Below are 56,623 nucleotides of genomic sequence, written 5' to 3'. Positions count from 1 at the left end.
AGCGGTAGGCCCGTCCGCGCCCATACGCATGTCCAGGGGCCCGTCGCGCATGAAGGAGAAGCCGCGATCGGCTTCGTCCAGTTGCATGGACGAGACCCCGAGGTCGAGGGCGATCCCATCGACGGCGCCGTCGCCCAGGATGTCGGCCATGGCTGAGAAGCGATCCTCGATCAGGCGAAACCGCCCACCGGCCTCCAGCGGGGCGGCGAAGCGGCGGGCGCTGGGATCGCGGTCGAAGGCGACGACCGAGGCGCCGGTCTCCAGGATGGCGCGGCTGTAGCCGCCGGCCCCGAAGGTGCCATCGACGATGGTCTCGCCCGGAGCGGCGGAGAGCGCCGCCAGCACCTCCGGCAGCATGACCGAGATATGGGGCGTCTCGGCGTTGCTCATTCGGGTTGGCCCTGCTTCTGGGCCCCTAAAACCACATTTCGTTGGGCGGCGCGCAGCTTCGCCAGTCCCTCCCGGGCGCCCTCGCGGGCCGCGGCGCGGCGAGCCTGGAAGGCTTCGCGCGGCCAGATCTGGAACCGCTCGCCCAGGCCGACCAGAACCACCCAGTCCGTCAGGCCGAACTGGTCGCAAAGCTGCGGAGGCAGGGTGATGCGACCGGCGTCGTCGAAGCTCATCTTCGCCAGGCCGCCGTGGATCGACAGCTCCAGGTCCGAGCGCAGTGGATCGCCGAAGGGCAGCTCGTCGATCACCGCCTGGTAACGGTCGAACAAGGCTTTGCCGCCACCCTCGATGCAGTCGAACTCGATGGAGGGGAAGCAGAAGACACCGTCGAACAGCCCGGCGAGGGCAGCGCGAAATTCCACCGGCACCACCAGGCGCCGTTTCGCATCCAGCTGTTTCTCGAATGTCGAGAAGAACACCGCACCCCTGCCCTGACCCTGCGCGACCCCTCGCGTACAGTGCATTTGGGTTAACATGGGATGAGTTGGGCGGCAATGGGACGGAATGCCTCAATGCAGGATTCGACACAGATTCAATGGGATTGTTGACTGTAGTGGTTAATGAAAATGAACCATCCACAGAACATACACGGAACATGTTAAGTATTGCGGGGACAGTTGATCGGGCCCGTTGGGCCCGTCTCCAGCCGATCAATGAGGGTGCGGATCAGATGGCCTGTAAGCCGGGTTCTGTTCCGGTCCTTGCGAACCGGTGACGATCATTCCTCTGGACCGGCCCTCGCGGGACGGTTCTCGCGACCAACCCGGACGCCTCGGGCCGGTGACGGCCCTGCCTGAGCTATCTGCAAAAGCAGAGCTGTCAGGCGCGGAATCCCTATTCGGTCTTGCTCCAGGCGGGGCTTGCCATGCCGGGACTGTTACCAGCCCCGCGGTGGGCTCTTACCCCACCCTTTCACCCTTACCCCTCCGGAGAGAGGAGGTTTGCTTTCTGTGGCGCTATCCCTGGGGTCGCCCCCGGCGGGCGTTACCCGCCGCCTTGTCACCGTGGAGCCCGGACTTTCCTCGACGCTTGCGCGCCGCGACCGCCCGGCCATCTGATCCGCGAGCAGGAATGGGCGCGCTCGCCCGTCCGGTCAAGCCTCGGCGTCGACGCCCCGCGCCGCCAGCTTGGCCTTCAGACTACGGACGTCGGGGGCCAGCAGGAAGCCGAAGGATACGGCGCCGTGCTTGGTGTGGACCGCGTGGTGGAAGCGGTGGGCCTGGATCAGCCGCTTCCAGTAGGCGCTCCTGGCCTTGGGCATTGGGAAGCGGCGGTGGACCAGGCCATCGTGAAACAGAAAGTAGATGGCCCCATAGGTGGTGATGCCGAGGCCGACCGGCAGTAGCCACGGGATGCCGTGAACGCCGAAATAGATGGCCACAATGGCCGGGGCTGCGAAGACCACGGCGAACAGGTCGTTCAGCTCGAAGGCGCCGGTGCGGGGCTCATGGTGCGAGCGGTGCCAGACCCACAGGAAGCCGTGCATCACATAGCGATGCATGACCCAGGCGAACCCTTCCATGAAGACCAGAGCCCCGAGGTACAGGGCTATGAAGATCAGAACTTGCATCATTGCTCAGCGCCGGACGCGGCGTACGGTGACGTAGGCGAGCATGAGCCCGGCGAGTCCGAGCCCGGTCAGCACGCCCCAGGCAGGATACACCGACCGCCAGCCCGCGTCGCGCCAAAGCACGGCCTGATAGGTGTCGATCACCCAAGCGTGCGGAGTCAGCAGGCCCACGGCCTGCAGCCACGGCGGCATCGTGAAGCTGGGCGCCATGGCGCCGCCGATCACGGCGAGCATCAGGAACAGGCAGACCCCGATCAGCTGCGCCTGGTCGCGGTTGCGGCAGAAGGCAACCAATCCCATGGCCAGGCCGGCGGCGCAGGTCGCAGCCGCCCCGCTGGTGATCAGCCAGAACAGCAGCCGAGCCTTGACCGGCGCGCCGTAAAGAAGCTGAGCGACCAGGAAGATCGACCCGGCCTGCAGCAGGCCCTGGAGCACGATGAACAGGAACTTGCCCCCGATCGCCGGCGCCAGCCCCGCTGGTCCGGCCAGGATTCTATCGGCTATGCCCGCGTTGCGCTCCTCGATCAGGGACAGCGCCCCGTAGAGGGCCGAAAACAGGGCGAACAGCATGGTCACCGCGCCGGCGTAGTAGATCACCATCCCCTTGCCCTTCTTGGCGCCGGAGATCGGGTCATGAAGGAACAGGGCCCGCGGCCGGCCGACATCGATGCCCGGCACATGCACCGCCAGGGCGTTCTGGACGTGGCTTTCGATCAACGGCGCGGCCATGGCGCGGGTGGGGTCGGTAATCAGCAGAAAGGGCGCGCCGGCGCCGGCCGGATCGCTGAGCATGACCAGGCCCGCATCGACCCGCCCGGCTCGCACCTCCTCCCGGACCGCGTCGACCGTGTTGCCGCTCCGGTTCGGCTGGGCGCGCAACTGAGGTTCCGCGAACAGGGCGGCGACCAGGCGGCGGGACGAGGTGCTGTCGGCCTGGTCGGCCACGGCCAGGCGCAGCCGCACGGCCTCGCCGGAGGCGCCCGCGAACACGGTGACGAAGATCACGAAGACCAGGGGCGGCAGCAGGAAGGTCGCCGCCAGCGCGAAGCGGTCGCGCAGCAGTCCCAGCAGCATGACCCGGAACATGGCGAAGATCATGCGGCCTGCTGCCAGTCGGCGACCATGTTGAACAGGTTGGCCAGCGACGGCTGGCGCACGCGAATCTCGCGGGGGACCACGCCCATCTGCCGCAGGTCCCGGTCTAGCCGCGCGGCCGTGGCGTAGGCCCCGGCGTCGAGCGTGGTCCAGATGTTGGTTCTGTCGCGGCGCTCCAGGCCGGCGGCCGCCAGGACCACCATGTCGTCGCCATCCGGATCCTCGTCCAGCTGGACCAGGATCTCCATTTCTTCACCAAAGGCCTGGGTGATCAACTGCCGGGGGGCCCCCTCCAGAACCTTCCGACCCTCGCGCATGAAGCCGACCCGGTCGGCCAGTTCACCGGCCAGGTCGAGATCGCCGGTCGCCATCAAGATCGCCATGCCGCCGTCTCGCAGGTCGCGAACGGCGCCGTCGAGGGCTTCGCGCGCCACCGGGTCGGCCCCGACGCTCGGTTCGTCCAGGATGAGCAGCCGCGGACTGTGCAGGATGGCGCAGGCGATGTTCACCCGCCGCTGCTCGCCGTCCGACAGCCGGCCGACCGGCTCGCGCTCGTAGTCGGCGATGCGGGTGACGTGCATGGCCTGCCTGACTGCGTCGCGAAGGGTGCGACCGTGCACCCCGGCCATGCGGCCGAACGTCAGCAGGTTCTCCCGCACCGTCATATGGTCGTAGAGCGCCATCGCGTGCGGAACCAGGCCCAGCGCCGAGCGGCTGATCGGGGTCTCGCGCGGGTTCTGGCCGACGAGGGCGATGTCGCCGGCGCTCAGGGGAATGCGGCCGCAGATGGCCTGGACCAGGGTGGCCTTGCCGGCCCCGGCCGGCCCGAGCAGGGCGTATATCTCGCCGGCCCGCAGGGTCAGGTCGACGCCTTTCAGATAGCGCCGCGAGCGATAGGTGTGCTCGGCGCCCCAGACGTTGAGGATCGGGCGGTTGTCGTTCACGCGACGACCTTCGGGGCGCCGAAGAAGCCGGCGGCATAGCGCCAGGCCGACATGCCGCCGCCGGCCCGCTGGAGCGCCTCGCGGGCGGCATCCAGGTAGCCCAGCATCGCCTCGCGGGCGCCCGCCTCGCCCAGGGTGGTGACCAGGGTGGGCATGCCGGCGTCCTTGCCCGCATCCTTGTCGCCGGCCCCGGTGACATCGAGCAGGTCGTCGCGGATCTGGAAGGCGAGGCCCAGGCGTCGCGCGGACTCGCCGACGGCGGCCAGCCGCACGCCCGTCACCCCGGCGACCAACCCGCCCGCCATCGCGGCGGCGACCAGCAGCACGCCCGTCTTCTGATGGTTGACCAGATCGATCTCGTCGTTGCTCAGCGTCCGCCCCCGGCGATCCAGGTCGCGGGCCTGGCCGGCGGTCAGGCCCCGGAAGCCGATCGTCTCCGACAGCTGGGCGACCAGTTCGACCCGGGCGCTCTCTGCCAGGCCTGCATCGTCGGCAATCACGCCGTAGGCGCGGTTGAGCAGGGCGACAGCGGCCAGGATGGCGTTGGCCTCGTCGAAGGCCCGGTGGGTGGTGGCCAGGCCCCGGCGGAGGTTGGCGTCGTCCATCGACGGCAGGTCGTCGAGGATCAGCGAGGCGGTGTGGACCATCTCGTAGGCGCAGGCCGCGTCGAGCGCGGCGCCCTCGGCGGCCCCGAAGTCGATGGCGGTGAGCAGGGTGAGGATCGGGCGGAACCGCTTGCCCGGCGACAGAAGGGCGTAGCGCGCCGCGCCCGTCAGGCCGGTGGGCGACTGGCCCTCGGCCGGCAGCAGCTCGGCCAAGCGGCGTTCGACGTCGGCCCGCAACCGCTCGACCGTTGACAGGAAGGCCGCGTCGTCCATGAGCTGCCCCAGACCGCCCCCAAACGGGCTGCCATCATTTGACGGGCCAGACGTTGGGCGTCAACGCGCGACTTTGGCTCAGGCCCGCGCCTCGCCCCATTCGTTCCAGCCGACGACGCGCGGCGTGCCGGGCAGGTACATGGTCGACAGGTCGGTCAGGCTGAGGCCGGCTGCGGTCAGCATTGCCCCGACCGGGCGGGTGAGGCGGCATCCCCCGGCCAGCCGCTTCCATACCGGCTCTATTCGACGCTGCCATTTGGCGACTCCTGCGTCGGGGGCCAGGCCATGCTCGCAGAACAGGAACCGGCCGCCGGGCTTCAACACCCGCCGCGCCTCGGCCAGCGCCGCCGACGGATCGGCCACCGTGCAGAGGGTGAAGGTGCAGACCACGCAGTCGAAGCTGGCGGCCTCATAGGGCAGCGCTTCGGCGGTCCCATCGCGAATCTCGACATTGAGGCCGGCGGGCCGTGGCGCGGCCTCGGCGCGCGCCCGCAGTTCGGCGGAGGGATCGACGCCCGAGACGCTCGAAACCTGGGCCGGGTCATAGTGGATCAGGTTCATCCCACCGCCGATACCCAGCTCCAACACCTTTCCGGCCGCGCGCGGCACGACCTTGCGCCGCTGATAGGTGATCGGCTTGGCTCCACAGGCGCAGCCGATCAGGCGCGGCATGATATGGCGGTCGTAGAAGCTGGTCATGGAGCCCTCCCCTCGGAAAGCTGCGCCCTCAGCGGCGGGAGCGCAACCATCGGGCCACGGCCCAGGCGTGGCTCTCGTGGCGGAGCGCCACGATGGCGGCCTCCGGCGTCATCCATTCCAGAGTGTGGTCGTCCTCAATCTTGAGAGTGGGGTCCTGGCCAACCAGGCGCGCGAGGTAGACGCCGCCTTCGTTCTCCACCGGTTCGCCGTCGCTCTTGAGGAACAGCTGGCTGGCGCGCAGCATCTGCTCGCCCGGCTCGACGATCAGGCCGGTCTCCTCGCCGAACTCGCGGATCACCGCCTGGCTCTCGGTCTCCAGCCCGTCGACCGCCCCGCCCGGCAGGTCGTGATAGCTGCGACCGGCGTCGCGTTCGACGCGGACGGTGGCGATCAGGCCGTCCTTCTCGCAGATGCCGAAGGCGGCCGGGCGCAGGCGGTAGGCCTTCTCCGGATCGCGCGCGCCGAACTCCAGCATCAGTCCTTGCCCCGCAGGGATTCCCAGGGATCGACCTTGCCGGACACCACGTCCTCGACCGCCACCGCGGGCCAACCGACCTTGCCCGTGGCGCTGGCCCGCCAGGCCATGACGACCAGGTCGCGCATCTCCGCCCCGCCGGCCGCCACCCGCTCAGTGGCGAAGGCGACGCCTCGCGGGTCCGCGCCCTTGAACGCCCCCTCGCCCCACAGCACGTAGAGCGGCTCAGTCTGCTTGTTGGTGGCCAGGAGGTAGGCGACCGTCCGCTGCTCGATCGAGCAGGCGCAGTCGCGGAACGGCGGCAGCACGGCGCGCGCGCCGGCCAGGGTCACCGAGCGGTTGACGAAGGCGCCTTCGAAGGGCCCGTGGATGCGCTCGGTCGTGTAGCCCTTGGGGTTCGGGTAATCGCCCCAGCCGTTGTAATGGATCGATGTATGCAGCGGCTGCGAGCCGTCGCCCACGTAGTGACCCAGTTCGCCGAGGTCCCGCAGGATCAACTGTTCGCGGCGCAGTCGGTCAGCCTTGTACCAGGCCCTCTGCGACCCCTTGGCCCGCTTCTCCATCGCCGTAAGCATCCGCCAGTAGCGGAAGTCGGTGACCAGATGGTGGTAGCCGTCGATGATCGCGTATTGCAGCCAGCCAGCCTCCCAGCCGTCTTTGCCGCCGGCCTGCAACGCCTTCTCATACTCCTGGCGCGTCGCCTTCAGGTCGCCGAGCGGCATGATGCCGAACACCTTGCCCTCGTCATCGATATCGACGAAGTGCGCCCCCTCGCGGTCGGCGTCGTGCAGCTTGCCTGAGCCTTTCCAGCGATCCGGCTCGCGAGCCAGCTCGCCCATCGCCTCGATCGCCTTCCTGCCGCGCAGGAAGCCGGGGATTTCCTCGGGCAGGGTCTCGATGGCAAGCTGACCGATGATCCGGTGGCCGGTCGCGCCCCAGCCAAGCGCCTGGGTGGCGGCGACTCCACCCCAGAGGACGGCGGCGGTCAGGGCGAGGGCGATACGGCGTTTACGCATGGGAGGCTCCGCGAGGCGCGGGTCAGACGATGCCCAGCGCCGATTCCACGCGCCCGATCCAAGCCTGGACCTCCGGGTAGTCCGTCAGGTCGAAGCCGCCCTCGTGCGCCACCCGGGTGTAGGCCACCAGGGCGATGTCCGCCAGGGTCAGGTCATCGCCGACCAGGAAGGGACCGTCCTGCAAGGCCCGCTCGAGCCGCGCCAAGGCCGCCTTGCCCCGTTCGACGATCTTGGGGTCCAGGTCGGCCGCCGCCTTGCCCATATAGGCCATCTGGAAACGGGCCACGGCGACGTAGGGCTCATGACTGTACTGCTCCCAGAACAGCCACTCGAACATCTTGGCGCGGGCGTACGAGTCCTTCGGGATCAAATCCGACCCTTCAGCAAGATACAGTATAATTGCGTTGCTTTGCGCTATAGCGCGACCATCCTCCAAGATGATCAGCGGGACCTGCCCCGCCGGGTTCCGCGCGAGGAAATCCGGGGTGCGACTTTCCCCCTTCAGGATGTCGGTTTCGACCCAGCGATACGGCAGGCCGATTCGCTCAGCGGTCCACTTCACCTTGAGGCAATTGCCGGAGATGCTGTCCCCGAACACAGTGATACTCATGGATTTTCTCCGTGCGACAAAGGGTGGGGTTGCGTTCGGCGGCCTGGGCGGCTAATCAGCCCGCCACCTGTCGACGAGAAAAAGGGGGGCCCGCTGTTGCAGCGTACCTCAACGTACCTCGCCGCACTGGCTTTTATGCTGGTTGCAAGTTCTTCGTCCGCCCAGGGTCTGGGCAGCGCCAACCACGATCCCATTGGGGATCTTATCGCGCAGAAAACCGTCGCACCGTCCGCCGCCGAGGCTGGACTCCGCGGAACCATGTCGCCGATTCCGGACGACGCGATCCTGCAGACCGACAACGCGATTGTTGACGGATCCGTTCCCGATGACGTTGACTGGAACATGCGGGTGACCCTCTATCACTCGGGCGGTGGCGGCGCCGGCGCTCGCGACTCGCTGGGCTGTCCGGTGGTGGCCATGCGCACAGCGGCGACCGATCCCCGGATCGCTCCAAAGCGCTCGATCATCTACATTCCAGACACGGTCGGCCTGACCATGCCCGACGGCTCGAGCCACGACGGCTATTGGTACGTCTCCGACACCGGCGGGGCCGTGAAGGGCGCCAAGGTCGATCTGTTCACCGGCCATGGCCGGGGCTCGATGAAGCCGCTGATGAAGATCAACACCAAGACGGTGGCGGTGATGAAGGCCGGGACCTTCACTGGTTGCCCGAAGGCGGGCGGTTTGCGGATGGCGGCCAACTAGCCGCCTGACCCCGACCCCGATCAGACGCGCACAAACCGTTCCCGGGCCCTTGCCAGCGACCTGCTGTTCGACCGGATCATCAGGAAGCGGCCGTCCCAGACGCCGGGGACGACCCAGCGGCCCTCGATCTCCGTCCAGTCGGCATTGATCACGCCCTGGTAGCGGACCAGGTGATCCCAGCCGCCGGTCCCGTCGTAAGTCTTGTCGAAATAGACATCCGTCCCTTCGCGCTCGCCGTCGATCATGGCGAGCAGCGTGCCCATTCGGCCATCCCGGAACTGGCCTTCCTCGTGGGTTGTGCCGCTCAGAAATGACCCGAACTCCATCAGAGTGGCGACGAAGGCCCCGGGCTCCTGCTCGTAGGGGTAGGTGAACAGGCCGTGCCAGACCCCGGTCAGGGACTGCCGCCCTTCCTCGTCGCTCATCGTCGCCCCTCAAAGTCGGGCGGTCAGATCCCGCCGCCCACATTCGTCGGCGCCACATTAGCGCGGGCCACATGGATCCCGCACTCGGTCTTGTCCTGTCCGGCCCAGCGGCCGGCGCGGACGTCCTGACCCTCCTCGACCGGGCTGGTGCAGGGCCAGCAGCCGATGGAGGGATAGCCCTGGGCGACCAGGGGGTGGGCCGGCAGGTCGTGCTGGACGACGTAGGCGTCGAGGTCGGACTTCGACCAGTTGGCCAGGGGGTTGAACTTCAGCTGCGTCTCGGCCTGTTCGACGACGGGCAGGCGCAGGCGGTCGCCGCCGTGGAACCGCTTGCGGCCGGTCAGCCAGGCGTCGAAGCCGCTCAGCGCCCGGTCGAGGGGCAGCACCTTGCGGATGTTGCAGCAGGCGTCGGTGTTGGTCTTCCACAGGTTGGCGTCGGGGTCACCCACGGCCAGATCCTGGAAACGCGGGCGCAGGTCGCGCACGTCGGTCAGACCCAGTTGCTGAGCCAGCTGCTTGCGGTAGTCGAGCGTCTGGCCAAACAGCATGCCGGTGTCGAGGAAGAGGACCGGGATGTCCTTGTTCACTTGGGCGGCCAGGTGCAGGAGCACGGCGCTCTCGGCCCCGAAGGAGGAGACCAGCGCCAGCCGGTCGCCGAACCGGGCGACGGCTGCCTCGATGATGGTGGTGGGATGAGCGTCGCGCAGGTCCGCGTCGAAGGCCGCCGCAGCGGTGGGTCGCTCGAGTTGGTCGAAGGCCATCAGCCCCGCTCCTCGAAGGCCGGCGGGCGGTGGTCGGCCGCGCGCTGGTACACATGCCGGAACAGGCCGGCCGCCTTGGCCCAGTCGGAAGGAGTGGCGCCGTCGACCGGCGCAAAACTGTCGAAGCCGCAGCGAACCATGAACAGCGCCTGGTCGCGCATCACCTCGCCCATGGCCCGCACCTCGCCCTGATAGCCCAGCCGCTCGCGCAGCAGAGTTGCGGTGGTGAAGGCGCGTCCATCCCGGAACTTGGGGAACACCGCCCCCACCAACGCCAGGCGCGGCAGGTCATAGGCCAGGTCCTCGACCGCCTCGTCCGGCTGGATGCGGACGCCGACGCTGCGGCCGGCGGTGACCAGGGCGTCGCCCTCGGCCTGGAAGCGGGCCATGGACAGGATCACCGGACCGTTCGGAATGGCGTCCTCGTCGGCCACATCGGTGAAGATGTCCTCGGCGGCGGTGAAGCCCTCACCGGTGCGCTTAATGAGCGTCGGCATAGACAGCCTCCTTGAAGGGGGCCATGCCCGCGCGGCGGAAGGTATCGAGGAAACGTTCGCCGTCCGTCCGCATGGACAGGTAGGTCTCGACCAGCTTGTCGACCGCATCGGCCACCTTGTCGGCCGGCAGGGCCGGGCCGAGGATGGCGGCCAGGGAGGCGTCCTCCGCCCCCGAGCCGCCGAGGCTCAGCTGGTAGAATTCCTCGCCCTTCTTGTCGACGCCCAGCACCCCGATGTGGCCGACATGGTGGTGGCCGCAGGCGTTGATGCAGCCGCTGATCTTGATCTTCAGCTCGCCCACGTCCTCGGCCCGGTCCGGATCGGCGAAGCGGTCCTGGATCGACTGGGCGACCGGGATGGCCCGCGCATTGGCCAGGGCGCAGTAGTCGAGGCCCGGGCAGGCGATGATATCGCTGATCAGGCTGATGTTGGAGGTGGCCAGGCCCACCGACTGCAGGCCGCGGTGGACGGCGGGCACATCGTCCAGCTTCACATGCGGCAGGACCAGGTTCTGCTCATGGGTCACCCGGATGTCCGACAGACCGTAGCGCTCGGCCAGGTCGGCGACCGCCTCCATCTGCTCGGCGCTGGCGTCACCCGGCGTGGCGCCGGGGGCTTTCAGCGAAATCTCGACGATGGCGTAACCGGGCTGCTTGTGGGCCTTGACGTTGTTGCGGACGAACCGGGCGAACGACCGGTCCGACGTCTGCTCGGCCTCGAACACCTCGGAACGCGGGGCCACGGTTTCGAAGGGGACCTTCACGAAGCTGCCGCGGATACGGGCCAGCTCGGTGTCCGGCAGGTCGGCGCCCTCGCCGATCTTGCCCCACTCCTCTTCGACCTGCCGGGCGAACTCCTCCGCCCCCAGGCTGGCGACCAGGATCTTGATCCGGGCCTTGTAGATATTGTCCCGCCGGCCGTGGCGGTTGTAGACGCGCAGGACCGCTTCCAGATAGCTGATCAGCCGGGCCGCCGGCAGGAACGGCTTGATGGTCGGGGCCAAGTAGGGCGTCCGCCCCTGCCCGCCGCCTACCATCACCTCGAAGCCCAGGGCGCCCTCGGCGTTCCGCAGCACACGCAGGCCGATGTCATGCGCCCGCGCCGCCGTGCGGTCGGTCTCGGCCGCCGTTACGGCGATCTTGAACTTGCGCGGCAGGAAGCTGAACTCGGGGTGCAGGGTCGACCATTGGCGAATGACCTCCGACCAGACGCGGGGGTCATCGACCTCCTGGGCGGTGGCGCCGGCGTAGGGGTCGCTCGTCACATTGCGGATGCAGTTGCCGCTGGTCTGGATGGCATGCAGGTCGACGCTTGCCAGGTGATCCAGGATATCAGGCGCATCGCCCAGCTTCACCCAGTTGAACTGAATGTTCTGGCGGGTGGTGAAGTGGCCATAGCCCTTGTCCCAGGTGCGGGCGATGTGGGCGAAGGCGCGCATCTGGGTCGGATTCAGAGAGCCATAGGGCACCGCCACCCGCAGCATGTAGGCATGCAGCTGCAGGTACAGCCCGTTCATCAGCCGCAGCGGCTTGAACTGGTCCTCGGTGATGTCGCCGGTCAGGCGGCGGGCCACCTGGTCGCGGAACTGCGCTGCCCGGTCGGCGAGGAATTCGTGGTCGATGACGTCATACTGGTACATCGGCTTACTTCCTGCGGATCAGGTCGACGCGGCCGGTCGAGCGGGCGGCGCCGGTGGCGGCCTGCAGCGCTTCGATGGCGGCGCCGCCCTCGGCCTGTTTGCCGTGGGTCGGTTCGTTGGTGGGGCCGAGCGCCCGGATGCGTTCGCGGTAGCTGACCGGGGCCAGGCCGGCCGGTCCTTCGGAGAGATCGATCAGGTAGGGCTCGACGACCACGGTCGGCTGGCCCTTGGCGGTCGCGACAGCGTCCTCGCCGGCGTCGCCCTCGAAGAGCTCGGCGTCGGCGAACCTCTCGACCCAGGCGCCGGCCTTCCAGAACACGACCTCGCCGTCGATCAGGCGGTTGGCGGTCAGGGCCTTCATGCAAACACCCGCGCCGGGACGGCGTCCGAAATCTGGCTGGCCTGCGCCAGCGCCATGGCCTCGCCGACCATCAGCAGGGCCGGGCCGGAAAGCCCGGCGGCGGTCTCGGCCAGCTGGCCGAGCCTGGTGGGCAGACGCTGCTCGTCCGCCCGGCTGGCGTTGACCACGATCAGCGCCGGCGTCGCCGCGTCGCGGCCGGCGGTGGTCAGGCGATCGGCGATCAGGCCGGCGGTGCTGAGGCCCATGTAGATCACCACCGTCTGGTTCGGCCGGGCCAGGGCAGCCCAGTCCAGGTCCGGGTCGCCATGGGCGGCATGGCCGGTGACGAAGGTCACCGATTGCGCAGCACCGCGATGCGTCAGCGGCGCACCTGCGCCCGCGCCGGCGGCCAGGGCGGCGGTGACGCCCGGCACGACCTGGCAGTCAATGCCGGCCGCGCGGCAGGCGGCCAGCTCCTCGCCGCCACGGCCGAAGATGAAGGGATCGCCGCCCTTGAGGCGGACCACGGTCAGCCCCTGCTGCGCCAAGGCGACCAGAAGGGCGTTGATATCGTCCTGCGGCAGGGTGTGGCGCGACTTGCGCTTGGCCACGTCGATGAGCCGGGCGCCGCTGGGGGCCATGTCGAGGATTTCGCTGGAGACCAACCCGTCATGAACGATCACGTCGGCCGTTCCGATCACCCGCGCGGCCTTGAGCGTGAGAAGTTCAGGATCGCCGGGGCCGGCGCCGACCAGCCATACCTGACCGGGCCGAGAGGCGCGGCCGTCCAGCGCGATCAGGCGCTTGGCGGCGGGTGCGGAACGGGAAGGCCGGGACATGGCGCGATAGCTTCTCTATAAGGGCGAGTCTAGGACGGGGACGGACCCGCAAAGGCCCGCCCCGCCCGATGCCCGTTGGCGAAAAGGGCCGTAACGCCATCGGACACTTGCTAACTGGGCCTGCGAAGACCACTTCGCAAACTAGGACTTCTGCCGGGGCGTTCAGGAAAACTTCGCATGGAGAAACCCGCCGATCATCGCCGGCGCCTGCCGCCGCTTAACGCCTTGCGCGCCTTCGAGGCGGCCGCCCGGCACCTGAACTTCAGTCGCGCCGCCGAGGAGCTGTCGGTCACCCCCGGCGCGGTCAGCCAGCAGATCCAGAACCTGGAAGACTATGTCGGCGCGGCCCTGTTCAAGCGCACGCCCAAGGGCCTCTTACTCACCGACGCCGCCCAGACCGCCCTCCCCGCCCTGCGCGAGGCTTTCGACCGCCTGGCCGAGGCGGCCAGCCTGTTGACGGCCGCCGTTGACGGCCGCCGCCTGACCCTGACCGCCGCCCCCTCCTTCGCCGCCAAATGGCTGGTGCCGCGCCTGGGCAAGTTCGAGGAAAAGCACCCTCAAGTGGACGTCTGGCTTTCGGCCGGCATGGAGGTGGTCGACTTCGCCTCGGGCGAGATCGACCTGGCCATCCGCTACGGGGGCGGCCGCTATCCGGGCCTGGAGGTCATCAAGCTGATGACCGAGACGGTGATCCCGGTGGTCAGCCCCGGCCTGCTCAACGAGAACCCGCTGAACGACCCCTCCGACCTTGCCCACCACATCCTGCTGCATGACGGCAGCCCGGACGCGGACGACAGCTGCCCCGACTGGGCCATGTGGCTGGCGGCGCGGGGGATCCGGGGCGTCGATGGCGCGCGGGGCCCGCGTTTCAACCAGTCCAGCCTGGTGATCGAGGCAGCAGTCAATGGCCGGGGCGTGGCCCTGGCCAAGCGGACCCTGGCCCAGGCCGACCTCGATGCCGGCCGTCTGGTGACGCCGATTCAGATCGCCACGGCCGTGGACTTCGCCTATTACGTCGTCCATCCCAAGACCAAGGGACGGCTGCCGCAGGTTAAGGCCTTCGTCTCCTGGCTGATGGAAGAGGCGGCCGCCCACGAAGCCGCCCTCCAGACCCTCGACAACGGCGCCGGTATCTAGAGTTTCTCATGCCCAAAGACATGTCCGTAGAGGTCGACGCCCGCGTCGCCCCCAAAGATTGCACGACAATGGCCGAGGTCCGTGTGGGGGTCGACGCCCTGGACCGCGCTCTGGTCAAGCTGCTCGCCGAGCGCCAGGGCTACATGGACGCCGCCGCCCGCATCAAGCCGGACCGCAAGGTCGTCCGCGACACCGCCCGGATCGAGGACGTGGTCGCCAAGGTCAAGGCCGCCGCTACCGAGGCCGGCTTGAGCCACGCCATTGCCGAACCGGTCTGGCGCACCCTGGTTGATCGCTGCATCGCCTACGAATTCGGCGTGTGGGACAAGACGCGCTGAGATGAGCCGGACGCGCCGCACGCTGCTGCTGGGCGCTGCCGCCGCCTGTCTGGCCGGGCCGGTCCTGGCGGTCCCTGCGCCCCGGATCGGCCGACTGACGAAGGTCCCCCGCCACCCCTACGACGCCAGCCGCGACGCCGACGCCGACGTAAAGGCCGCCGCGGCCCGGGCGAAGAAGGCGGGCAAGTTGCTGCTTATCGACTTCGGCGCCAACTGGTGCGCCGACTGCCTGATCCTGGCCGGGATCATGGAGATGCCGGAGGCCAAACCCTTCCTCGAGCGGCACTACGAGATCGTCCACGTGGAGGTCGGTCGCATGGACCGCAATCTTCACATCGCCGCCCGATATGGAATGGCCGGCTTCAAGGGCGTGCCGGCAGTGGTGGTGGTCTCGCCCAGGGGCAAGGTGCTGAACCAGGGTGACGTCTTCGTCCTGGCAAACGCCCGGGCCATGAGCGACCAGGCCGTGATCGACAAGCTGGCGAGCTGGATTCCCTAGCCCTTCAGGCTCTTCAACATCTGCTCATGCTGATAGGCCGCGACGTCCATGAGCGCGGCGTCGAGGGCCGCGTGCACGCTCGGCAGCACCCCCGCTCCGTCGGCCTCGGCCCGCTCACAGACCTCTCCCAGCGCAAATGCCCCCACGCCCCGCGCCGCGCCCTTGATGGTGTGGACCGCGTCGCGCCAGCCGGGGTTGCCCGGCTCCAGCATCCGCGACCAGATCGCGGCCTGCTCGCGAAACAGATTCAGCACCTCCTCGACCACCCCCGCGTCCCCCGCCGCGAAGCCTTCGAGATAGGGAAAATCGACCGCTCCGGTGATGTCTCGCCTGGCCAAATCAGCCCCTCAATTTCCCGCCTTGCGTCCGGCGCTTTTTCCACTATGTTCCGCGCCCTCGCGGTCGGGCAAGCCCCGAAGCGACGATGTGGGTGCATAGCTCAGTTGGTAGAGCAGCTGACTCTTAATCAGCGGGTCCAAGGTTCGAATCCTTGTGCACCCACCATCGTCGAACCGCCTGACCTCATGCAAATCGAGTCGAACTGAAGGTTGGTTGGGCCGGCCGAGGTCTGCACGCGGCTGACCTGGCAGCATTCCGTGACTGCCGTTCCCGTTATCCCCTTGCCAGCGTGCTCGCGCGCCGCTCGCGGTCGCTCCCGCAGGTCGGGCTCCTTCGGCCTCGACAAGCGCCAAACCACGCCTGCGGATGCGCCTCGTTTAATTTTTAGTGATCACTAGATTTTTTTTCTCAGTCGATTTACCTAGTGACCTCTAGAAATTTTCGACGGCGTAGTTGGGAGCGGAGTCTGGGCGGTGCGGGGCGGCCAAACGGTCCCTCCACGCCCTCGCTCAGCCGTCAGAAAGGATAGGGACCAGGGAGGGGAGCCGCCTTGGCAGGAGGAGATCGATCCGAGCAACGGATCGACACGCAGAAAGGGGAAGAGGCATGAATACGAAGCAAGCTTTGCTGATCGGGGTCGCGTTCATCAGTCTGTCGGGGGCGTCTGCATCCTGGGCGGCGCCGCAAGCGCCCGAGGGCGGTCCGACCGTCGATGAGGTGGTGGTGACCGCCCAGCGTGTCGAACAGAACCTGCAGAAGGTGCCAGTCGCCGTGACCGCCATCGGCGAAGAGGAACTGGAAACCCGCAAGCTTAATGATCTGAACCAGCTTCAGCTCGTCGCGCCGAGCTTTCAGACCACGACCGACAACGCGTTCTCACTCCGGGGCGTGGGCAGCAACATCTTCCTGCCGACGGTGGACTCCAGCGTCGGGGTGATGGTCGATGACGTCTCGCTCGGCGTTCCGCTGTTCCAGAGCAACGGCGTCTTCAACGACATCGCCCGGATCGAGGTTCTGCGCGGACCCCAGGGCCTGCTGTTCGGCCGGAACGCCTCGGCGGGCCTCCTCAACGTGGTCACCAATCGGCCCCGCTTGGGCGAACTGGGCGGCACGTTCGGCGCCGAGTATAACAATCGCGACACGGCGGCAGGCGGGAACTTCGGCATCGTCCTTCGCGGCACGGTGAACGTGCCGGTCACCGACACCTCCGCCCTGCGGGTGAACATGCTGGTTTCCAGCCAAGACCCCATTGCCCACGCGACCGTCACCTCGCCCACCGGCGCCCAGGTTGACCAGAAGCAGGAGCGGATCGCCGCCAGGGTGAAGTATCTGTGGGAGCCCACGGACGCCACCAGCGTCTACGCCACCGCCGACTACAGCCGTGAGCGCGGGGCCGGCGGCATCTGGGATCGGACGCTGCGGTCCGTCGGCGCCGGCACCTACGCCGGATACCTCACCAGCATCGGCGCGAAGGCCGGACCGAGAAACCTGGAGTACGGGATCGACTCGGCCTCCGGCAATTTTCGGAGCGTGGACACCTACGGCGTGTCGCTCAACGTCTCCCACGAGCTGTCGCCCAACCTGACGATCTCGAGCATCACCGCCTGGCGCCGCTACGACCTGCAGCTCAACCTGGACACCGATTATTCGACCCTTAACCTGTTCAACACCAACAGGAACGGGTCCAACAACAGGCAGCTGTCGGAAGAACTGCGACTGGCCTTCGACTTCGACCGCATCGACGGCCAGGTCGGGGTCTACTACTTCGGGTCCGTGAACAACGGCTACACCCAGCTGTTTGCCAACTTCGGCTCCGGCATTCCCAACTTCTTCGGCGGCGACTTCTCGACCCGCAACACCTCCCACAGCACCGCGGCCTTCGGCCAGGTCAACTTCCATGTGACCGACGCGCTGACGCTGATCGCCGGCGGACGTCTGAGCTACGACAGGGTGAAGGTCGACATCTCCCAGGACTTCGGGACCTACGTCAACGGGCCCGGCCTCTATGGGCCGCAGGGCAATTTCAAGTTCAGCGAGTCGAACACGGACTTCAGCTACAAGATCGGCGCCCAGTACGAGTTCACGCCCGACATCATGGCGTATCTGACCTACGCTACCGGCTACAAAGGCCCGGCCTACCCGCAAAACCTCGGCTCCACCGCCTTCGACCCCTACATCGCGCCGGAAACGGTCGAGGATGTCGAAGCCGGCGTCCGCACGACCCTGTTCGACGGTCGGCTGCGGCTCAACGTCTCCGGCTTCTACGAGGAATTCACCGACTTCCAGACCCAGACCTACGATTCGGTCGCGGCCCTCTTCCGGCTCACCAACGCCGGCGGACTTCGTGCGCAGGGCGTTGAGATCGACGGCGTCTTCCGCCCGACCGAGCAGCTGACCATCAACTTCGGGGCCAGCTTCACGGACACCGAGTTCACCGACTTCATTACCACCTGCTATCCGGGACAGACCGTGGCCCAGGGCTGTGTCGCCGGCCAGTTCCAGGCGAAGGGCCTGGCGCCGGCGGGGGCTCCGAAATTCAGCTCCACCCTGCAGGCGGTCTATGACATCCCGCTGGGCGATAACCTGCTGACCCTGGAGGCCAACTGGTTCCGCCGTTCCAGCGTCAACTTCTCCCCGAACGGCGACCCCGGAACGGCCCTGGGCGGGGTCGACATCTTCGGCGCCAGCCTCACCTACCGGTTTGGTGAACGCTACAAGGCCTCGCTGTTCTGCAAGAACTGCGCGGACGAGTACGTGCCGAGCTTCCTGTCCCACGTCACGGCCGACCCCACGGCCATCCTGCAGTCGTGGAACTACAACTCGGTCCGGACCATCGGCCTGTCCTTCGACATGGACTTCTAGAGGCGCCGCCGGCGACCTCCCCCGGCGAACTTGGCGATGAGGCTGGCCGGCCTCATCGCCCTTCTCCGTTTTCAAGGCGTATAGAGGCCGCCGGCTCTGGCGCCCGGCCAAGAGTTCGCGCAAGGTTTGTAGATGATTGAAGGTTCCCCCGAAGGTCCTCCTTCCGCGCCCGGAACGCGGCAGCCGCGGGGTCGCAAGCGCCGCGCGGAAATCCTCCAGGGCGCGCGCAAATTGTTCGCCCAGCGCGGCTTCCGGGGCACCAGCCTCGCCATGCTGGCTGAGGAAATCGGCATCACCGACGCCGGTCTGCTCTATCACTTCCCCACCAAGAGCGCGCTGCTGCTGGCGGTGCTCGAGGAGACCGACCGCGAACAGGAAACCCGCATGGCGGGCGACCTGGACACGGCGGACGCCCACTATGTCGCCTCATGGGCGGAGTTCGGGAAGGTGCTGGAGGACGATCCGGTGCTCACCGCCCTGGACGTCCTGATGTCGGCCGAGCACCTCGAGGCCGGCTCCGAATTCAACGAGTACTTCAAGGGGCGCTACGAGACGTTCCGCAACCGGCTGGTGCGCTCGTTCGAGGCCGGTCGCGACGCAGGCGTCTTCCGCAGCGACTTTGACCCTTTGATGGAGGCGGCGCTGATGATTGCGACCCTTGATGGGCTGCGCCTGCAGTGGCTGCTCAGCGACGGGCGGATTTCGATGGCCGAAGCGATGCGCTATTTCATCCGCCACATGGAGGCGCGCATTCTGGCCTGACGTCGGGCTAGCCGACGGCCGCCAGGTTCGCGGCGCGGCGCGCGAGAATGAGCGCCCCGTCTTCCGGCGACCTCGCCGGCGAGGCCAGCGTCGCGTCGGATCGGCGCCGGGACAACCGCTCACCGATGGTGGCGAGCAACGCCGCTCCGCCCTGGTCGATGGTGCCCCCCCCGAAACAGGCCTGGAAGGCGCCGGGGCCCAAACGGTCCGCCATGGCCACTGTCGCGGTGACATAGTCGTCCACCGCGGCATCGACCAGCTGAACGGCGGCGGTGTCCCCGTCCCGCCAGGCCGCGAAGACCACGGGCCCGATCTTGAGGATCTGGTCCTTCGCGCCCGGATCGCGGATGACCCAACGGGCGAAGGCCTTGGCGTCAACGCCGCAGTGGGCGAGCACCTGATCCTTCAACGGGGTGGCGGGCGTCCGTCCATCCAGCATCCGGGCGACCAGCGGAACCGTCTTCAGCCGTAGGTCGAAGCAGTCGGCGATCCCGACGCTGTCGAACACGCACTCCTCGCCGACCCGCGCCCGCCAGGCCATCGTAACCTCTGTGCCGTGCTGCACCAGGGTGGCCCGATCTGTTGTCGCCGCGCCGGCGAGCGCCACGAGGCTGTCGTTGACCAGCAGGAGGCGGTCTCTGGGCACACCGATGGCTTCAGCGACGCGCCGGTGCTGCTCAGGGTGCTCTTCCGGGAAATCGACGCCGCTCAAGCCGATCGCGACATGGGCCAGGTCCTCACGCCGCGGCGCGAGCTGGTCCACGATATCGCGCAGCACTGCCAGCGCCCGAGCATCGGGCATCCCCACGATGGCGCTGGGACCCGTGCGAATCCGGTCCATCCCGGGCCCCTCCAGGGTCTCGGCAACGGCAGCGGTCTTGGTGGCGCCGGCATCGATGCCGATCACCCGCAATGGCATCGGCCTCACGCGGCGATGCCGGCTTCAGCGGCGTCGAGCCGGGTCCAGAGCGTCGCGCAGTCGACGATGCGCGACTCGCTCAGGGCCCGATCGATCGCCATGACCGTCAGGCCCGCGACCAGAGAGTCGGTCACCGACACAGGGAAGGCCCGCTCGCCGTCCAGGGCGGCCACCAGATCACGGGCCATGGCCTGGTCGGCGCCCCCGTGGGAGTCCCCCTGCGGCCCGCGCCAGCGCAGCTGCTCGACCGTGCCTCTCGCCTCGAGCGGCGTGATGACCAGGGTGTTCTGCACCAAGTCGATGGTCAGGGTTCCGTTTCTGCCCACCAGGTTCCAGCGGCGCTCGGGCGCCGCCGCGCTGGTGTTGGAATGGAAGGACAGCCGAACCCCGTTGGCGTACTCGACGATGGCCACCTGGTGGTCGGTCACATCCATGTCCGCGCCGCTGATGTCGGGCGCCGCGTTCCAGCCGGACAGGCGACGCAGGATGGCCGGCCCCTGGTCACGGGATTGTTGCGCGGCCTCTTCGTTGAAGATGCGCCGCCCCCCGAAGCTGGCCACCCGAACGGGGCGCGCGCCGACCATTCGGCCCAGGATGTCGAAGTCGTGGCACACCTTGTCGAGCATGTAGGACCCGCCCCACTCTACCCGCCGGCGCCAGTTGCGGGCGAGATAGGCCCCGTGGGCTGGCGGCAGGTGCTCGGTGGCGTCGATCGAGATGATGTCGCCGATCACGCCCGCGTCCAGTCGCTCGAAGGCCGTCCGCACGATCGGGGCGGAGCGCGCCACCAGACCGACCAGCACCCGGCCCTGGCCGCGCTCCCGGATCAGACGCGCCGCCTCGAACGACTCCTCCTCGGTCCGCACGATCGGCTTCTCGATGAAGACGAACCCTGGATGACGCTCCAGCGTCTCGGTCAGGTGCTGCAGGTGCAGGTGGTTCGGCGAGCCGATCATCACCAGGTCGTACGACCCGTCAGCCAGCATCGTCTGGATGTTCGGATAGGAGCGCCCGGCATCAACCCCCTGCTCGGACAGCAGCGGCAGGCCCACGGGGGCCGGATCGACATACCCGGCGAGCTCGAAATCCCAGCCCTCGGCGCTGGCTGCGCGCAGCAGCATGCCCAGGCGCATGCCAAGTCCGATGACGGCGATCCGGTGTTTCTTGCGCTGTTGCACGACATCCTCCTGCTGACAGATCACTTAGTGATCACTAAGTGTTTTGACAATGCGCTTTTGGGGCGACATCCCGTCTCTTTCGGCTCTCGCTTGAAAAGGCGGGCTAAGCCGCCTGGGCCGCAGCCGCATCCACAAGGATCCGGGGATTGCGGCACGCGGAAATCACGCTCGCCGGCCACGACGGACAGAACCCGTTGCTTTTCGTGAGGCGCGCCAAAGCGGATCCCTTGTGGCTCCCGTGAAGCATCATGACGGCGGAGCGGGAATGGTTGACGATTGTCCCCAACCCGATGCTGACCCCATGGCTGGGGACCGCCTCCAGCGATCCGAACTTCGGGAAGGTCGAGAGGTTGTCCTCCCGCGTCTCCCTGGCCAGGGCGACGATCCGCGTGGCGCTTTCCAGCGGCGTACCCGGCGGGTTGAACGCCACATGGCCGTCGGTAGCGCCGGAGGCGAGGAGGAAGAGGTCGATGCCGCCAAGATCGCTGATCAGCGCCTCGTAGGCGGCCGGATTCTGCGGGTCCGGTACATGCAGGTTCGAAGCCGGAAGTCCTGGGAGACGATCAAGGAGGTGGCGGACGGCGAAGCCCGCGCAGCTGTGGTGCGCGCTCGTGGGGACGCGTCGCCACACCTCGCCGTCACGCTCCACGAACTCGTCCATCATGATCAGGTGCAGGCATGCGAGATCGATCGCCCCCGCCGCCTCGACCAGCGCCTGGTAGACCGGCAGCGGTGTTCGACCCGCCGGGCAGCCGAGCACGAAGTTCCGCCCCGCCGCCTCCGCTTCGCGGACGCCGTCCAAGATCCCCTCGGCCAGCCGCTGACCGATGGCTTCCGGCGTCGGCAGGGTTTCGACCGGGATCACCGCGTGCTCCCGTACGGTCGGAAGTCGAGCCGATCCACGACGATGTCTCCCCCGCGGACGTCGATGAAGGGCTTGCCGCCGCGCACGCCGACAAGGCCATAGCCGCGCTCGGTGGCCAGCACGGCCGAGACATCACCGGAAACAGCGGGCGCCAGGGTCAGGCAGCGGGTGCGGGCGTCATAGTCCTGGCCGGTCATGGCCTGCAGCAGGGACCAGGAGGACATCGCCCGGCCGTACCAGTGGCCCCACTCGAACTCGCTGAAGGGATTGCGGACGCGACCGTCGTAACGCGCTCGGGCGGCGCGCACGATCTCTAAACCAGCCTCGACCTCCTTGTGCCGGATGAGATGGGCGGCGACCTGATACTCGATCCCGGTCCAGGCTTCGTCGCTGTAGACGAACGGAAAGTGGGGCGCGGCTCCGTGGGGCCAGCTGCAAAGCAGCAGCGCCCCCTCCTCCCCCAGGGCATAGGCCGGCCGTTGGGGGTTGGCGTGGTCCCGCAGCGAGGCGCGGAAATTGTAGCGGTGGACCGCGCGCAGGTGCGAGGCGACCTTCCCGGCATCAAGGCCGGTTTCCAGACCGGAGACCTGAGCCAGCCATTCGCCGACGATGCCGTCCGACAGGCAGCCGCCAGCGTACTGGTACTTCGGCCCCTCGCGCCGGACGCTCTCTAGGGACTCTTCCGACATGTCGCCCGCCAGGGCGCGGTCGTCCCAGAGCACCTTCTGGACGAAGTACTCTCCGTTGAAGAGCTCGCCCTCCAGGCGCGCCACCGCCTTGTCCGCCAGCGCGCCATAGCGGGCGCCCGGTTCCCCCAGCGCCTCGGCCATCTCCACGGCCGCCCGAAGCGCCGCCAGGTAGAGGGTCCCGGCCATCCCGTCAGGGCCCCAGAACTCGATGTCGTAGGTGTTGTGGTGGGGCTCGGTCAGCCAGCCGGCCTCCTCCGGGTCCCAGGTTCGGATGGCGTAGTCGAGGCTCGCGACGATCCGCGGCCAGAGCCGGCGGAGCCAGGCGTCATCGGCGCAAATCCGCCAGTCGCGGTAGACCTTGACGATGCCGCCAAGCTGGCCGTCGGCGGCGGGGCGCGCCCGCCTGGGGTTGGGCCGAATCGGAATCTGGGCCCGGAAATTCTGGTGGCCGGTCTCGTCCTGGTTCTCGAAAAACTCGGTCTCCCGGAGGGTCCGCTCAAGGGCCGGGAAAAGATGAGGGATCGATTGGGCGTAGTTGAAAACGTGAGTGCAGGAGCCCTCGAAGCTGCCCTCATGGTCCGCGCAACCTTCCCACATAAACAGCCGGCCGTCGGCCTGGCGCTCCACCGTGGGTGATTTTAGGATGGTCAGGTTTGCCGAGACGGCATCCTTGATTTCGGGCGGCAGGGCCTGTTCAGCGAGGCAGGCGGCAAAAGTCTCCGACCGCTCGCGCAGGTCGTCGTAGTTCTCGGCCCAGAACCCGGCCAGCGCGTCGGCATCGGCGAATTGAGCGGCGTACCAAGGCACGTGCGTCTCGGTCCCGTCGGTGCGCCCCTTCGGATCGAACGGGCCGGCGCCCCGGCGCAACGAGGTCTTCGGGACGAACCAGGACAGGCGAAGCCGCACGCGCCGGGTCTCACCGGCTGCCAGGGTGAAGGGGACGTAGAGGCTGCCGCCATCGCTGGGGTCGCCGTCTTCGTGCGCTCCCGCCGGCGGGATCCTCCCCTCGGCGACGCCGCGCCACAGATCGGTGACCGGATCCCACCAGCCGCCGCGAAACCAGCGCGCGCTCGCGATCGTCTCGGCGGCGTCGCAGGCGATGGTGAACGCGCCGTCCTGCTCGGGCTTTTCGCTGCTTCCCGACTGCCACAGGCGGACCTGGCCGCTGGTGGCATCGACGCCGGCCGGCCCATCCGCCCCGGCGATGCGCATGAAGTTCCGGGCGTGGTACGAGAAGATCACCTCGACCCGTTCAGCGGATCGGTTCTCAAGCTCATACTCCAGGCCCGCGACCGGAAGGCTGGAGGCGTCGGCGTCCCCCGGGACAAACGGGCTCCAGCCCGTCAGGCGGCAGAGCAGCGGCCCTTCGCACGGCTCGAGCGTCAGGGTGGAGAACGGAAATCGCGGTTCGAACCGGCTGCCCGGAAAGCGCGGCAGGCCGAAGGTCTTGCCTTGCTGTCCGCGACCGGTTCCGGTCGAGTCCGGCCAGGGGAAGGTGACCTTCCAGCCCGGAACCGGCCCTTCGAGAACGCGCGCGCCATGGCCCGAGGGCGACGACCAGCGGACCGCGCCGAACACGAAGGGCTCGTTCAGCAAGGCGGGGGCATTGCGCACCGAAACGGTCGTGAGCGCCCCGGCGCCGGACAGGCACACCATGCCGGCGCCCAGCCCACCCATGGGGAATGCAACGCGCTCGGCTGTCGCGCCGGAATAGCTCAAAGGGCCACCTCCCGAGCTCACATTACACCTCCTTGACCAATTACTTAGTGACCACTAACTTTCTTGAACCCCGTCGGTCAAGCGCAGAGCCTGCACCATGCCCCCGCCCCCTTTCCCAAGTCGCCTGACCACCGACCACGCCAACCTGATCAAGGTTTCCTGACAGCATGGTGCGAATTCTGGCGCTGCACGCCCACCCCGACGATATCGAGATGCTGGCCTCCGGGAGCTTGGCGCTGCTGTCCCGACGTGGTCACCACATCACGATCGCCACGGCCACCGCCGGCGACTGCGGTTCGGCCGAGCATGAGCCGGATGTCACCGCCCGTATCCGCCAGAGCGAGGCCGCGGCCGCGGCCGCAATCATCAACGCCGACTACCGATGCGTGGGGCTTCCAGACCTGGGCGTCTTTAATGACGATGCGACCCGGCGGCGCGTCACCGAGCTGCTGCGCGAGGTGCGGGCGGATATCGTCATGACGTCGTCTCCGGTGGACTACCATCCCGATCACGAGACGATCAGCCTTTTGGCGCGCGACGCCTGTTTCGCGGCCCCCGTTCCCAACTACCGCACGGGCGACGCGCCGGCGCTTGAGGCCATTCCGCATCTCTACTTCTGCGACCCCGCGGGCGGCCACGACCGCGTGGGCGTTCGGGTGGAGCCGGAGTTCGGGACCGAGGTGTCCGGCCTGCTGGACGTCAAGCGGGCGATGCTCGCCTGCCATCACAGCCAGAAGGCCTGGGTCGCCAAGCAGCACAGCGTCGATGATTTCGAGGCCTCGATGGAGGCCTGGACCCGGCAGCAAGGGGCCTTTTTTGGGGTCGAACATGCCGAGGGCTTCCGACAATACCGCCACACGCCCTATCCGGTGACGCCGCTTCTGCAGACCCTGCTGGGCTCGGCGCTGCTTCAGCCCAAAGCCGAAGGGAGCGCCAAGTGACGGCCGGTATCGAAGTCCCAGCCTCCGAAGTGGACGCCACCGCCGCGCTCCGCGAACCCGCGGCGGAACAGCCCGGCACGCCGCCGCCCCTCGGGTTCGGCGTCCGCCTGGGCTACGGCTTCGGCTCCCTCGCCTACGGCGTTTCGGCGACCGTGCTTTCGGGCTCGGTGCTGCAGCTCTATTTCAACCAGGTGATCGGGCTAAATGCCGCCTGGGTCGGTATCGCCCTGGCGCTGACCATCATGGTCGACAGCGTCATCGATCCGATGATCGGCCGGTTTTCCGACAATCTGCGCAGCCGCTGGGGTCGCCGGCACCTGCTGATGTACGCTTCGGCCCTGCCCTCGGCGATCGGCATCGTCGTGATGTGGCATGCGCCGCAGACCCTTGGGACCACGGGCCTTCTCGTCTTCATGATCGGGATGCTGCTGTTCGTGCGCATCGCCGTCTCGTTCTACGAAATCCCCTCCCTCGCGCTCGCCCCGGAGCTGGCCCCCGACTATCACGATCGCACCGCGCTGATCGCCTGGCGCTACTTCTTCATCTACGGCGGCGCCGCGGCGATGAACGCCATCCTCTACCAGGTCTTCCTGCGAGAGGACGCCGCCAACCCCCTGGGCGCCCTGAACCGTGAGCGGTACGCCGACTTCGGCCTGTTCGCCGCCGTGGTGATCTTCGTGGTGATCATCACCGCGTCCCTGTCCACCCATGGCCGGATCCGCCACCTGCATGTTCCGGCCGTGCGCCGGACCACCCTTGGCCAGACCTTCAAGGAGATGCTCTTCATCATCTCCCACCGCCCCCTGCAGTTCCTTATGGGCACGACCCTGCTCAACGGCTTCGGCGGCGGCGTCCAGTTCGGGCTTCAGGCCTATTTCTTCCTGCACTTCTGGCTGCTGAAGCCGCAGGACCTGGCCTACGTGCTGTTCGCATCGCCTTTCGCGGCCATCCTAATGCTCTGGGGCGCCCCCCGCATCTCCGCCCGCATCGGCAAGAAGACCTTCCTGATGGCCTGCTACGTCGGATGGGCGATCAGCTTCAGCTTTCCATTCGTCGGGCGAGCGCTGGGCCTCACGCCCCCCTCAGGCTCGGGGGCCCTCCTGGCGCTCCTGATCGTGTCGGGCTTCCTGGCTGTGGCCTTCTCGATCGGCTTCCTGATCATGTTCAACTCCCTGCTCGCGGATGCGGCGGACGACATCGCGGTCAAGTCCGGCCTGCGGTCGGAGGGCGTGCTGTACGGGGCGTTCGGCCTGCTCGACAAATGGGGGGCGGCCATCGGCGCCGTGGTCGCCGGCCTGCTCCTGACCTGGGTGGCGTTTCCGGCGAAAGCCATCCCCGGCACCGTCGACATGTCCATCATGAGTCAGCTGATCTTCACTGCGGTGCCTCTGATTGTCGGCGGGAACATCATCGCGATGTTCATCGTCTCCCGCTTCAGCATCGACAAGGCGACGCATGAAGCGAACCTCGAGGCGCTGCGCCGCGGCGCGAGCCGGCCCGCGCCTTGACCAATTACTTAGTGACCACTAACTTTCTTCCGTTCCCGCAAATGCGCCAGCGCAGAGGTCCACATGTCCTTCCCCCAACCCACCCAGGACCAGATCGATACGTTCGCCAAACAGGGCTGGCTGGTGGTCGAAAACGCCATTCCCCAGGCCGACCTGGACCTCATTGAGAGCAAGCTTGAAAGCCTCCTGACCGACAAGGAGCGGCTGGCCTTCGACTGGGCGTGGGATGAGAACGAGGATCGGGAAAACCGCTCCTTCCGCATCGTTCAGTCCTGGCCGTCGCTGGTCTGGAAGGACATCGCCGACCAGGCCTATCGCAAATGGCTGGTCGCGTTCGGCTCCGCCCTGATGCAGACGCCGATGGCCTTCTGGTACGACCAGTTCCTGGCCAAGCCGCCGGGCAAGAGCGTGCCCACCGAGTGGCACCAGGACGAAGGTTACTGGGGCCGCAATCTCGACGACAAGGGCGTCACCTGCTGGATCCCGCTGCAGGACGTGGACGCCAACAACGGCTGCATGCACTTCATCGACCGCGGCCATCTAGACGGCATCCTGACCCATCGCCGGGTCGAGGGCATGGCCAGCGATCTCCTCACCTGCAGTGTGGATGAGAGCCGGATGGTGATCTGCCCGATCAAGCGCGGCTCGGTGACCTTCCACCACTCCAAGACCCCGCACATGACCACGGCCAACACCTCGCGCGGCTGGCGCAAGGCCGTGACCAACCACCTGTCCGCGGTGGGTGTCGAAGGCGAAGGCGACCACTATCCCTGGAGAGTGCACGTCAACCAGGGCCTGGACCTGAAGGGCCGCATGCCGGAGCCGGAGGCCCAGTGACCGCCGCCCCTGCGGAGGCTCCGGCGCCGCCGCGCCTGCGCAAGGACATCAACGATGTGACCTTCCTGGGTCTGCCGTCCTGGTCCGCCGGACCGGGGCCGGAGTTTTCCGAGATCGTCAGCGCCCTGCGCGCCGCAGGCATCGAAGCTGTCCAGTCCCGCGCGCCTGAGCGCTTTCTCGACGCGGGCTTTGCCGCGACAGGCCTCGCCCGCGTCATGTCCGTCGGCGAGTCCGACACGGTCGCGCAACGCGGCGGCCAGCTCGGCCTGGAATTCACCACCGTTCACCTGGGCGACGGACTCGAGTCCCAGTTGGAGGGCGAGCGGCTGGTTGGCGACATGCTCGAGGCCGCCGCGCGCCGGGGCCATGCGCTGCACCTGGAAACCCACCGGGGCACGCTGACCCAGGACATGCGTCGCACGCTCGATCTGGCGGCGCAGTTCCCTGATGTGCGGTTCACCGCCGACCTGTCCCACTGGTACACCGGCCTGGAGATGACCTTTGGGGACTTCGCCGGCAAGCTGGAGCGGCTGACGCCGGTGTTCGAGCGGGTGCGCTCGATCCACGGCCGGATCGGAGATTCCGGGTGCATCCAGGTCGGCATGTCCTTCGACCCGGACCGGGAGGCGATTGGACATTTTCAGGAAATGTGGCGTCGCTGTTGCCATGGCTTTCTGCTTAGCGCCCAGCCGGGCGAGGTCCTTCCGTTCGCCGCCGAGCTGTTACCGCACGACATTACGTTCGGCGGCCGGACCGTCACGATCAACTACGCCCGGCTGGTCCGTGGAGAGGATGGCGCCCTGCGGGAAGAATCCGATCGCTGGACAGACGCCGAGGCCCTCTGGCGGATCGCCCAGTCGGCCTTCGCGGCGGCCGCCGACTAGAGAAGACCGCGCGCCGCCAGGCTCCGCATCAACGCCCGCGTCCCGAACCGCCAGGGCGGGGCGAGATCCGAGGTCGTTACCGCGTTGATCAGCGATCCCAGCTTTGCGGACCGGATGTGCACCGTATCGCCCACCACGTGCGTAAAGCCCGCGCCCGGCGCGCCGCGGTCCTGCGTCGGGGCGAAGAGGGTTCCGAGGAAGAGCATGAAGCCGTCGGGATACTGGTGATCGGCGCCGGCGGTCTGGGCGACGAGGTCCAGCGGATCACGGCTGATCCGGCGCATGGAACTGGAGCCATTCAGGACAAAGCCGTCACGGCCGGTGACGGTCAGGCTGAGCTCTGCCTTGCGCACATCCTCCATGCCGAAGCTGTCGTCGAACAGGCGGACGAAGGGGCCGATGGCGCAGGAGGCGTTGTTGTCCTTGGCCTTCGACAGCAGCAGTGCGCTGCGGCCTTCGAAGTCGCGGAGGTTCACATCATTGCCCAAGGTGGCGCCGACAACCTGCCCATCAGACGCACAGGCCAGCACCACCTCCGGCTCCGGATTGTTCCAGACCGACTTTGGATGCAGCCCCACCTGCGCCCCCCAGCCCACGGCCGACATCGGCTGGGCCTTGGTGAAGACCTCGGCGTCGGGGCCGATCCCGACTTCCAGATACTGCGACCACAGCCCGGCCGCGATGAGGGCCGCCTTCAGGGTCTCGGCCTCGGGCGATCCGGGGCGCACCCCGGGCAGTTCGGCGCCCACGGCGTCGGAGAGATCCCGGCGGATGGCTTCGGCCGCCGCCGCGTCGCCCCGCGCCCGCTCCTCGATGACACGCTCGACCAGGCTATCGGCGAAGGTCACCCCGGCCGCCTTGATCGCCTGCAGGTCGCAGGGCGCCAGCAACAGGCCCTCCTCCGCGGCCTGCTGCAGCGACATCAACAACGTGCCGGCGTGCCGGGCAACACGGGCGGCGGGGTCGGGGAGGTCGAAGAGGTCGCTGAGGGTCGGAGCGAGCGACGATAGGTCGAAGAGGCCGGCGTCCCGCACCGCGACGGGCCGGGGCCCCGGGGTTGCGCCTTCGACCCAGATCCGGCCGACCAGGACCCCCGCGCAGCCATCGTCGGGAAGGATGTGGGCGATGTCGGCCATCAGAGCTCCAGTCGATAGAATGTCTTGGCCACGCCGCCGAAGACCAGCTCCAGCTCGGCCTCCGAGAGCCCGGCCAGCAGCGCCTCGGCGGTTCTGAGCCAGCCCCGATAGTCACCGTTGAGATTGAGGACGGGCCAGTCGCTGCCCCACATCAGCCGGGCAGGGCCGAAGGCCTCCAGCAGGACGTCCACGTAGGGTCGCAGGTCCTCCGGGGTCCAGCCTGGGGCCGCCTCGGTGACGAGGCCGGAGAGCTTGCAGACAGCCTTGCTCTCCTTGGCGATCGTCCGCATCGCCTCCGCCCACGCCGGGAATCCGCCGCCTGCGATGTCCGGCTTGCCGCCATGGTCCACCACGACGCGGAGGTCAGGGTAGCTGGCCAGGAAGCGTCGCAGATTGGCCAGATGCTGGGGCTTCACCAGGGCATCGAAGGCCAGGCCGCCGTCGACCATGGCTCGCAGGGCCGGCGCCAGCGTTGGTCGCAGCATCCAGCCGTCGTCCGGGATATCCTGGATCATCGGGCGAAGGCCCAGGAGGGCCGGCCGTTCGGCCAGCCGGCGGATGTCGTCCGCCGCGCCGGGGGCTTCCAGGTCCGTCCAACCGACGACGCCCGCAACGAGCGGCTCGCGCTCGGCGAGGTCCAGCAGAAAGTCGGTCTCCGCGATGCTGGGCGCGGCCTGCACCAGCACGGTTCGGGAAATCCCTTCGGCGGCGATCAGGGGGCGGAGGTCTTCGGGCAGGAAGTCGCGATAGATCGGGCCGAACGACTCGGTGAGCCAGCCGTAGTCGCCCCGCAACAGACGCCAGAAATGCTGATGCGCATCGATCCTCATGGGACCTCAGCCCGGACGACGCCCTTGGTCAGGAGCAGATTGCCGTAGAGCTGGGTTTCGCCGGTCGCCACGACCGCGAAGGCGCCGGCCGCCCGGGCATAGAACGCGTCCCGTTCCAGCGCCTCGACCGGCCCCTCGTACCCGGCGCCCTTGAGCAGGTCCGCGAAGGCCCGGGCAACCGGCGGGACCTCGTCCGGCGCGCCGACCACAGCCATCCGGAACGCCGCGGACGGAACGAAGTCGTCCAGAGGGAGGACCGTGAGGACGGCGGCGAGGAGTCGCTCCGCCCCGATTCCGTCGGCGCGGCACAGGCGTGTCGCCATGGCGGCTGCCGGGAAGTTGGCGTCGACGATCGCGATCTCGTCGCCGTGCCCCATGGCGCGGAGGATGGCGAGCAGGTCGGGCCCGAGCAGGGGATCGATGCCCTTCAGCATGCCGCGACCTGCTGGGCCTGTGGGATCAGGCCGCGAGCCTGCAACTCTTCCCATAGCGCGGGCGGGCACGGGGCCTCCATCGCGCTGACGTTCCGCTGCACCTCGGCCGGGGTCCGCCCGCCGGCCAGGACGCCGACCACGGCCGGATGCCGAACCGGGAACTGCAGGGCTGCCTGGGCCAGGGGAACATCGTGTCTGGCGCAGACCTCAGCCAGGGCGGCGGCCCGCGCCAGAATTTCATCGGAGGCCGGCGCATAGTCGTAGAAGGCGCCCGGCTTGGGACCCGTGGCCAGCACGCCGCTGTTGAAGGGGCCGCCCAACACCACGCCGACCCCCCGCTCCAGGCATCGCGGCAACAGCCGATCGGCGGCTGAGGCATCGAGCAGGGTGTAGCGGCCGGCCAGCAGGAAGAGGTCGGGATCGGCCTGGTCCAGCAACTGCTCGCAGGGGGCGCAGGCGTTGACCCCGGCGCCGATCGCCGAGACGGCGCCGGACGCGCGAAGTTCAGAGAGCGCCCGCCAGCCGCCGAGATCAAACAGCTCACGGGTTCGCGCCTCGAGAGCCTCCCCGTGGGTCGCGACGTCGATGTCGTGGACGTAGAGGATGTCCACCCGGTCCAGGCCCAGACGGCGGAGGCTGGCCTCGAAGGAGACCATGATGCCGTCGTAGCTTAAGTCGAACCGCGCCTTGACCGGCGGCACGTCCACATAGATGCCCGCGCCCTCCTCGCCCGGCGCACAGGGCTCCAGGCGACGACCCACCTTGGTCGAGATCACATACTCGACGCGAGACCGCGCCCGGAGCGCAGCGCCCAGACGCGTTTCAGCCAGGCCATGGCCATAGAGCGGCGCGGTGTCGAAGTGGCGCACGCCCATGTCCCAGGCAGCATCGACGGTCGCGTGCGCCTCCGACTCGGAAATCGGGACATGCATGTTGCCCAGGGGCGCGGTCCCAAGACCCAGGGCGGTGAACGGCAGGCTGCCGCCGCCGCTCAGGGGAAGCCGGCGATGGCGCATCAGCGGGGCTCAGGCGGCGCGAGATGCGACAGCTGGCGCTCCACGGCAGCCGTCACCTCGAGAAGGTGCGCGCGCATGGCGGCGGCCGCGAACTCCGGGTCGCCCATGCGGATCGCCTCGACGAGGCGGCGGTGCTCGTCATAGGTTGCTTCGGGACGGCCGGCCCCCGGCAAGGCAAGCCGACGCACCCGGTCCAGCTGCGCCCGGGCCGACTCCAGAAAGCGAAGCGCGCGAGGGCGTCCGACCGCGCTGAAGATCAGGGCGTGGAGATCTTCGTCGAGCTCGTAGAACTGCGTGAGTTCATCCCGGCGCAGAGCCTCGGCCTGGGCGGCGATGTTGGCGTCGAGCCGGGCCATGAGGGCTGGGTCTCGCGCCAGCGCCACGTCGCGCATCGCCTGCGTCTCAAGGCCCAGCCGGATGAACATCCCTTCGCGGACGTCCTCAGCCCGGATCTTTGCGACGAAGCTGCCGTGCTGGGGGAAGATGTCGACAAGGCCCTCTTCGGACAGCCTTGCCAGCGCCTCGCTCACCGGCGCCCGGGACATCCCGTAGGCGAGGGCCAGCTCTTCCTTCCGCAAGGGCGCGCCTGGCGCGAGCTCCAGGTCACGGATTCGCCGCCGCAGCTCATCGTAGATGCGCTCGGCCTTCAGCTGATCCCTCGTCTGCGCCAGCAGCGGCTCGTTCAATTCCTTGTTCCTCGGCTCACTGACATGTTAGTCAATGCGAGCCCGTCGTCAATTCCGACAATCCATCTCCCATCTAGGCTGTCAGCGGCACAGGAAACATTTCAGTGGACGACCTCATGCGGCGACCCGCGCTCGCTGTGCGGCTGCATCCCGGGGACAACGTGGTCGTCGCTTCCGGCCGCATCGCAGCCGGGGCCCTGATCGAGTCCGAAGGGGTCAGGACGGCCCAGGCGATCCCGAGCGGCCACAAGATCGCGACCCGAGAGATCGCCGAGGGTGACGCCGTCCTGAAGTATGGCCAGGTGATCGGCGTCGCCACCTCGGCCATCAGGGCCGGCGACCATGTCCATCAGCACAATCTGGCCATGTCGGACCTGCGCGCCGCGGCCTCCGGCGAGGGCGCGCTCTCGTCCACGACCGACGCCCCCACCCGCACCTTCCGGGGATACCGTCGCGCGAACGGCAAGGTCGGCATCCGCAACTACATCGGGGTGCTGACCTCGGTGAACTGCTCGGCGACCGTCGCCCGCATGATCGCCGAGGCGGCCGAGCGGTCCGGCATGCTCGACGACTGGCCACAGATCGACGGCGTGGTGCCGATTACCCACACGAGCGGCTGCGGAATGGCGGGCTCGGGCGAAGGGTTCGACATCCTGCGCCGAACCCTCTGGGGCACGGCGGCGAACCCCAACTTCGGGGCCGTCCTGCTGGTCGGCCTGGGGTGCGAGGTCATTCAGGTCGGTCGCTTCATCAAGGACTACGGCCTGGGGTCGAACCCCACCTTCGAGGCCTTCACCATCCAGGACTCGGGCGGCACCCGCCGCGCGGTCGAAGAGGGCCTTGCGCGCCTGCGGACCTTGCTCCCCCTGGCGGGCGCCGCGCAGCGCACCGAGTGCCCGGCCAGCGCGCTTGTGCTGGGCCTTCAATGCGGCGGCTCGGACGCCTGGTCCGGCGTCACCTCGAACCCCGCGCTCGGCGACGCGGCCGACCGCCTGGTGGCGCAGGGCGGCACGGTCATCCTTTCCGAAACCCCAGAGATCTACGGCGCCGAGCACCTGCTGATCGCGCGCGCTGAAAACCCGCAGGTGGTCGACCGGCTGAAGGACCGGCTGGTCTGGTGGGAGGCCTACGCCAGGAGCCACGGGGCGGAACTGGACAACAACCCCTCGCCCGGCAACCTGGCAGGCGGGCTGACGACCATCCTGGAAAAGTCCCTGGGTGCGGTCGCCAAGAGCGGATCCTCCACCCTTCGCGAAGTGGTCAACTACGCCGAGCCGCTGAGCCGCCAGGGCCTGGTGTTCATGGACAGCCCGGGCTTCGATCCCTGCTCCGCGACGGGGCAGGTGGCCTCCGGCGCGACGATGATCGCCTTCACCACCGGCCGGGGATCGGCCTTCGGCTGCAAGCCCTCCCCGTCGCTGAAGCTGTCGTCCAACACGCAGATCTACGAACGGATGAGCGAGGACATCGACCTGGATTGCGGCGCCATCGCTTCGGGCGGTGCGTCGGTCCAGGACAAGGGAGCCGAGATTTTCGAGCTCCTGCTGCGTGTCGCCTCGGGCGAGCGCACGAAGAGTGAGCAGCTGGGATACGGCGGCGCCGAATTCGTGCCCTGGCAGCTTGGCGCAACCCTATAGCGAGGCACCACCATGACCCTGGATCTCAGCTGCCACATCGGCGGCGCATCCCGCCCCCTGCCCTTCGCGCTGGAGCAGCGCAATCCGGCGGCCCTGGACGAGGTTGTTTCCCGAATTCCGGACGCCGGACCCGCAGAGATCGCCGAGGCGTCGGCGGCCGCGCGAGCGGCGCTCGGCCCGCTGGGGTCCGGGATCGAGAAGCGCGCCGACGCGCTCGACCAGATTGGCGCGAGACTGGCCGACGCCCGCTCGGACCTGGGCCGCCTCATCGCGCGGGAGACCGGCAAGACGGTGTCCGACGCCGAGGGCGAGGTGATGCGCGCGGCGCGGATCTTCCGGTTCTTCGGCGGGGAGGCGCTTCGCATCGTTGGCGAGCGGTTCGCCTCGGTCCGGCCGGGGGTTTCGGTAGAGGTGAGCTACAGCCCTCTGGGTGTGATCGGCGCGGTCACGCCGTGGAACTTTCCCATCGCCATCCCCGCCTGGAAGATCGCGCCCGCCTTGGCCTATGGCAACACGGTGGTCTGGAAGCCGTCCGAGCATTCATCGGCTGTCGCCAGCCACCTGATGGACATCATCGCGGCCTCCGGTCTGCCGGCCGGATCGGTCAACATGGTCTTAGGTGGTCGCCGCGCCGGTGAAGCCCTGACCTCGGAGGCGGACCTCGATGGTCTGTCTTTCACAGGTTCGGAGGCGACCGGCAATGCGGTGGCCCTGACATGCGCACGACGGCGCATCCGCGTTCAGGCGGAGATGGGCGGCGTCAACGGCCTGATCGTACTGGCCGACGCCAGCCTGGAAGCCGCCGTCGAGGGCGCCCTGAACGGCGCCTTCTTCGCGGCCGGGCAGCGGTGCACGGCCACCTCCCGGATTATCGTCGAGCGGGGGGTCGCCAGGGCCTTCGCCGAGAAGCTCGCGGAACGGGTGGCCGCGCTGAGGGTGGGAGATCCGCAGGACCCCGCCACCCAGGTCGGGCCGCTGGTCTCCATGCGCCAGAAGGACGCCGTTCAAGCCGCTGTGGCGACCATGATGGGCGCCGGCCGCACGGCGCTGCAAGCGGGCCGACGGGACGCCGCACCCGACTGTTTTGTCGATCCCGTCCTCTTTGATGATCTGGCGGCCGACGATCTGTTGGCGCGGGAAGAGGTGTTCGGCCCGGTCGCCGGCCTGATGATCGTCGACGGCTACGAAGACGCCCTGGAAACGCTCAACGCGGTCCGGTTCGGCCTGTGCGGCGGCCTCTACACAGGCTCCCTGAAGCATGCGGAGCACTTCAAGCAGCACGCCCGGGTCGGAATGGCGATGGTCAACCTGCCGACCGCCGGCGTCGACTACCACGCGCCCTTCGGCGGCACGAAGGCCTCCAGCCTGGGATCGCGCGAACAGGGCCGGGCCGCCAGGGAGTTCTTCACGGTCACCCGCACGGCCTACCAGTCAGCCGGCTAGCCGAGGCGGTCGCGGCCTTCGATCAGCCGCCCAGCAGGGCGTCCACAACGGCCTGTCCGCAATCGCGCGTGCTGGCCTCGCCGCCGAGGTCACGGGTTCGGTGGCGGGGGTCGGCGAGCACGGCCTCGATGGCCCGAAGAATAGCGGAGGCGGCCTCCGGTTCTCCCAGGTGGTCGAGCATCAGGGCGGCGGACCAGATCTGGCCGATGGGGTTGGCGATGCCCTGGCCGGCGATGTCGGGCGCCGAGCCGTGGACCGGCTCGAACAGGGAGGGGAAGCGGCGCTCGGGATTGATGTTGCCGGCGGGGGCGATGCCGATGGTGCCGGTGCAGGCGGGGCCGAGGTCGGAGAGAATGTCGCCGAACAGGTTGGAGGCCACCACCACATCGAACCAGTCCGGGTGCTGGACGAAATGGGCGGTCAGGATGTCGATGTGGAACTTGTCGCAGCGGACCTGCGGATAGTCGGCGGCCATGGCTTCGACCCGCTCGTCCCAGTAGGGCATGGTGATCGAGATGCCGTTGGACTTGGTGGCCGAGGTCAGGTGGCGCTTCTCACGCCGAGCCGCCAGGTCGAAGGCGTAGCGCAGGATGCGGTCGACGCCGATCCGGGTCATCACCGTCTCCTGGATGACGATCTCCCGCTCGGTGCCGGGGAACATGCGGCCGCCGATCGAGGAATACTCGCCCTCGGTGTTTTCGCGCACGACGTAGAAGTCGATCTCTCCAGGCTTGCGGCCGGCCAGCGGGCTGGGCACGCCGGGCATCAGCCGCACCGGCCGCAGGTTCACGTACTGGTCGAACTCCCGGCGAAACTGGATCAGCGAGCCCCACAGGGAAATGTGGTCGGGCACCGCTTCCGGCCAGCCGACGGCGCCGAAGAAGATTGCGTCATGGCCGCCGATCTTCGCCTTCCAGTCATCCGGCATCATGACGCCGTGCCGGAGGTAGTGGTCGCAACTGGCGAAGTCGAAATGGTCGAAGGCGAAGCGGCAGTCGAACCGGCTCGCTGCCGCCTCCAGGACGGCCAGGCCTTCCGGAACCACCTCCTTGCCGATGCCGTCGCCCGGAATGACGGCGATGCGGTGCAGGCGGGACGGGCTCATGGCGCAGGCTCTCGAACGCGAGGCGCGAGGAAGATCGCGCGGAAATCGTTGACGTTGGTGTGGGTCGGGCCGGTGACCACAAGCTGACCCACGGCGGCGAAGAAGCCATGGGCGTCGTTGCGGGCCAGGAAGTCGGCCGGATCGAGACCGAGCGCGGCGGCGCGTTCGAGGGTTTGCGGCGTCCACACCGCGCCGGCGTTGTCGCCGGAGCCATCGATGCCATCCGTGTCGGCGGCCAGAGCCCAGACATCGGTGCGATCGGCGAGCGCCAGCCCGAGAGCCAGGAGGTACTCGCTATTCCGCCCTCCCCTCCCGCCCTGTCGAACCGTGACGCTGGTTTCGCCGCCGGAAAGGAGAAGGCGGCCCGGGTGAGTGCGAGCCAGGTCGGCGTGCTCGCGCGCGACCAGGCGGGCCTCGCCCTCGATATCGTCGCCGAGGATGATGGGCTCCAGTCCGGCCTCCGCTGCCAGGGTCGCGGCGGCGTCCAGCGCGTCGCGGGCGCGGGCGATGATCCGGAAGTCGGCTTCAAAGGGCGGTAGCGCGGGCTCCACCGAGGCCGGGCGGGTCAGCCAGGCGGCGATGCCCGGCGGCGGCGCGATGCCGTGGCGGCGCAGGACATCGACGGCATCGGCCGCGGTTCCGGCGCTGGGGACGGTGGGGCCGGAGGCGATCGCCGTCGGATGGTCGCCTGGGACGTCGGAGATGGCGAGGGTGACCACGCGCGCCGGCGACGCGGCTGCGGCGAGCCGGCCGCCCCGGATCAGGGAGATCTCCCGCCGGACGGTGTTGATCTCGCCGATCGGCGCGCCGGACCGCAGCAGGGCGGTGGTCAACGCCTGCTCCTCCTCCAAGGTGACGCCTGGCGGCAGGGCCGAGAGCAGGGCCGATCCGCCGCCGGACAGCAGGCAGATGACCAGGTCCTCCGGTCCCAGCCCGACCACCGTCTCCAGCAGGCGCCGGGCGGCCACTACGCTGCCCTCGTCGGGCACGGGGTGGCCGGCCTCCAGCACCTCGATATCGCGGCATGGCAGGGCATGGCCGCGCCGGGTGACCACGACCCCTTCCAGCGGCCCCCTCCAAAGGGCTTCCAGCGCCCGCGCCATGCTGGCCGCCGCCTTGCCGGCCCCGAGAACCACCGTGCGGCCGGCGGGAGGCTCCGGCAGGTAGGCCGTCAGGCAGCGTTCGGGCAGGGCGCGATCGACCGCGGCGGCGAACAGCGCCCGCAGCAGGTCTTCCGGACTGTCGGACGACGCCGCCATCAGGCCGCCGACGCCGAGCGGCCGTCCGCCACGAGGCAGGCGGCCGGCGGGGCACCGCCATCCAGCACGGCGACCACATTGCTGGCCGCAACCAGGTTCGTGCGCTCCAGCCCCTCCTTGGAGGAGGCGGCGGCGTGCGGCGTGGCGATCACGTTCGGCAGGGCGATCAGCGCCTCGGTGACCGGCTTGAGGGCCGGGTCGGACTCGCTGAGGAAGACGTCGAGCGCGGCGCCGGCCAGCCGGCGGCCCCGAAGCGCCTCCAGCAGGGCAATGTCGTCAACCAGCCCGCCCCGGCCAGTGTTGATCAGGTAGGCTGTCGGCTTCATCAGGGCCAGGGCGGCGGCGTTGATCAGGCTTTGGGTCTGCGGCGTCAGCGGGGCGTGCAGGGTGACGTAGTCGCTGCGCTCCAGCAGGGTCGGAAGCTCGACGAACTCCACGCCCAGGGCCTGGCCCCAGGCCGTGTCGGGCGTGCGGGTGTGGACCAGCACGCGGGCCTCGAAGCCCGCCAGTCGCTGCGCCACCGCCCGGCCGATGCGGCCTGAACCGATCACGCCGACCGTCCGCCGGTAGAGGTCGTTGCCGGGCAGGATGGTCCAGTCGCCTGCCTGCATCCGCCCTTGCGTCTCGCGCAGCCGATGGCCGACCGCCAGGATCAGGGCCAGGGTGTGGTCGGCGACGGAGGCCTCGTTGGCGCCGGCCGCAATGCAGGCCGCCTTGCCGAAGTCCCGCACGGCCGCGAGGTCGACCCGCTCATAGCCGACGCCCCGCCGCGAGACGACCTGCAAGGCCGGCAGCCGGGCCAGCAGGCCGCGGGTCACATGGGCATGGCCGACGATCCAGCCCGCCGCGTCGTCCAGCCGCTCGACCAGTTCGTCCTCCGATAGCGCCCCCTCCCCGCCCGCCGGCGCGTCATCGGCGATCACCACCTCGCAGCCCTGGGCGCGCAGGTAAGCGATCGCCTCCGCGTCGAAATTGCGCTGGGTGACCACCACCCTCCGGCCGCTCGAACTCATCCCTCGGTACTCCTCACACATGAGCTGGCCGTCGCGCCCGGCCTGGTCCAATGCGTCCCGCGCATGAATTGGTGCGTCGCCTGGCGGGCGAGGGACGGTTGCCCCGGCCCGGCGCCCTCCGCACAATGACGGTCATGGAATTTGCCTGGCTCGAAGACTTCCTGGCGCTGGTGGAATGCGGCGGCTTCTCGCGCGCGGCGGAAAAGCGCGGCCTGTCGCAGCCGAGCCTGAGCCGGCGGATGCGGTCGCTGGAAGAATGGGTCGGGGCGGTGCTGATCGACCGCAGCACCCACACCCTGCGCCTCACCGCGGCCGGCGAACGCTTTCAGCTGTTGGCCGAGGAAACACTGCGCCGGCTGCACCTGGGCCGCGAGGAGGTGCGCGACACCGCCCGCACCGCCTCCGAGACGCTTCGGTTCGCCTCGACCCATGTGCTGTCCCTGACCTTCTTCGCCCCCTGGCTGCGGCAGCTGGAAGCGCGCCAGCCCCTGTCGGCGACCATCGAGTTGACGGCCGACAACATGGTCGCCTGCGAGCGAATGATGATCGAGGGCCGGGTGCAGTTCCTGCTCTGCCATCACCATGAGGCGGCCCCCACCCGGTTCGGCAGCGACTTCCGCTCCGTGCAGCTGGGCGAGGACAGCCTGATCCCGGTGATGGCCCCGGGCGCCTTCGCCAAGAACGACATCGCCGCCGCGCCGCAGCTCAGCTTCACCGCCGAGTCCGGCATGGGCCGCATCCTGGCCGCCGCCTGGGCCGGATCGGGCCGGCCGCCCCCTTCGCAGCCGGCTTTCGCCTCCCACCTGGCCAGTGTGCTGACCGCTATGGCCCGCGACCGGCGCGGCATCGCCTGGACGGCCCGCAGCCTGGTGGCCGAGGATTTGCGCAACGGCGTGCTGGAGCACGCCGGCACGGCCGCCGACGATGTGCCGATGGAGATCCGGCTGTGGCGGCCCAGAGCCCGACAGTCGCCGGCCGCCGAGGCGCTCTGGCAGCGCATCGCCCGCCCCGCCTAGCCTAGGTCAACATCGAGCAGCTGCACGTACTGCTGGCCGCAGTGCATGTCGCGCTCGACTTCGCCGCCCTGCGCCCCCGGGCGGGGGTAGGAGATCTTGACCATGTTCAGGCTCGGCACCGGATAGCGGCGGACCATGGTCGCGTCGGTCCCGTAGAGGCGCGCGAACAGCTCGCCCGACAGCGCCGGGCCTTCGGAATAGCGGGCGAAGCTGTCGGGGCCGTCGAAGAACAGGTCGACGGTGACCCAGAAGGGCCCGGCGTTCTTTGACCGGACATGGTGGCAGACGTCCTTGACCGTGGCCATTACGCGGCCTCCCTGCTGGCAAGGTCGACCCATTCGGTGCGGACGAGCTCGAAGGCGTCGTCGGTCTCGACCACATGGTTGAGCTTGAATTCGTAGACCGGTCCCCGCTCGATCTCCGAGGGGGAGAAGGCGAAGCCGTAGCTGGGCAGTTCGCCGCTGAAGTTGATCGGGAAGTGGAAGAAGTAGGGGTTGCAGGCCTTGGCGATCTGGGTGGCCATCTCCTGGCTGTGGGCGGTAGCCACGAACAGCATGCCGACCTCGCGAGGCGGTGGCGTGCCCTCCGGCGGCTTCGTGCCGGACATGGCGTTCCAGCCGTAGAGGCGCAGGGAAATGTGGAAGTCGCCGGCGGTTTCGCCGATCGAGCTGCGGACGCGGGCGTAGAGGGCGTCCAGCAGCCGGTCGTGGAAGACGTCGATCTGGGCCAGCACCTCCGGGTCCTGGATGCCGACCAGCATCACGGTCTGGTAGCGGCCGGTCCCGGCGCCCTCCAGCTTCATGGTGTAGGGCTTGTCGATCCACACCGAGCCGGTGACCTTCACCACCCGGTCGTCGAGCTGGGCGTAGTGGGCGTTGGTCACGTCCAGCACACCGCCCGGCTCGGTCAGCTGGAAGGGGTTGGCGTTCTCGTAGAGCATATGGGCCGAGACGCTGTGCGGATCGCAGCGGTTGTTGGCCTGCAGGGGCTCGACCTCGAAGCCGTCGGGCACGATGGTGATCATCACGCCGGAGCCGGTCGAGGGGTTGACGGTACATTGGACGCCGCACTCGGCCACCTTGGCGGCGTGCCAGGAGGGGGCGACCGGGGCGCCCTTCATCAGGGCATAGGCCGACAGGACCGCGGTGTCGGTGGTGCGGCCGCCCAGGACGATGTCGGCGCCGGCGCGCAGGGCGGCGATGTAGGGCTCCGGACCCAGGGCCGCGACGATGTGCTCGCAGGCGTCGATGGTCTCGTCGGCGAGGTCGCCCAGCGGTGGCAGCGGCTTGATCTTGCCGGCCGCGTTCTTGGCCTTCAGCACCGCCTTGTCCTGTTCGGAATAGAGCAGCGCGATCCTGGGGCTGAGGCCCTCCTCGCCGGCGATCTCGATGGCGATGTCGCGCACCAGGTTCAGGGCGGCGTCGCTGCCGGATTGGCCACAGGTGCCGACCAGCAGGGGGATGTTGGCGTCGGCCTGGGCCTTCATCAGGATCTTCAGGTCGCGCTTGATCGCCTCGCGCGGATACTTGGCCTTGCCGAGCACCAGGTAGGCCGCGCCGCTGTCGGTGGAGCCGGCGTCGCTGGCGATGGCGTTGGCGCCAAGGGAGAGGCCGAGTTTCACCTCGTCCGCCTTGACCCCCGACCCCAGTGAACCGCAGGGCACCAGTATTCTGATCCGCTCATCACTCATCGCCTACACCTCTCGAACCGGGTCGGGCGGGCCCGACCGTGAAGACTCCAGCGCCTCGCAGACCGCGATGGCGCCGCTGTACAGATGCGCCCGCATGGCGCGCTCGGCCCGCAGGGCGTCGCCGGCCAGGATGGCGTCGATGACCAGCTCGTGCTCCCGCAGCGAAGCCTCCACCCGGGACCGGCCCATCAGGCCGATGAACTGGGGCCGGTTGTGCGGGAAGGTCAGCCGCATGGCCGCCTCGCGGATCACCGGGTTGCCGGCGATCTCGTAGAGCAGGTCGTGGAACTGCTGATGGACCTCGGCGACCACTTCCGGCTCGGCGGCGACCGTCTCGCGCAGCCGGGCCAGCAGGCGGGTCATCCGCCCGGCATAGTCGGCGCGGTGGATATTCTCGGCCGCCAGCTTGGCCGCGTAGCCCTCGATGGCCTCACGGACCTGGAAGATGTTGCGCACGTCCCGCTCGGTGAAGGCCGGCACCGTGGCGCCGCGATGCGCCGTGAAGTCCAGCACCCCCTCGCCGACCAGGCGGCGGATGGCCTCGCGCACGGGCCCGACGCTGACTCCGTACTGCTGGGCGACATCGGCGACCACCAGCCGCTCGCCCGGGGCGAAACGGCCCTCCTTCACCGCCTCACGCACGGCCTGGGCCACGTGGTCTACGGCGGTTTCGGACTTGGCGGCGGCGGCTTTGTGCATGGTGTCAGCTCGCGATCAACGGAATTGCGCCGGTCAGGACGGCGGCCACGACCATGAGCAGATGCAGGGCGATGGCAAAGGGCAGACCGAACCGCTGCAGGTCGCTGACCTCAACCTTCATCAGGCCAGCGACCAGATAGATGGGCGCAATCAGCGGGCTGAGGGCATGCAGGGTGCCGCCCATCATCGCGGCCCGCGCCACCTCGACCGGGGCCAGGCCGAAGTGGCCGGCGGTCTCGGCCACCACCGGGACGATGCCGAAGTAGTAGGCGTCGGTCGACATGATGAAGGTGAAGACGCCGCTGGTCAGGCCGATCACCGGTCCCAGGAAGGCGCCCTGCTCGGCCGGGATCAGTCCGATCAGGCTGCGGGCCATGGCGCCGACCATGCCGGTGCCCTCGAAGATGCCGGTGAAGATGCCGGCGGAGAACACCAGCAGCACCACGGGCAGGGCGTTGCCGGCATGGGCCAGGATGCGGTCCCGCTGGAGGCCGACGTTGGGGTAGTTGATCAGGGCGGCGACCGCCAGGCCGATCATGAAGGCGATGGGCAGCGGCAGAAGCCCCAGGATGGCGCAGGCCAGCAGGGCCAGGGTGAGGGCCAGGTTGACCCAGAACAGCTTGGGCCGCTCCACGCCCTCGGGCCGGTCGAACAGGGTGGAGTCGAGGTCGGTCTCCAGCTCGACCACACCCAGTCGCTTGCGCTCCCGCGCCCCCAGCCACCAGGCGATCAGGTAGGTTCCGGCGATGCCGATCACCATGGTCGGGATCAAGGGGACGAAGATGTCGAGGATCGGCACGTTCAGCGCCGATGCGGCCCGCGCCATCGGCCCGCCCCAGGGGGTCATGTTGATGATCGAATTGCAGCTGCCCAGCAGCACCGCCAGGATCAGGGGATTCATCCCCAACTTGCGATAAATCGGCAGGAAGGCGCCGATGGTCACGATGGCCGTGGTCGCCCCGTCGCCATCGAGGGAAACCAGGGTCGCCACCGTGGTGGTCGCCAGGGTGACCCGCAGCGGATCGCCCTTGGCGTAGCGAACCGCCGCGCGGATCAGCGGGTCGAACAGACCGGCGTCGGTCATCAGGCTGAAGAACAGGATAGCGAAGACCAGCGCCGCCGCCGTCGGGGCCAGGGCGATGATGCCCTTGATGGCCATGTCCCCCAGACCCGCCCCATGGCCCGCGAGAAGGCCGAAGATGATCGGCACCAGGATAAGCGCGGCCACCGCCGACAGCCGCCTGGTCATGATCAGGACCATGAAGGTCGCGATCATCCCAAAACCGATAAGCGCCAGCATCGCCTAGAGCCCTCCCCGCCCAAGAAGGCGCCAGCGGTCCGGAGACCGCTGGCCAGTTGCGCAAGGAGGAACAGGAGACACTCAGAAATTCCAGCGCAGGGTGAGGCCGACGGTGCGCGGCGGGTTGTAGGAGGCGAAGGTGGCGCCGATGAAGGTGGCCTGGTGGCTGCGGGTGACCTCGTCGGTCAGGTTCTTTCCCCAGACCGCCAGGGACCAGTCACCGCTGGGCGCGGTGAACACCGCCCGGGCGTCGACGAAGTGGGTCGGATCGCGGAACTCATTGCCGGTGTTGCTGGCGTCGTCCCAGATCTTGCTCTCGTAGGCATAGTCGAGGGCGAACATCAGGTCCCCGCCCGAGGCGAAGTCGACTGTGTAGGAGGGCGACAGCGTCACCTTGTGCTCCGGCACGCGCGTCAGCCGGTTGCCCGAATAGTCGGACGAGGGCAGCACGTAGCTGTCGAAGGTGGCGTCGGTGTAGGCGTAGGTCGCCGTCAGCTCGAACCCGCCTCCGGGCGAGGCCCGAAGCAGAGTCTCATAGCCGTTGATCGTGGCGTCGGCGTTGGCGGTGAAGATGATCAGGCCGCTGGTCTCGCGAACCTGAAGGTCCTCATAGGCCATGGTGTAGATCGTGTTGTTCCAGATCAGCTGGCCGTTCAGGAAGCTGCTGCGCGTCCCGATCTCGTACTGGGTGGCGTATTCCGGATCATAGGCGGTCTGGGCGTCGAGCTGGTTCTCCGGCGTTTCCTGGAAGCCGCCACTCTTGAAGCCGCGTGAGATCATCACATAGGCCATGTGGTCGTCGCTGAAGTGGTAGTCGGCGCCGACCCGCCAGGTGAAAGCTTCCCAGCTGGCGGTGCTGACCGCGTCGATTGCGCCGTTGGCCCGGAACACCGCCTGGCTGTCCAGGTTGTCGACCGCGTAGGTCTTCTCATCCCAGGTGTAGCGGACCCCGGCGGTCAGGTTCAGACGCTCGCCCAGCGGGAAGGTAGCGTCGGCGAAGACCGCCCGGCTTTCGACCTTGGCGCTCTGCCGATAGATCTCGGTCAGCAGCAGGCCTTCGGTGCCGCCGTCACTGAAGTCGAACACCCCGTCGAAGTCGGGGATGGAGAGGTCCAGCACATCGGTGCGGTCGGTTTCTGCGTCGACGGCGTAGATTCCCGCCACCCAGCTGATGGCGCTGTCGTCAGCCGACATGAAGCGCAGTTCGTGGCTGGTCGACCAGCTCTCCTCGGCGTTGCCGCCGCCGATGCTCAAGCGGCCGGCCGGATCGCGCGGACCGCCGTCGAAGTCCATGTCGACCAGGTAGTCGACTTCCCGGTAGCCGAACAGATAGTTGACCGTCACCCCCGGCAGTTCCCAGATCGCCTGGGCGCGAACGCCCCAGGTGTCGCGGTCCTGCGTGCCGTCGTATTCCGACGCGGCGGAGTCGCGGTCCCGGTCGATCGGCCAGAAGCCGGACAGGGGATCGGAGGCGTCGACCGCCACGACATATTTGGCCGGGCCGCTGCCGCGGTCCTGAGTGATGTCTGCGCCGAGGCGCAGGGTCAGGGTCTCGGTCGGCTGGACCATCAGCTGGAGGCGGGCGCTGGCGGTATCCTGCTCGTCCAGTTCGCCGCCGGTGGTGCGGTTATCGACATAGCCGCCCCGGGTCCGGATGCTGCCGCTGGCCCGCAGCGCCGCCTTGTCGCCGAGCGGAACGTTGACGAAGCCGGCCGCCTCGGCCCGCTCATAGTCGCCGACCGTGCCCTCGAGCGAGGCCGAGAAGTCCTCCAACCGAGGCGCGGCGGTGACCACGTTGATCGCGCCGCCGACCACGTTGCGGCCATATAGGGTGCCCTGCGGCCCCTTCACCACCTCGATCCGCTCCACGTCGAAGGCGTCGAAGGCGATCATGGTGGGGCGGCCGAGATAGATCTCGTCCAGGAACACCCCAGCGCTCGGGTCGCCCCCGGCGCCCCGGTCGGAGGAGCCGATGCCCCGCACCGTCAGGCGGGGCTGACCGGAGGGGAAGGCGTCAAAGTTCAGGCCCGGGCTGCGGGTGACGACGTCCTGCACCTCCTGGATTCGAGCTTCCCGGATTTCCTCGGCGCCGAAGGTCGTCACCGTGACCGGGACGTCCTGCAGGCTCTGGTCGCGCCGCTGGGCGGTAACGACGATCTCGGCGACTTCGTCAGACGCAGCCGCGCTGTCCTGAGCCAGGGCCGCGCCACCGATCATCGCGGCCGCGATCGAGGTTCCCACCATCAAGCCGCGCCGGCCGATCCCTCTGTAAAGCATGTCGTCCTCCCTCTCCCCGACGTTCGCGAGGTTGGCGGCGACCGTAACGTCTCGACCCGAGCGGTCAACGAATTATGCGATAATTTGCCATGGCGTCGAAAACCCCCATTTTCATTTTATTTCAATTACTTCTAAAAATTTCCGAGCACCTATTCGCTATCTGAATGATTGTATTTTCTTTATGATTTGCATATAAATATTTGACCCCCGGCGTCAGTCCCCTCTTCGGTGAAGGCTAGCCCTTCGGGGCTGCGCAACGGAACGTAGCGAATTGTGGACGGGGCCCACGCCGGCCGCTGAGGCCATGCCCCTTTTAAGGAAGCGCACCGAGGCTCCGTACGCCGACGCCAGCAGACGCTTCATCGATTTTTTCGATCCACTTCAACACAACAATCAATTTTACATATCCACTGAGCCGTCGTTGCCTGTGTCCACTGAGGTGACGCGGAATTGACGGCGCGCCCAACGGAGGAGACGAGACATGGACGCCAAGACGGACAACGCAGGTGGGTGCCCCGTTGCGCACGGTCGCTCGGTGCGCACAAACCGCGATTGGTGGCCTGACAACCTGCGACTTGATGGGCTGAACCAGCATGATCCACGGTCAGATCCGATGGGCGCGGACTTCGACTACGCCACGGCCTTCCAAAGCCTGGACCTGGATTCCCTGATCGCCGACCTGCGGGCGCTGATGACCGACTCACAGCCCTGGTGGCCGGCCGACTTCGGCCACTACGGCGGCCTGTTCATCCGCCTCGCCTGGCACAGCGCCGGCACCTACCGGATCACCGACGGCCGCGGCGGCGCCGGTGGCGGCCAAGCCCGGTTCGCCCCGCTGAACAGCTGGCCGGACAACGCCAACCTCGACAAGGCCCGCCGTCTGCTGTGGCCGATCAAGCAGAAGTACGGCTCCAAGATCAGCTGGGCCGACCTGATGGTGCTGGTCGGCAACGTCGCCCTGGAGTCGATGGGCTTCAAGACTTTCGGCTTCGCCGGGGGCCGCGCCGATCAGTGGGAGCCGGAAGAGCTGTTCTGGGGGCCGGAAGGCAGCTGGCTGGGCGATGAGCGCTACAGCGGCGAGCGGGAGCTGCACGAGAGCCTCGGCGCCGTGCAGATGGGCCTGATCTACGTCAATCCGGAGGGACCGAACGGCAATCCCGATCCCATCGCCTCGGCTCGCGACATCCGCGCCACCTTCGCCCGCATGGCCATGAACGATGAGGAGACCGTTGCCCTGATCGCCGGCGGCCACACCTTCGGCAAAACCCACGGCGCGGGCGATCCCTCGTTCATCGGGCCGGAACCGGAGGGGTCGGTCATCGAGGACCAAGGCCTGGGCTGGCGCAGCAAGCACGGCACGGGCTTCGGCGCCGACACCATCACTGGCGGGCCGGAAGTGATCTGGACCCAGACACCGACCCAATGGTCCAACCACTTCTTCGATAACCTGTTCAACTTCGAATACGAGCTGACCACCAGCCCGGCCGGCGTGAAGCAGTGGATCGCCAAGGACGCCCCGGCCAACATTCCGGACGCTTACGATCCCAACATCAAGCACAAGCCCCGGATGCTGACCTCTGACCTGGCGCTGCGGTTCGACCCGGAATACGGCAAGATCTCCAAGCGCTTCCATGAGAACCCGGACCAGTTCGCCGACGCCTTCGCCCGCGCCTGGTTCAAGCTGACCCACCGCGACATGGGCCCGATCCAGCGCTACCTCGGCCCGCTTGTGCCGCAGGAGCCGCTGATCTGGCAGGACCGCGTGCCGGCCGGCCCGACCCTCGACGCCGCCGATATCGCGGCGCTGAAGGGCAAGATCCTGGCCTCGGGCCTCAGCGTTTCCGAGCTGGTCTCGGCGGCCTGGGCGTCGGCCTCGACCTTCCGGGGTTCGGACAAGCGCGGAGGGGCCAACGGCGCCCGCGTGCGCCTGGCGCCGCAGAAGGACTGGGAGGCCAACGACCCGGCCCAGCTGGCCAAGGCGCTGGGCGTCTTGGAAGGCATCAAGGCCGGGTTCGGCAAGCCCGTGTCCCTGGCCGACCTGATCGTGCTGGGCGGCACGGCGGCGGTCGAGAAGGCCGCCCGTGACGCCGGCACGCCGGTCGAGGTGGCCTTCACCCCGGGCCGGGGCGATGCCACCGAGGCCCAGACCGACGCCCACTCCTTCGCCCCGCTGGAGCCCCGCTCCGACGGCTTCCGGAACTATCGCAAGGCCGGGCAACACTTCATGGCCCCGGAAGAGGCCCTGGTCGACAAGGCCCAGCTGCTCCGCCTCACCGGTCCGGAACTGACTGTGCTCGTAGGCGGCCTGCGGGTGCTGGGCGCCAACTCGGGTGGCAGCAAGGCCGGGGTGTTCACCGACAGGGTGGGCGTCCTGACCAACGACTTCTTCGTCAACCTGCTCGACATGAACCTGGTCTGGTCCGCCAAGGAAGCCAACCTGTTCGAGGGCAAGGACATCAACACCGGCGCCCCGCGCTGGACCGGCACCCGCGTAGACCTGATCTTCGGCTCCCACTCCGAGCTGCGGGCCCTGGCCGAGGTCTACGCCGCCTCCGACGCCAAGGCGAAGTTCGCCAAGGACTTCGCGGCGGCCTGGACCAAGGTGATGGACGCCGACCGGTATGACGTGAAGTAGGCTCGTTCGAGCGAGTATTAGATCGGGCCGGCGTCCTCTCGGGCGCCGGCCCTTTCCTTTGGGCGAGGCGATCCGCGACTAGAGCAGGAAGGCGCTGGTCCCGCCGGTCACGTTGCCATTGAAGGTCAGGTCGAAGTCCGAGGTTCCGTCGCCGTTGGTGTCGAGCCGCAGGGTGGTGACCCCGCCGCTGAAGCTCAGCACCGCCTGCCCAGCCGCCCCCGTGAACGCTGCCACCCAGGTGAAGGCCTGGTTGCCGCCGAGGCCGGTGTTGGCGTCGATGGCGGTCAGGTCGACGAAGTCCTGAGCCACGTTGAAATCGGTGATCCGGTCCGCGGCCCCCACCGCGGAGTCCGTGGTCGAAGTGAACACGAACCGGTCCGAACCCGAACCGCCGGTCATGGTGTCGAGTCCGATCCCACCGATCAGAACATCGTCACCGTCCCCACCGAGAATGCGGTCATCGCCAGCATCCCCCCGCAAGGTGTCGTTCCCCGCATCGCCGCTCAGCTGGTCGGCATCGTCCCCGCCGTTGAGCGTATCGACTCCGATGCCGCCGGAGAGGTTGTCGAAACCGGCGCCGCCGAACAGGGTGTCGTCGCCCCCGTCGCCGCTGATCCGGTCATCGCCGGCATCGCCGCGCGCCAGGTCGTTACCATTGCCGCCGGACAGGATGTCGGTCCCGTCCCCGCCGCCCAGGTCGTCGTCTCCGTCGCCCCCGATCAGGTTGTCATCCCCGGCGTCGCCGCGAACAAGGTCGTTGTCGAGGCCGCCGTTGACCAGGTCGTTGCCGATGCCGCCGTACAGCTGGTCCGCCCCGCCCTCGCCGTAGAGGTAGTCGTCCCCGGCGTCGCCCTGGATGTAGTCGGCATCGTCCCCGCCATAGGCCTTGTCGACGCCGGCCCCGCCGAGCATCTGATCCCGGCCCGCCCCGCCGGTCAGGCTGTCATCTCCGTCGCCGCCGGACAGGGTGTCGTCCCCCGCATCGCCGAACAGCTGGTCCAGATCGGCGCCGCCATAGAGCCGGTCGATGCCGTCGCCGCCGTAAAGCTTGTCGTTGCCGATATCCCCATTCAGCAGGTCGTCGCCCGCGTCTCCGCGCAGAGAATCGTCGCCGGTATCCCCGTAGAGCAGGTCGGCGCCGGTCCCGCCGCGCAGGTCGTCGGTTCCCTCGGCTCCGTAGAGCCGGTCGTCCCCGCCGTCGCCGAACAGGACGTCGTCGCCCAGCTGGCCATAGGCGACGTCATTGTCCTCCCCGCCGTTGGCCCGGTCGTTGCCGTTACCGCCGTTCAGCGTGTCCTGGCCCGCCTCGCCGTGCAGCACGTCGGCCCCGTCGCCTCCGCGCAGCTGGTCGTTGCCGTCGCGGCCCCACAGGGTGTCGCCGCCCAGGTTGCCGTTCAGGACGTCGGCGCCGGCTGTGCCGTACAGGATCACCCGGCCGATCACCTGGATGGTCGAGACGGCGACATTGCTGGTCGCCAGCCCGTCGGTGACGCTGACATGGATGATCCGGTCCCCCGTCGCCGGGGCGGTCATGCCGTTGTTGAACAGCACCAGCTGTAGGGCCTGCTGATAGGCCGCCTCGCTGGCCGCGCCGCTCAGTGTCAGAACCCCCGTGCTGACATTGTAGACCGACGCCGTGATCCCCAGCGACGCCAGGGTCGCGGCATTGGCGATGGCCAGCCGGTCACCCAGCAGCGGGTTGGTCAGCCGGATGGTGGCCCCGGTGATCACCGTATCGTCCGGATCGTCGATCACCACGTCGGTCGGCACGATGGCCACAGCCCCGGTCGTCTCGCCGAAGCTGATCATGGTGTTCAGCCCGGCGCGGCTGGCCTGCAGGTCCAGCGCCGGGGCGTCGTTCACCCCCCGCACGGTCACGTCCAGCACCCCGGTGTCGGTCGCCCCCTGCCCATCCCGCACCGTGTAGGTGAAGCTGTCGGTCAGGGTCTGGCTGGCCCCCAGCGCCGCCACCGCCGCGTTCGCCCCGTTGACCACATAGTTCCAGGTCCCGTCGGCGTTCAGCGTCAGGGTCCCGTACTGGCCGGAGAAGCCCGAGCCGACCGCGCCGCCGGCGACCGCCGACACGGTCAGGCTGTCGCCCGCATCCGGATCGCTGTCATTGGTCAGCACATTGCCGGACCCGTTCGGCCCGCCATCGGTCGCCGAGCCGGTATCGTCCACCGCCGTCGGAGCCGTGTTGGCGCCCTGGATGGTGATGGTCATGGTGGTCGTGTCCGTCATGCCCGCCGCGTCGCGGACGGTGTAGGTGAACACCTCGGTCAGGCTCTGCGCCCCGCTCAGGGCGCTCACCGCCGGGTCGGCGTTGTCCACCGCGTAGGAATAGCTGCCGTCCGCGTTGAGCGTCAGCGCGCCGTACTCCCCGGCCAGCGCCGCGCCGAGCGTCCCGGTCGTCAAGCCGAACCGCACCTGGCTGACAGACAGGGTATCGCCAACGTCCTCATCGGTGTCGTTGGTCAGCACATTGCCGCCGACCACCGGCCCGTTCTCGAAGGCCGTGATGGTGTCCGCCACCGCCTCCGGCGCCTCGTTGGCCCCGAACACGGTGATGGTCAGGACGGCAATGTCGGTCGCCCCGGTCTCGTCGGTGACAGTGTAGGTGAAGCTCTCCGACAGGGTGTCGGTCGGGCCGAGCGCCAGCACCGCCGGATCGCTCTCGTCGGTGACATAGCGGTAGGAGCCGTCGGCGTTGAGCGTCAGCGTCCCGTACTGCCCGGCCAAGGCCGCCCCGACCGTCCCACCGGCCAGGGCCGTGACCGTCAGGCTGTCGCCCGTGTCCACATCGCTGTCGTTGGTGAGCACATTGCCGACCGCGTCGATCGGCGCGCCGTTGCCGTCCTTGCTCGCCGAGCCCGCATCGTCCCCCGCCACGGGAGCATCGTTGGCGCCCTGGACGGTGACCGTCAGGGTCGCCGTGCTTGTCGCCCCCGCCGCATCGCGCACGGTGTAGGTGAAGCTGTCGGTGACGCTGGTCCCTGCCGCCAGGCTGTTGGCGGCCGCCTCATTGACCGCATAGGCGTAGGACCCGTTGGCATTGAGGGTCAGCGACCCATAGCTTCCGGCCAGCGCCGACCCGAGCGTCCCACCGCTCACCGCTGAGACCGTCCTGCTGTCGCCGCTGTCCACGTCGGTGTCGTTGGTCAGCACATTGCCGGTGGCGTTGGAGCCCGCCGCTGTGCCGGCCTCGACCGCCGTGGCGGTATCGGCCACACCCACAGGCGCATCGTTCGCCCCGTGGACGGTGATCGTCAGGGTCGCCGTCGAGGTCGCGCCCGCCGTATCCCGCACCGTGTAGGTGAAGACGTCCGTCAGGCTCTGGCCGGCCGCCAGGCCGTTCACCGCCGCAAGCGTGTTGTTCACCACATAGCTGTACGAACCATCGGCATTGAGCGTCAGGCTGCCGTATGACCCGGCCGAAGCCGACCCCACCGTCCCGCCGCTCAGCGCCGACACCGTCTTGCCGTCGCCGGCGTCCACGTCGGTGTCGTTGGTCAGCACATTGCCGGTCGCGTTTGACCCGGCCGCCGTCCCGGCCTCCGTCGCCGAGCCCACGTCCGCCACCGCGACGGGGCCGTCGTTGGCCCCCTGGATGGTGAGGGTCAGGGTCGCCGTGCTGGTCGCCCCCGCCGCGTCGCGAAGGGTGTAGGTGAACACCTCGCTCAGCGTATTGGCCGACGTCCGCAGCGCCTGCACCGAGGCGTTGGCGTTGTTGACCACGTAGCTGTAGGTCCCGTCGGCATTGAGCGTCAGCGACCCATAGGTTCCGGTCAGCGCCGTCCCCACCGTGCCGCCGCTGAGGGCGGACACCGTCTTGCTGTCGCCCGCATCGACGTCGGTGTCGTTGGTCAGCACATTGCCGCTCGCGTTCGATCCCGCCGCCGCGCCGGCCTCGACCGCCGTCCCGGCATCGGCCACCGCCACCGGAGCATCGTTGGCGCCCTGAACGGTAATCGTCAGGGTCGCCGTGCTGGTCGCCCCGGCCGTATCGCGCACCGTGTAGGTGAAGCTGTCGGTCAGGGTATTGGCCGCCGTCCGCAGGGCGTTGACTGCCGCGTTGGCGTTGTTGACGGCGTAGGAATACGAGCCGTCCGCATTCAGCGTCAGGCTGCCGTAGGTCCCGGCCAGCGCCGTTCCGACCGTCCCGCCGCTCAGCGCCGACACCGTCTTGGCATCGCCCGCGTCCACGTCGGTATCGTTGGTCAGCACGTTGCCGGTCGCATTCGACCCGGCCGCCGTCCCGGCCTCGACCGCCACACCGCTGTCCGCCACACCCACCGGCGCATCGTTGGCGCCCTGGATGGTGATGGTCAGGGTCGCCGTGCTGGTCGCCCCGGCGGTATCCCGCACCGTGTAGGTGAAGGCCTCGCTCAGGGTATTTCCGCTGGTCCGCAGCGCCTGCACGGCCGCCAGACTGTTGTTGACCGCATAGCTGTAGGCGCCATCGGCATTGAGCGTCAGCGACCCATAGGTCCCGGCCAGCGCCGACCCTACCGTCCCACCGCTCAGGCCCGATACCGTCTTGGTATCGCCCGCGTCCGCGTCGGTGTCGTTGGTCAGCACGTTGCCGGTCGCGTTAGACCCCGCCACGGCCCCGGCCTCGACCGCCGTCCCGACATCGGCCACCGCCACGGGCGCGTCGTTGCCGCCCTGGATGGTGATGGTCAGCGTGGTCGAGCTGGTCGCCCCCGCCGTGTCGCGCATCACATAGGTGAACACCTCGGTCAGCGCGTTGGCCGCCGTCCGCAGCGCCTGCACGGCCGCGTTCGCATTGTTGACGACGTAGCTGTAGGTCCCGTTCGCATTCAGGGTCAGCGAACCGTAGGTACCAGCCAACGCCGACCCCACCGTTCCCCCGTTCGCCCCGAACGAGACCTGTGTCACCGTCTTGCCGTCGCCGGCGTCCGGATCGGTATCGTTGGTCAACACGTTGCCCGTGGCGTTCGACCCGGCAGCGACGCCGGCCTCGACCGCCGTTCCCACATCGGCGACAGCCGTCGGTGTCTCGTTGGCCCCGAACACGGTGATGGTCAGGGTCGCGGTGCTGGTCGCCCCCGCCGCGTCCCGCATGGTGTAGGTGAAGCTCTCGGAGATGCTGTCGGTCGGGCCCAGGGCCACCACCGCCGGCGCGCTCTCGTTGATGACGTAGCTATAGGTCCCGTTGGCGTTCAGCGTCAGGGTCCCGTAGCTGCCGGCCAGGGCCGAGCCCACCGTTCCGCCGGTCAGCGCCGACACAGTCTTGGTGTCGCCGGCGTCCACATCGGTGTCGTTGGTCAGCACATTGCCGGTGGCATTGCTCGACGGCCCGCCGTCCACGCCCAGGCTGGCCGACCCCGTATCATTCACCGCCGTCGGCGCGTCGTTGGCGCCCTGGACGGTGATGGTCAGGGTCGCCGTGCTGGTCGCCCCGGCCGTGTCCCGCACCGTGTAGGTGAAGCTGTCGGTCAGCGTATTGGCCGACGTCCGCAGGGCGTTGACCGCCGCATTCGCGTTGTTGACCGCGTAGCTGTAGCTACCGTCCGCGTTCAGCGTCAGCGATCCATAGGCGCCGGCCAGCGCCGTCCCCACCGTCCCGCCGGAGAGCGCCGACACCGTCTTGGTGTCGCCGGAGTCCACGTCGGTGTCGTTGGTCAGCACATTGCCGGTGGCGTTGGAGCCGACCGCCGTCCCGGCCTCGACCGCGACCCCGCTGTCCGCCACGCCCGACGGCGCGTCGTTGGCGCCTTGGATGGTGATGGTCAGGGTCGCGGTGCTGGTCGCCCCCGCGGTGTCCCGCACGGTGTAGGTGAAGGCCTCGCTCAGCGTATTGGCCGACGTTCGCAGCGCCTGCACAGCGGCGTTGGCGTTGTTGACCACGTAGCTGTAGGTCCCGTCGGCATTGAGTGTCAGCGAGCCATAGGTCCCGGCCAGGGCCGACCCCACCGTCCCGCCGCTCAGGCCCGACACGGTCTTGGCATCGCCCGCGTCCACATCGGTATCGTTGGTCAGCACGTTGCCGGTGGCGTTCGCCCCCGCCGCCGTCCCGGCCTCCGCCGCCGTACCCGTATCGTTGACGCCCACGGGCGCGTCGTTGGCCCCCTGGATGGTCACCGTCAGGGCGCCGGCGCTGGTCGACCCCGCCGTATCCCGCATGGTGTAGTTGAAGGTCTCGACCAGGGTCTCCCCGGCCAGGCGCAGGGCCTGCACCGTGGCGTTGGAATTGTTGACCACATAGGTCCAGGTCCCGTCGGCCGCGACCGTAAGGGTCCCATAGACGCCCGCCAGCCCGGACCCGATCGTGCCGCTGCTGGCCCCCTGGCTGAAGGCGGTCACCGTCTTGCCATCGCCCGTATCGACGTCGGTGTCGTTGGTCAGCAGGTTGCCGGTCGCGTTGGACCCCGCCACCGCCCCGGCCTCGACCGCCGTGCCGGTATCGGCCACCGCCACCGGGGCGTCGTTGGTCCCCCGGATGGTGATGCTCAGGGTGTTGCTGTGGGTGGCCCCGGCCGCGTCGCGCACCGTGTAGGTGAACACGTCGCTCAAGGTGTTGGCCGTGGTCCGCAGGGCGTTCACCGCCGCATTGGCGTTGTTCACGACGTAGCTGTAGGTCCCGTCCGCATTCAGCGTCAGCGAGCCGTAGGTCCCGGCCAGGGCCGAGCCCACCGTCCCACCGCTCAGCGCTGACACCGTCTTGCTGTCGCCCGCGTCCACGTCGGTATCGTTGGTCAGCACATTGCCGGTCGCATTGGCGCCGGCCGCCACACCGGCCTCGTCGGCCGTCCCCACATCGGTCACGGCCACCGGCGCGTCGTTGGCGCCCTGGATGGTGATGGTCAGGGTTGTCGTGCTGGTCGCCCCGGCCGCATCCCGCACCGTGTAGGTGAAGGTCTCGGTCAGGGTCTGGCCCGCCGTCCGCAGCGCCTGCACCGTCGCGTTGGAATTGTTGATCGCGTAGCTGTAGGCGCCGTTGTCCGCCAGGGTCAGCGCCCCGTAGGTCCCGTTCAGCGAGATCCCCACCGTCCCGTTGGTGGCCCCGAAGGCCACGCCGGACACCGTCCGGGTGTCGCCCGCGTCCACATCGGTGTCGTTGGTCAGCACATTGCCGGTCGCATTCGACCCCGCCGATGTCCCGGTCTCCACCGCCGTGCCCGTGTCGGCCACGCCCACCGGCGCGTCGTTGCTGCCGCCGATGCTGAAAGTCACCGGCAGGGTCACGGTCAGCCCGCCGTTGTCGATGGCCAGGACCGTGAAGGTCTCGGTCACTGCCTGGCCGGTCTGCAGTGCCTGGGTCGCCGAGCGAGCGTTGTCCAGCGCATAGACGATGGCGTTGGTCGCCGTGGTCAGCACCGCTTGGCCGTAGGTCCCGTCCTTGGTCCACACGCCCACCGGGCTCTGCACCCAGCCGCCGGCGGTCAGGGCCGTGGCATCGTAAGCCACCGTCCCATCCACATCGTCCGGCGTCAGGGTCACGGTCGAACTGGCCGTCCCGGCCACGCCCTGGCCGACTTCGCGCAGGGTCGCGCTGGGCGTCCCGGCCCGAAGGGTCGGCGCATCGTTCGAGCCAAGAATGTCGATGTTCCAGGCGCCCAGCCCGGTCACTCCGGTCAGGGTGATGGTGTTGCCACCGCCGGCGTTGATCACGGTGTTGCCGCCGACCAGGCTGGCCGCCGCCAGCACCTGGTCCACCGTGGCGAACACGGCCGCATCGAACCGCAGGGTCTCGTTGGCGACCGCAAAGTCGCTGATCGTGTCCTGGCCGAACCCGGCCCGGAAGATGAAGCTGTCGCGCCCGCCGCCACCGGCGATGGCATCGTTCCCGGCCCCTGCCTCGATGCGGTTGGCCGCCGTGTTGCCGGTGATGCTGTCCGCCCCGACCCCCGTGACCACATTCTCCACCCCGCTCAGGGTGTCGGTGTTGCCATTGGTGTCAGTGGCCGTGCCTGTCGCCAGGTTGACGGTCACATTCCCGCCGTCGGTCTCGGCCGCATAGTCGACCGTGTCCTCGAGTCCCGCCGAGCCGATGAAGCTGTCCG

48 protein-coding genes, 1 tRNA gene, 1 other RNA gene and 1 pseudogene (1 of these 51 cut by a window edge) are annotated in these 56,623 nt (G+C 68.5%); 15 read left to right on the top strand and 36 right to left on the bottom strand.

Annotated features, from left to right (window positions below; translation table 11 throughout):
• The 11 genes from rsmH to GVN21_RS08885 all read right to left on the bottom strand — a co-directional run.
• Window positions 1–390: the beginning of a 16S rRNA (cytosine(1402)-N(4))-methyltransferase RsmH gene (rsmH, locus tag GVN21_RS08935; protein ID WP_166574385.1), read on the bottom strand. The gene continues 555 nt to the left of window position 1, outside the view; 390 of the gene's 945 nt are visible here — the first part of the coding sequence; its start codon is at window positions 388–390; its stop codon lies off the left edge, out of view.
• The gene (locus GVN21_RS08930) at window positions 387–869 is read right to left on the bottom strand and encodes a division/cell wall cluster transcriptional repressor MraZ (RefSeq protein WP_166574384.1); all 483 of its coding nucleotides are present in this window, start codon (window positions 867–869) and stop codon (window positions 387–389) included. The genes rsmH and GVN21_RS08930 overlap by 4 nt, the downstream gene beginning before the upstream one ends.
• Window positions 870–1,112: 243 nt before the next feature.
• An RNA gene (gene rnpB, locus GVN21_RS08925) (RNase P RNA component class A) lies at window positions 1,113–1,508 on the bottom strand.
• Window positions 1,509–1,543: 35 nt separating this feature from the next.
• Complete coding sequence (locus GVN21_RS08920; protein WP_240902826.1) at window positions 1,544–2,020, bottom strand: sterol desaturase family protein; 477 nt, start codon at window positions 2,018–2,020, stop codon at window positions 1,544–1,546.
• 6 nt (window positions 2,021–2,026) lie between these two features.
• Window positions 2,027–3,118: an ABC transporter permease gene (locus GVN21_RS08915; RefSeq protein WP_166574382.1), complete on the bottom strand. Its 1,092-nt coding sequence runs from the start codon at window positions 3,116–3,118 to the stop codon at window positions 2,027–2,029.
• Entirely contained in the window at window positions 3,115–4,059 is a 945-nt protein-coding gene (locus GVN21_RS08910; RefSeq protein ID WP_166574381.1) for an ABC transporter ATP-binding protein, read from the bottom strand. Before GVN21_RS08910 ends, GVN21_RS08915 begins: the two co-directional genes overlap by 4 nt.
• Window positions 4,056–4,937, bottom strand: coding sequence for a polyprenyl synthetase family protein (locus GVN21_RS08905; RefSeq protein ID WP_166574380.1), 882 nt, complete (start codon window positions 4,935–4,937; stop codon window positions 4,056–4,058). Before GVN21_RS08905 ends, GVN21_RS08910 begins: the two co-directional genes overlap by 4 nt.
• Before the next feature lie 78 nt (window positions 4,938–5,015).
• A complete protein-coding gene (locus tag GVN21_RS08900) occupies window positions 5,016–5,636 on the bottom strand; it encodes a class I SAM-dependent methyltransferase (RefSeq protein WP_166574379.1) in 621 nt (206 codons plus the stop codon).
• A gap of 28 nt (window positions 5,637–5,664) precedes the next feature.
• Window positions 5,665–6,111 (bottom strand): NUDIX domain-containing protein, encoded by a 447-nt coding sequence (locus GVN21_RS08895; RefSeq protein WP_166574378.1) that lies wholly within the window; start codon window positions 6,109–6,111, stop codon window positions 5,665–5,667.
• Window positions 6,111–7,127 (bottom strand): S1/P1 Nuclease, encoded by a 1,017-nt coding sequence (locus GVN21_RS08890; RefSeq protein WP_166574377.1) that lies wholly within the window; start codon window positions 7,125–7,127, stop codon window positions 6,111–6,113. Before GVN21_RS08890 ends, GVN21_RS08895 begins: the two co-directional genes overlap by 1 nt.
• A 22-nt stretch (window positions 7,128–7,149) precedes the next feature.
• A complete protein-coding gene (locus GVN21_RS08885; protein ID WP_166574376.1) occupies window positions 7,150–7,737 on the bottom strand; it encodes a glutathione S-transferase family protein in 588 nt (195 codons plus the stop codon).
• A gap of 258 nt (window positions 7,738–7,995) precedes the next feature.
• On the opposite strand from GVN21_RS08885, the gene GVN21_RS08880 reads away from it, so the two are divergent.
• The gene (locus tag GVN21_RS08880; protein WP_240902825.1) at window positions 7,996–8,442 is read left to right on the top strand and encodes a 3D domain-containing protein; all 447 of its coding nucleotides are present in this window, start codon (window positions 7,996–7,998) and stop codon (window positions 8,440–8,442) included.
• Between the two features lie 20 nt (window positions 8,443–8,462).
• Here GVN21_RS08880 and GVN21_RS08875 read toward each other — a convergent pair whose 3' ends face one another.
• The 6 genes and pseudogenes from GVN21_RS08875 to cobA all read right to left on the bottom strand — a co-directional run.
• Window positions 8,463–8,867: a hypothetical protein gene (locus GVN21_RS08875; protein WP_166574374.1), complete on the bottom strand. Its 405-nt coding sequence runs from the start codon at window positions 8,865–8,867 to the stop codon at window positions 8,463–8,465.
• Window positions 8,868–8,890: 23 nt separating this feature from the next.
• The gene (locus GVN21_RS08870) at window positions 8,891–9,628 is read right to left on the bottom strand and encodes a phosphoadenylyl-sulfate reductase (protein ID WP_166574373.1); all 738 of its coding nucleotides are present in this window, start codon (window positions 9,626–9,628) and stop codon (window positions 8,891–8,893) included.
• Entirely contained in the window at window positions 9,628–10,125 is a 498-nt protein-coding gene (locus GVN21_RS08865; RefSeq protein WP_166574372.1) for a DUF934 domain-containing protein, read from the bottom strand. The genes GVN21_RS08870 and GVN21_RS08865 overlap by 1 nt, the downstream gene beginning before the upstream one ends.
• Entirely contained in the window at window positions 10,109–11,764 is a 1,656-nt protein-coding gene (locus GVN21_RS08860; protein WP_166574371.1) for a nitrite/sulfite reductase, read from the bottom strand. The genes GVN21_RS08865 and GVN21_RS08860 overlap by 17 nt, the downstream gene beginning before the upstream one ends.
• A gap of 4 nt (window positions 11,765–11,768) precedes the next feature.
• Window positions 11,769–12,125, bottom strand: coding sequence for a DUF2849 domain-containing protein (locus GVN21_RS08855; RefSeq protein ID WP_166574370.1), 357 nt, complete (start codon window positions 12,123–12,125; stop codon window positions 11,769–11,771).
• Between the two features lie 41 nt (window positions 12,126–12,166).
• Window positions 12,167–12,943 (bottom strand): annotated as a pseudogene (gene cobA / locus GVN21_RS08850) (uroporphyrinogen-III C-methyltransferase); the annotation flags it as partial.
• Between the two features lie 177 nt (window positions 12,944–13,120).
• On the opposite strand from cobA, the gene gcvA reads away from it, so the two are divergent.
• Genes gcvA through GVN21_RS08835 form a run of 3 tightly spaced genes read left to right on the top strand, consistent with a single transcriptional unit; the run spans window position 13,121 to window position 14,917 of the window.
• On the top strand, window positions 13,121–14,080 hold the full coding sequence (gcvA, locus tag GVN21_RS08845) for a transcriptional regulator GcvA (RefSeq protein WP_166574368.1): 960 nt from the start codon (window positions 13,121–13,123) through the stop codon (window positions 14,078–14,080).
• 20 nt (window positions 14,081–14,100) lie between these two features.
• Window positions 14,101–14,418: a chorismate mutase gene (locus GVN21_RS08840; RefSeq protein ID WP_240902834.1), complete on the top strand. Its 318-nt coding sequence runs from the start codon at window positions 14,101–14,103 to the stop codon at window positions 14,416–14,418.
• 1 nt (window position 14,419) lies between these two features.
• Window positions 14,420–14,917, top strand: a complete 498-nt coding sequence (locus tag GVN21_RS08835) for a thioredoxin family protein (RefSeq protein WP_166574366.1) — start codon at window positions 14,420–14,422, stop codon at window positions 14,915–14,917.
• Here GVN21_RS08835 and GVN21_RS08830 read toward each other — a convergent pair.
• Complete coding sequence (locus GVN21_RS08830; RefSeq protein WP_166574365.1) at window positions 14,914–15,255, bottom strand: Hpt domain-containing protein; 342 nt, start codon at window positions 15,253–15,255, stop codon at window positions 14,914–14,916. The two genes, GVN21_RS08835 and GVN21_RS08830, sit on opposite strands and share 4 nt — an antisense overlap.
• Window positions 15,256–15,345: 90 nt before the next feature.
• Between GVN21_RS08830 and GVN21_RS08825 the strand changes: the two genes are divergently transcribed.
• The 3 genes from GVN21_RS08825 to GVN21_RS08815 all read left to right on the top strand — a co-directional run bounded on the left by GVN21_RS08825 (window position 15,346) and on the right by GVN21_RS08815 (window position 18,880).
• Window positions 15,346–15,421: transfer RNA gene (locus GVN21_RS08825), tRNA-Lys, on the top strand.
• A gap of 441 nt (window positions 15,422–15,862) precedes the next feature.
• Window positions 15,863–18,118 carry a TonB-dependent receptor gene (locus GVN21_RS08820; protein WP_166574364.1) on the top strand — a complete coding sequence of 752 codons (2,256 nt, stop codon included), beginning with the start codon at window positions 15,863–15,865 and terminating at the stop codon, window positions 18,116–18,118.
• Window positions 18,119–18,250: 132 nt separating this feature from the next.
• Window positions 18,251–18,880, top strand: a complete 630-nt coding sequence (locus GVN21_RS08815; RefSeq protein WP_276608497.1) for a TetR/AcrR family transcriptional regulator — start codon at window positions 18,251–18,253, stop codon at window positions 18,878–18,880.
• A 7-nt stretch (window positions 18,881–18,887) separates the two neighbouring features.
• Here the strand turns inward: GVN21_RS08815 and GVN21_RS08810 are convergent, their stop codons facing one another.
• The 4 genes from GVN21_RS08810 to GVN21_RS08795 form a co-directional block, all read right to left on the bottom strand.
• On the bottom strand, window positions 18,888–19,808 hold the full coding sequence (locus tag GVN21_RS08810) for a hypothetical protein (protein WP_166574362.1): 921 nt from the start codon (window positions 19,806–19,808) through the stop codon (window positions 18,888–18,890).
• Window positions 19,805–20,977: a Gfo/Idh/MocA family oxidoreductase gene (locus GVN21_RS21350; protein WP_166574361.1), complete on the bottom strand. Its 1,173-nt coding sequence runs from the start codon at window positions 20,975–20,977 to the stop codon at window positions 19,805–19,807. The genes GVN21_RS08810 and GVN21_RS21350 overlap by 4 nt, the downstream gene beginning before the upstream one ends.
• Before the next feature lie 103 nt (window positions 20,978–21,080).
• Window positions 21,081–21,842 (bottom strand): 6-phosphogluconolactonase, encoded by a 762-nt coding sequence (locus GVN21_RS08800; protein ID WP_166574360.1) that lies wholly within the window; start codon window positions 21,840–21,842, stop codon window positions 21,081–21,083.
• Window positions 21,839–24,250 carry a GH116 family glycosyl hydrolase gene (locus GVN21_RS08795; protein WP_166574359.1) on the bottom strand — a complete coding sequence of 804 codons (2,412 nt, stop codon included), beginning with the start codon at window positions 24,248–24,250 and terminating at the stop codon, window positions 21,839–21,841. Before GVN21_RS08795 ends, GVN21_RS08800 begins: the two co-directional genes overlap by 4 nt.
• 167 nt (window positions 24,251–24,417) lie before the next feature.
• Between GVN21_RS08795 and GVN21_RS08790 the strand changes: the two genes are divergently transcribed.
• The 4 genes from GVN21_RS08790 (at window position 24,418) to GVN21_RS08775 (ending at window position 28,420) form a co-directional block, all read left to right on the top strand.
• Complete coding sequence (locus GVN21_RS08790) at window positions 24,418–25,191, top strand: PIG-L family deacetylase (protein WP_205690000.1); 774 nt, start codon at window positions 24,418–24,420, stop codon at window positions 25,189–25,191.
• Window positions 25,188–26,699 carry an MFS transporter gene (locus GVN21_RS08785; RefSeq protein ID WP_166574358.1) on the top strand — a complete coding sequence of 504 codons (1,512 nt, stop codon included), beginning with the start codon at window positions 25,188–25,190 and terminating at the stop codon, window positions 26,697–26,699. The genes GVN21_RS08790 and GVN21_RS08785 overlap by 4 nt, the downstream gene beginning before the upstream one ends.
• Before the next feature lie 63 nt (window positions 26,700–26,762).
• Window positions 26,763–27,536: a phytanoyl-CoA dioxygenase family protein gene (locus tag GVN21_RS08780; RefSeq protein ID WP_166574357.1), complete on the top strand. Its 774-nt coding sequence runs from the start codon at window positions 26,763–26,765 to the stop codon at window positions 27,534–27,536.
• Complete coding sequence (locus tag GVN21_RS08775; protein WP_166574356.1) at window positions 27,533–28,420, top strand: hypothetical protein; 888 nt, start codon at window positions 27,533–27,535, stop codon at window positions 28,418–28,420. The genes GVN21_RS08780 and GVN21_RS08775 overlap by 4 nt, the downstream gene beginning before the upstream one ends.
• Here the strand turns inward: GVN21_RS08775 and GVN21_RS08770 are convergent.
• The 5 genes from GVN21_RS08770 to GVN21_RS08750 are packed head-to-tail and all read right to left on the bottom strand — an operon-like array spanning window position 28,417 to window position 32,522.
• Window positions 28,417–29,556 (bottom strand): fumarylacetoacetate hydrolase family protein, encoded by a 1,140-nt coding sequence (locus GVN21_RS08770; RefSeq protein WP_166574355.1) that lies wholly within the window; start codon window positions 29,554–29,556, stop codon window positions 28,417–28,419. The genes GVN21_RS08775 and GVN21_RS08770 overlap by 4 nt on opposite strands.
• On the bottom strand, window positions 29,556–30,386 hold the full coding sequence (locus GVN21_RS08765; protein ID WP_166574354.1) for an amidohydrolase family protein: 831 nt from the start codon (window positions 30,384–30,386) through the stop codon (window positions 29,556–29,558). The genes GVN21_RS08770 and GVN21_RS08765 overlap by 1 nt, the downstream gene beginning before the upstream one ends.
• A complete protein-coding gene (locus GVN21_RS08760) occupies window positions 30,383–30,820 on the bottom strand; it encodes an RbsD/FucU domain-containing protein (protein ID WP_166574353.1) in 438 nt (145 codons plus the stop codon). Before GVN21_RS08760 ends, GVN21_RS08765 begins: the two co-directional genes overlap by 4 nt.
• The gene (locus GVN21_RS08755) at window positions 30,814–31,836 is read right to left on the bottom strand and encodes an aldo/keto reductase (protein ID WP_166574352.1); all 1,023 of its coding nucleotides are present in this window, start codon (window positions 31,834–31,836) and stop codon (window positions 30,814–30,816) included. The genes GVN21_RS08760 and GVN21_RS08755 overlap by 7 nt, the downstream gene beginning before the upstream one ends.
• Window positions 31,836–32,522, bottom strand: coding sequence for a GntR family transcriptional regulator (locus GVN21_RS08750; protein ID WP_166574351.1), 687 nt, complete (start codon window positions 32,520–32,522; stop codon window positions 31,836–31,838). The genes GVN21_RS08755 and GVN21_RS08750 overlap by 1 nt, the downstream gene beginning before the upstream one ends.
• Window positions 32,523–32,638: 116 nt before the next feature.
• On the opposite strand from GVN21_RS08750, the gene GVN21_RS08745 reads away from it, so the two are divergent.
• Together GVN21_RS08745 and GVN21_RS08740 are read left to right on the top strand one after the other, a co-directional pair.
• A complete protein-coding gene (locus GVN21_RS08745; protein WP_166574350.1) occupies window positions 32,639–34,159 on the top strand; it encodes an altronate dehydratase family protein in 1,521 nt (506 codons plus the stop codon).
• Window positions 34,160–34,171: 12 nt separating this feature from the next.
• Window positions 34,172–35,602 (top strand): aldehyde dehydrogenase family protein, encoded by a 1,431-nt coding sequence (locus GVN21_RS08740; RefSeq protein WP_166574349.1) that lies wholly within the window; start codon window positions 34,172–34,174, stop codon window positions 35,600–35,602.
• A 22-nt stretch (window positions 35,603–35,624) separates the two neighbouring features.
• Here GVN21_RS08740 and GVN21_RS08735 read toward each other — a convergent pair whose 3' ends face one another.
• The 3 genes from GVN21_RS08735 to GVN21_RS08725 are packed head-to-tail and all read right to left on the bottom strand — an operon-like array spanning window position 35,625 to window position 38,979.
• Window positions 35,625–36,707: a tartrate dehydrogenase gene (locus GVN21_RS08735; RefSeq protein ID WP_166574348.1), complete on the bottom strand. Its 1,083-nt coding sequence runs from the start codon at window positions 36,705–36,707 to the stop codon at window positions 35,625–35,627.
• On the bottom strand, window positions 36,704–37,966 hold the full coding sequence (locus GVN21_RS08730) for a glycerate kinase (RefSeq protein ID WP_166574347.1): 1,263 nt from the start codon (window positions 37,964–37,966) through the stop codon (window positions 36,704–36,706). Before GVN21_RS08730 ends, GVN21_RS08735 begins: the two co-directional genes overlap by 4 nt.
• Window positions 37,966–38,979: a phosphoglycerate dehydrogenase gene (locus GVN21_RS08725; RefSeq protein ID WP_166574346.1), complete on the bottom strand. Its 1,014-nt coding sequence runs from the start codon at window positions 38,977–38,979 to the stop codon at window positions 37,966–37,968. The genes GVN21_RS08730 and GVN21_RS08725 overlap by 1 nt, the downstream gene beginning before the upstream one ends.
• A 134-nt stretch (window positions 38,980–39,113) precedes the next feature.
• On the opposite strand from GVN21_RS08725, the gene GVN21_RS08720 reads away from it, so the two are divergent.
• On the top strand, window positions 39,114–39,995 hold the full coding sequence (locus GVN21_RS08720; RefSeq protein ID WP_166574345.1) for a LysR family transcriptional regulator: 882 nt from the start codon (window positions 39,114–39,116) through the stop codon (window positions 39,993–39,995).
• Here GVN21_RS08720 and GVN21_RS08715 read toward each other — a convergent pair.
• The 5 genes from GVN21_RS08715 to GVN21_RS08695 all read right to left on the bottom strand — a co-directional run bounded on the left by GVN21_RS08715 (window position 39,992) and on the right by GVN21_RS08695 (window position 45,961).
• The gene (locus GVN21_RS08715) at window positions 39,992–40,300 is read right to left on the bottom strand and encodes a DUF4387 domain-containing protein (RefSeq protein WP_166574344.1); all 309 of its coding nucleotides are present in this window, start codon (window positions 40,298–40,300) and stop codon (window positions 39,992–39,994) included. The two genes, GVN21_RS08720 and GVN21_RS08715, sit on opposite strands and share 4 nt — an antisense overlap.
• Entirely contained in the window at window positions 40,300–41,616 is a 1,317-nt protein-coding gene (locus GVN21_RS08710) for an acyclic terpene utilization AtuA family protein (protein ID WP_346764235.1), read from the bottom strand. Before GVN21_RS08710 ends, GVN21_RS08715 begins: the two co-directional genes overlap by 1 nt.
• A 72-nt stretch (window positions 41,617–41,688) precedes the next feature.
• Window positions 41,689–42,384: a GntR family transcriptional regulator gene (locus GVN21_RS08705; RefSeq protein WP_166574342.1), complete on the bottom strand. Its 696-nt coding sequence runs from the start codon at window positions 42,382–42,384 to the stop codon at window positions 41,689–41,691.
• Window positions 42,385–42,388: 4 nt separating this feature from the next.
• Window positions 42,389–43,684: a citrate:proton symporter gene (locus GVN21_RS08700; protein WP_166574341.1), complete on the bottom strand. Its 1,296-nt coding sequence runs from the start codon at window positions 43,682–43,684 to the stop codon at window positions 42,389–42,391.
• A gap of 81 nt (window positions 43,685–43,765) precedes the next feature.
• Window positions 43,766–45,961: a TonB-dependent receptor gene (locus GVN21_RS08695; RefSeq protein WP_166574340.1), complete on the bottom strand. Its 2,196-nt coding sequence runs from the start codon at window positions 45,959–45,961 to the stop codon at window positions 43,766–43,768.
• 481 nt (window positions 45,962–46,442) lie between these two features.
• Here GVN21_RS08695 and katG point away from each other — a divergent pair, with 481 nt between their 5' ends.
• On the top strand, window positions 46,443–48,596 hold the full coding sequence (gene katG / locus GVN21_RS08690; RefSeq protein WP_166574339.1) for a catalase/peroxidase HPI: 2,154 nt from the start codon (window positions 46,443–46,445) through the stop codon (window positions 48,594–48,596).
• 78 nt (window positions 48,597–48,674) lie between these two features.
• Here katG and GVN21_RS08685 read toward each other — a convergent pair whose 3' ends face one another.
• Window positions 48,675–56,552: a VCBS domain-containing protein gene (locus tag GVN21_RS08685; RefSeq protein WP_205689999.1), complete on the bottom strand. Its 7,878-nt coding sequence runs from the start codon at window positions 56,550–56,552 to the stop codon at window positions 48,675–48,677.
• Window positions 56,553–56,623: the final 71 nt, after the last annotated feature.

This window comes from Caulobacter sp. SLTY, from assembly GCF_009905535.1.
In the GTDB taxonomy this organism is placed as follows: domain Bacteria; phylum Pseudomonadota; class Alphaproteobacteria; order Caulobacterales; family Caulobacteraceae; genus Caulobacter.
This window is presented reverse-complemented; position numbering and strand designations above follow the sequence as displayed.

Coding starts and splice junctions, on each gene's coding strand:
- GVN21_RS08765 (WP_166574354.1), bottom strand. CDS start 30,386: ATGAGGATCGATGCGCATCAGCATTTCTGGCGTCTGTTGCGGGGCGAC.
- GVN21_RS08735 (WP_166574348.1), bottom strand. CDS start 36,707: ATGAGCCCGTCCCGCCTGCACCGCATCGCCGTCATTCCGGGCGACGGC.
- GVN21_RS08780 (WP_166574357.1), top strand. CDS start 26,763: ATGTCCTTCCCCCAACCCACCCAGGACCAGATCGATACGTTCGCCAAA.
- GVN21_RS08895 (WP_166574378.1), bottom strand. CDS start 6,111: ATGCTGGAGTTCGGCGCGCGCGATCCGGAGAAGGCCTACCGCCTGCGC.
- GVN21_RS08890 (WP_166574377.1), bottom strand. CDS start 7,127: ATGCGTAAACGCCGTATCGCCCTCGCCCTGACCGCCGCCGTCCTCTGG.
- GVN21_RS08920 (WP_240902826.1), bottom strand. CDS start 2,020: ATGCAAGTTCTGATCTTCATAGCCCTGTACCTCGGGGCTCTGGTCTTC.
- GVN21_RS08760 (WP_166574353.1), bottom strand. CDS start 30,820: ATGCTGAAGGGCATCGATCCCCTGCTCGGGCCCGACCTGCTCGCCATC.
- GVN21_RS08875 (WP_166574374.1), bottom strand. CDS start 8,867: ATGAGCGACGAGGAAGGGCGGCAGTCCCTGACCGGGGTCTGGCACGGC.
- GVN21_RS08755 (WP_166574352.1), bottom strand. CDS start 31,836: ATGCGCCATCGCCGGCTTCCCCTGAGCGGCGGCGGCAGCCTGCCGTTC.
- GVN21_RS08705 (WP_166574342.1), bottom strand. CDS start 42,384: ATGCACAAAGCCGCCGCCGCCAAGTCCGAAACCGCCGTAGACCACGTG.
- GVN21_RS08770 (WP_166574355.1), bottom strand. CDS start 29,556: ATGGCCGACATCGCCCACATCCTTCCCGACGATGGCTGCGCGGGGGTC.
- GVN21_RS08740 (WP_166574349.1), top strand. CDS start 34,172: ATGACCCTGGATCTCAGCTGCCACATCGGCGGCGCATCCCGCCCCCTG.
- GVN21_RS08865 (WP_166574372.1), bottom strand. CDS start 10,125: ATGCCGACGCTCATTAAGCGCACCGGTGAGGGCTTCACCGCCGCCGAG.
- GVN21_RS08700 (WP_166574341.1), bottom strand. CDS start 43,684: ATGCTGGCGCTTATCGGTTTTGGGATGATCGCGACCTTCATGGTCCTG.
- GVN21_RS08905 (WP_166574380.1), bottom strand. CDS start 4,937: ATGGACGACGCGGCCTTCCTGTCAACGGTCGAGCGGTTGCGGGCCGAC.
- GVN21_RS08885 (WP_166574376.1), bottom strand. CDS start 7,737: ATGAGTATCACTGTGTTCGGGGACAGCATCTCCGGCAATTGCCTCAAG.
- GVN21_RS08725 (WP_166574346.1), bottom strand. CDS start 38,979: ATGAGTTCGAGCGGCCGGAGGGTGGTGGTCACCCAGCGCAATTTCGAC.
- gcvA (WP_166574368.1), top strand. CDS start 13,121: ATGGAGAAACCCGCCGATCATCGCCGGCGCCTGCCGCCGCTTAACGCC.
- GVN21_RS08900 (WP_166574379.1), bottom strand. CDS start 5,636: ATGACCAGCTTCTACGACCGCCATATCATGCCGCGCCTGATCGGCTGC.
- GVN21_RS08790 (WP_205690000.1), top strand. CDS start 24,418: ATGGTGCGAATTCTGGCGCTGCACGCCCACCCCGACGATATCGAGATG.
- GVN21_RS08815 (WP_276608497.1), top strand. CDS start 18,251: ATGATTGAAGGTTCCCCCGAAGGTCCTCCTTCCGCGCCCGGAACGCGG.
- GVN21_RS08915 (WP_166574382.1), bottom strand. CDS start 3,118: ATGATCTTCGCCATGTTCCGGGTCATGCTGCTGGGACTGCTGCGCGAC.
- GVN21_RS08835 (WP_166574366.1), top strand. CDS start 14,420: ATGAGCCGGACGCGCCGCACGCTGCTGCTGGGCGCTGCCGCCGCCTGT.
- GVN21_RS08820 (WP_166574364.1), top strand. CDS start 15,863: ATGAATACGAAGCAAGCTTTGCTGATCGGGGTCGCGTTCATCAGTCTG.
- GVN21_RS08880 (WP_240902825.1), top strand. CDS start 7,996: ATGTCGCCGATTCCGGACGACGCGATCCTGCAGACCGACAACGCGATT.
- GVN21_RS08745 (WP_166574350.1), top strand. CDS start 32,639: ATGCGGCGACCCGCGCTCGCTGTGCGGCTGCATCCCGGGGACAACGTG.
- GVN21_RS08870 (WP_166574373.1), bottom strand. CDS start 9,628: ATGGCCTTCGACCAACTCGAGCGACCCACCGCTGCGGCGGCCTTCGAC.
- GVN21_RS08695 (WP_166574340.1), bottom strand. CDS start 45,961: ATGCTTTACAGAGGGATCGGCCGGCGCGGCTTGATGGTGGGAACCTCG.
- GVN21_RS08715 (WP_166574344.1), bottom strand. CDS start 40,300: ATGGCCACGGTCAAGGACGTCTGCCACCATGTCCGGTCAAAGAACGCC.
- GVN21_RS08855 (WP_166574370.1), bottom strand. CDS start 12,125: ATGAAGGCCCTGACCGCCAACCGCCTGATCGACGGCGAGGTCGTGTTC.
- GVN21_RS08720 (WP_166574345.1), top strand. CDS start 39,114: ATGGAATTTGCCTGGCTCGAAGACTTCCTGGCGCTGGTGGAATGCGGC.
- GVN21_RS08840 (WP_240902834.1), top strand. CDS start 14,101: ATGTCCGTAGAGGTCGACGCCCGCGTCGCCCCCAAAGATTGCACGACA.
- GVN21_RS08730 (WP_166574347.1), bottom strand. CDS start 37,966: ATGGCGGCGTCGTCCGACAGTCCGGAAGACCTGCTGCGGGCGCTGTTC.
- katG (WP_166574339.1), top strand. CDS start 46,443: ATGGACGCCAAGACGGACAACGCAGGTGGGTGCCCCGTTGCGCACGGT.
- GVN21_RS08860 (WP_166574371.1), bottom strand. CDS start 11,764: ATGTACCAGTATGACGTCATCGACCACGAATTCCTCGCCGACCGGGCA.